The sequence below is a fragment of the Paenibacillus maysiensis genome, assembly GCF_000520815.1.
In the GTDB taxonomy this organism is placed as follows: domain Bacteria; phylum Bacillota; class Bacilli; order Paenibacillales; family Paenibacillaceae; genus Paenibacillus; species Paenibacillus maysiensis.
Map to the genome: position 1 here is coordinate 1 of NZ_ASRY01000217.1, position 55,126 is coordinate 55,126.

Genomic DNA, 55,126 nt, shown 5'->3' on the forward strand with positions numbered 1-55,126 from the left:
TCATCTGGCTCGCCGTCTGGTTGGGCCAATGTATCAGCATTTGCTGCCGGTGGCCTGCTTTGTCGGAATCGTCATTTTGGTCACTGCGGATACGATTGGACGTTCCGTGTTTCAGCCGAATGCGATTCCGGCGGGTGTGGTGGTTGCTGTGGTAGGGGCTCCGTATTTTTTATTTTTGCTGTCCCGAACGAAATGACAGATGGAAAATGACAGATGGAATAGGTACATAAACTCACAAGCTGAAGCTTTCTAAATAATATGGAGCTTCTATGACATAGGAGGAATAAAGATGAAAAAAAATGGATTAAAGCGTTCATGGGTGGGCATGGTTCTTATTTTATGTATGGTGATGCTGTCCGCTTGTGGACAAGCAGCAGACAACAAAGCTGCCGATACGAAAGCAGCGGACAACGGCGAGAAAACGGTCAGCGCGGATTCGCGCATTGCTTCCATGTCCATTCATTTGACGAACAATCTGCTGGCGCTGGGTATTACTCCGGCTGGCTCGGTCATCGGTGGAGATGTTAAGGACTTTTTACCCCATGTAAAAGATCGGCTCCAAAATACCCGCAAGCTGGGCGTTGTCACAGACCCGGATATGGAAGCCGTGCTGGACCTGCAACCTGACCATATTTTTCTAGACAAAAAATATTCGGGAACCGATGTAGCCAAGTATGAAAAAATCGCGCCAACCGAGGTCTTTGATCTGGACGAGGGCACATGGAAGGATCAACTGAAAAAAATAGCTGTTATGGTCAAGCATGAAGCGCAGGCGGACGCTTTCCTGAAAGATTACGATGCCCAACAGGAACGGGTTAAAAAGCTGATCCATCAAAAAATAGGCGACGGAACCGTGATGGCTATTCGTGTTACAGCGAAGGAAGTCCGCGTAATGGGCATGAAGCGCCCGGTAGGTCCGCTGTTGTATCAGGATTTGGGCTTGAAGCCAGCCAAGGGTGTGGAAAAGATCAACAAGGCATATCAGGTCGTATCCCAGGAGGTTTTGCCGGATTATGATGCCGATGCGATCTTTGTCATTATCAGTAAAGGCGCGGATGCCCAAAAGGTGTACACGCAACTGGAAGGAAACGCGGTATGGCAAGGACTCAAAGCAGTGAAGCAGGGTCATGTCTACATGCTGGACGGACAGCCTTGGCTGGACTATTCGGCAATGGGACACAAAATCGCTCTGGATAATGCAGAGCAACTCTTTTCCAAATAAGCTTTAACGTACAGCATAGCCGTATTCCCTAATGCACTTATTGCAGGTGGGGAATACGGCTTTTTGGCGAACACCTAAGCTGCAAGTCGGATGCCAGATAGTTCCCAGGTCAGCCGACAACCGCTTTCTTTTCTGATATCATGTACGTCAACAAACCAACGTGTCAGCTCAGCCACTCCATAACCAAAAGAGCCGCCGCGAACAAAAATCGGGCAGCTCCGGTACACATGAGGATTGCGAGTTATGGACGTTTTTTGCGCAAAAAAATCGGCTTGAGCCCAATAAAGCCGATGGCGGCAAGGATCAGATTCACCCAGGGTGAAATGCTGAACACGGGCAGTGCGCTGCGCAGGGCCAACCCTGCGACCAGAATCACCACGACTAACACGATATATAGCAAGATGGACTTGAGGTCTATGCGGGGCTTCACGGGCATATAATCTTGCTGTGCTTCCTCTCCTTCTTCCGGGCGGTCCATAAAATTCATCAGCGCTTCAACCAGCAGAATGGCTCCTGCGGCGATGATGATCAGGGTAGACAGGTTAACTTTTTCGAAAGGAGCAACATCTCCGCCTGTGAACGTTACAAACCATCCGATAATCGCCTGTGTCAAAAAAAACATGGACAAGGAAATCCATGCAATAAGCGTATAATTTTTGGCTTTGCTCATTTCTTCCTCCTGCTTTGCGGGCGTATTCCGTCTGGCGGAACCGCCAATACGTAACAAAAACAGTATACGTGAGTAAGCTGCGGATGGCAAAAGGCTTTATCTAAGCAATGTATATTACCGCTGTATTCTCCTCAAACTGGATAAAGGGTGAGCATGCGGAGCATCCTGAATGTAAATGTGGAGAGGATGTGGCATTATGAAGCTGGATAAGCAAGCGGATTATGCGGTTAATAAACGGCTGGAAGCCGCTCCAGTTAGAAACAGTGTGGAGGCCTTGCCTGTGAACGTGAGTCATCGGAACGTTCAGGGGATATTCCCGACGTACCGTATTCTGGACGATGCTGAATGGGCTCAGGATACCGAGTTTGCAGGTGATCTGGGCGAAGAGAGCTACCACAGCTTATGGCATGAGGATCAGAATAGCGGTGCCTCTTACAGACTGGAATGGGAGGGGCGTACGGAGACCCACGAAATGTTCAGGAACAGCTACGAATAGTCTGCTGGATGAAGTTAATTTTCCCACCAAGTAATGCAATATGGCGTTCCTCGTTATCGTTGCGGGGAGCGCCATTTGTTCGTTTTTTCTCCGTTATAACTGACAGGTTGACAAGGAAGCAGGGCAATGATAGACTGACTTTACTATAAATCTTATTAAACTTATCGGAATTAAAGTGAAAGAATATTTTGCTGAGCATCTTAATTATCAATCATTAATCATAACAAGGAGCTTCGCAAGGTAGGGGTGCCCATGCAGCATAGCAGCTTGGTGACGGTGAAGCTTGAAACAGGGGGACAATCATGATGGAACGGCAAATTGGAATTCGCTTTGAAAATGAGGAGCTGGCCGCAACGATTCATTATCCGAGCAATCCGAATGAAGGAGACCGTCAGAGACGGGTACCGCTCGTAGTGATATGCCACGGATTTGTGGGCAATCGTATTGGGATAGATCGGTTATTCGTAAAGACTGCGCGTGAGCTTGCGGAAGGGGGATATTTTGTCCTGCGCTTTGATTTTGCCGGTTGCGGGGAAAGCACGGGTGACTACGGCAAGCAAGGGCTGGAGTCGATGATTAATCAGACACGTACCGTGCTCGATTATGCCGTGAATTGTGCAGACATCGACCCGACCAAGGTGACGCTGATCGGTCACAGTCTGGGTGGCGCGGTCGCCCTTCTCACAGCGGTACGGGACAAGAGAGTACAAAATCTGGTGCTTTGGTCGGCGGTTGGCTACCCGTTCAATGACATTGTTAAAATTACGGAGCGGAGCGTGTACGATGAATCCGTGAAAAGCGGTCAGGCCGACTATTTGGGCTACAAGTTCACACCTGCTTATTTTGAATCGCTTGCTCAGTTCCAGCCGTTTCAGGAGGCCGTCAAGTTTAACGGGGATGTGCTCGTTATTCACGGAACCTCGGATGATATCATTCCTGTGGATTATGCATTTCTGTTTCAAAAGGTATTTTGGATGCGTCCAGAGGGACGTTGCGACAAAGAAATTATTTTTCAGGGAGATCACACCTTCTCTTCCGGTAAAGAACGGCAACGGTTGATCGACCGGACGCTGGAATGGCTGGATAAGCAGGAGAATATTCAGAGGGATTGGCAGCACTGGATGATCTGATTTCAGGCTGTAACGGATTGTATTGGAAATTGCGCCTCCACCGGAGTAAAATGGAAGAGTAACACTATACTGGCGTGTGGAGGTTGGCAGCGATGACATTACCCTCAATTTTTGTTGCGCATGGTTCACCGACACTGGCTTTAGAAAACAATGCATACACCAGCTTTCTTGCAGAGCTGGGCGCGAGCCTGCCCCGACCCAAAGGAATAGTCATTTTTTCCGCGCATTGGGATAGTGCTGATCAATGTATCGGCGCGGATGATCAGCATGCAGCGTTGCACGATTTCTATGGCTTTCCTGAACAAATGTACACACTCGATTACCCTGCACCAGGCGATCCGAAGCTGTATGAGGAGATAGAGCATCTGTTCAGTCAGCATAACCTGTTCCACCAGCCGGTTCGGAACCGGGGACTGGATCATGGAGCATGGGTGGTTTTGCGGCATATATATCCTGATGCGGACATCCCGGTCGTCCCGCTCTCCATTGATTCTAGGCGCGCTCCGCAGGAGCAGTATGAGATTGGGCGGATGCTGGCACCATTGCGTGAACAGGGTATTTTGATCATCGGTAGCGGCGGGTTGGTCCACAATTTGCGAACACTCAAGCAGACGAATGAGCCTGCGGATTGGGCGGTTCAATATGATGACTGGATCGGTCAGCAGCTTCAGGACTGGAATTTGCGTCATTTGTTCCAATATGACAAAAAGGCTCCTTATGCCAAACAGGCGGTTCCCTCTTATGGGATAGAGCATTTTTCACCGCTGTTTTACGCGATGGGGGCAGCGGATGACCAGCGCTCGGCGAAGAAGCTTTTTCAGTCCTATGTCCTGGGCTCACTGAGTCTCAATTGTTGGGTTTTCGGGCAAGAACGTGATACGTAAATGTGAAAAAGAACTTCCGAATCCACATGGCTAGTGGGAATGGAAGTTCTTTTGTGTATATAAGGGAGTTACTGTAGGGTGTGTTCCTGTAAAACTTGATCAGGAAGTGGGTACGTTCTTTTTCAGCCAGTCGGATACCTGTGCAGTATGTTTATCCCCGTTTTGATCCAGCAGTGCCACGAAGGCTTTTAGTTTTTGTACATAAGGACTAGCTGAGCCACTGTTGCGTTGAATTACCAGTTGATATCCTTTTTTGGCGTTAGAATGAATCTTCTTGGTATCGTAATCGAATAATGGCGTATTGTTCGTGCCGTAGAAGGTATAGAAATAGTACAGATCATGCAATTCTTTGACAGCTAGTGTACGGTTGGAATGTGGATATTTGTTTAAAAAGTCTTCCTGTGCCAGCACCCGTCCAGACAACTGCTGATATCCGATATGCAGCGCGGCATCCTTGGTAGACGCCTGTCCAGATTCCACTGCCATGATGTCAATATAGCTGCGGATATCTGCCGTGGTGTACTTTCCGAAAACTTTATATTTTTCATAGTTTATTACAGGATAATACATACCTTCTGCGGTTTCCAGTTTGTATCCGGCATCTCTGGTTTGGGTCAGTAATTTCTTTAGGTTCGTATCCTTGGTGCGGCTAATTACATTTGTGAACGAATCGCCGGGTTTATAAATAGTATTGATTTTGGTCTGAACAGAAGCTGGGTATAAGGCTTGTGAATAAGAATCCAATTGCTTGGTTTGCGCATTTTCCAGATGAAGCGTCATGATGGTGACTTGAGAGGCTGGAATGGATTGAATGTGTTTTTGCAAATAAGCGAATGCCTGAGGTAGCTTGCCGGGTTGACGCAGCAGTTGCTCGAAGGTCTTGGAGATACCTTGAACACTTTCCGATTGAGACGTTGTTGTAGTCGATACTGCTGCTTCGGCTTGTGATGGATATCCCAGTCCCATAGTCTGTACTGTGAAAGTTACTGTCGCGAGCATGAGGTAGGCTTTGGTGATTTTTTTCATGATATAACCCTCCATGGCTTTCTTTGGTGTAACTGTAGTGTATAGGGGGAATGTATCGTGAGCATTCCGGATTGTATCCAACTTGTAAACGTTTAGGGCAATGATGAATCGGATATAAAAGGGAGATTTCAAACCGGGAGGAGGGACAGCGGCATAACTGCACAAGAACGAAAATTATAAGCCAGAATGCAGCATCGTAGCTGTACAAAGCCGAAACATATAAAAAAAGAAGCATTACTGCACAAAAAAACAACCATTAGCCCGGAGGGTAACGGTTGTTTTGGGGGTAGCTTAAGCTATTTTTCGAGCGGGATCTGCTGGAAAGGTATCTTTATTTTTACGGAACAGTCCACGCAGGAAGGGCAGTACCCAACGATCCAAGCCAATCCGTCCAGCGTTTGCGCCAGCAACGACAAGGAAGATTTCAAACAGCAGGTAGATTGCATTCGTGCTTACCGTGCCCGAGAACAGGAACGAGAAGTTCATGACCATTGCCATCAGGGCAGCTAATGTAGTCAGTGTACCAAGAAGCAGCCCAACTCCGACCAGGAATTCACCCAGTGGGATCAGTACGTTGAACAAACCGACATTTGGCAGGGCAAAGGCTTCAAGGAACGATCCCCACCAGCCTTGTACAGCGGGATGTTCTCCGCCTGTTTTAGCAATGGCCCCCGAGATAAATCCGCCTGCATCGAATCCGCCAGTCAGCTTCTCAAGTCCATGGGTCATCCATTCATATCCCAGATAAACCCGTACTATAGTCAGCAGCCACATTGCTACTTTATTTTCACGCAACCAGTTGTTAAACATTCAAACCACTCCTCTTTCGTATCTTATAATGTTGTTTGTATTTTATTTGGTTTGGGATGATCATCTCTGCTACACCCTTATTGTATTAGGTTCAGTTACAGTTTTTTGTGATAAAAATCACAAAGTATGAATATTTTTTAAATTTTAATGTCTTTAGATAAGTATTCTATAGAGATGAGGTGTTTCAATCGAGACAGAAACAGGAAATAACGCTTATAATGAGAAAAATGTCTAACTGGAGGGATGAACTTGTCCAGGCCCATTTTCAATCGAAGACGATGGTTGTGTGTGATGACCTCGGTTTTGCTATGTATGACCATGATGTCTTGTTCTGCTTTGTCCAAATCGGGTGAATCAGAACCCGCACCTCAACCGCTTAAGCAAGAAACACAGCCGGAGGCGCTTGAGCCGTCCAAGGAACCGACTATTCCGGCATTTATAGCTCCGCTTACGGGTCTTCCGGTGCAGCAGCCTGTTCTGGAACGACCGCTCGCCATTATGATTAATAACGCTCCAGCCGCACGGCCTCAGGCGGGACTTAGCGAGGCGGACATGGTATATGAAGTTCTCGCGGAAGGTGGAATTACCCGTTTGGTAGCTTTTTTCCAAAGTCATGGCGGAGATGTGAAAATAGGTCCGGTCCGCAGCATCCGGCCGTATCTGATTGAGCTGGGTGAAACTTATGGGGCATTGCCGATACACGCCGGGGGAAGTACAGATGCCTATGCGATTTTACAGCAGCAGCGAAAGGAGCATCTGGATGAGATTTCGAATGGGGGGGCTTACTTCTGGAGAAGCAAGGATCGCCGTCCTCCACACAATCTGTACACAGATGTGAACAGACTTCGCCAAGGAAGCGAAAGCAAAGGCTACGCCAGGCAGACGGTGGTTCCGGTATATAACTACCTTAAATCCGGTGAAACCTCGGTCATGGGGGACGAGGATGCAGTATCTTTGCAAATCCGCTTTTTGCTTAAAAGCTACAAGGTATCTTACACCTACGATCCGTCTGATCAGCAATATAAACGTTTTGTGAACGAAAAGTCACATGTGGATCAAAACAATAACAAGCAGCTCTCTGCGGCCAATGTCATTGTGATGAGCACCAGGCACCAAACGCTGGATGATGTAGGCAGATTGAGCGTTAAGCTGAATGGCAGTGGAGAGGCCATGGTGTTTCAACAGGGACGGCTGATACATGCTGAGTGGCAGCATACGTCCGGTGATGCGATTCGTTTTATGAAAAATGGAGTTGAAATTCCGTTAGTACCAGGTACATCCTATATACATGTAGTTCCGGCGGACGTTTCGTTGAACGAGCATGTAAGTGTAGAAGCAAAGTAAAGTATACGAAATTCACCTTTTAAGGTATAATTTGTCGGATAATGCACTTCCTTGTCGGGCAATGTATACTTAATATTGTGAAATTTGCCTTTACAAACTTTACAAAAACATTGATGAGTGTGATAAGATAGCAAAGGTTGTCTAATGCAGTCGAAACAGGTTGCGGATATTTTCGTAAAGGGGTAATCGTTAATGAGATTGAAGAAAAAGGATATATTCTTCGAGACGTTGGAAAATATGGCAGATACAATCGTGCAAGCAGCCGATTACTTTGCCCAACATACTTCAAATCTTCAAGATGTGGTTCTGTTTACTAATGAAATGAAGAAGTATGAAAATAAGTGTGATGATTACACACACACGATTATTACTGAGCTGAACAAGACCTTCATTACGCCGCTGGAACGCGACGACATCATGGAACTGACAACGACCATGGATGATGTGCTGGACGGTCTGGAAGCGACGGCCTCTCGTTTTTATATGTACAACATTACGGAGCCGGACGAGTATATTGTGCAGTTCGCTGATATTTTGCGTCAGTCGGCTTGTGAAATTCAGAAGGCTGTACATTTGCTTTCACAGAAAAAGCTGCTGGCCATCCGTGAATATACCATTCGCCTGAACGATTTGGAAAACCAGGGGGATGAGCTGTTGCGTATTTGCATCAAAAACCTGTTTGCAACCGTGACTGATCCTATTGAACTGATTAAACGCAAAGAATTGTACGAACGCCTAGAAACGACAACGGATTCATGCGAGGATGTTGCAAATATGCTGGAATCCATCATTATGCGTAACTCGTAAGGGAGTCCTTTTACATGGATACAAGTTTACTGGTATTAGGTATTGTTATTTTTCTTGCTCTGGCATTTGATTTTATTAACGGTTTTCATGATACGGCGAACGCTATCGCAACCTCGGTATCTACCCGTGCGTTGACGCCGCGTCGTGCGATTATTATGGCTGCGGTCATGAACTTTCTCGGAGCCATATTGTTTACAGGGGTTGCCAAGACGATTGGTGGAAGTGTCGCTGACCCTACCAAGCTTACGAACGGGATTGATATCGTCATTGCGACGCTGATCGCAGCGATTATCTGGAATCTGCTCACATGGTGGTTCGGTATTCCTTCCTCATCTTCCCACGCATTGATTGGTGCGCTGGCGGGGGCTGTGTATGTAGGTGCCGGATCGGAGAAATTGAACTGGAGTGGCTTCATCGGAATTGTCGAGGGACTTATTTTCTCCCCGCTGATTGCTTTTGTAATCGGTTATATCGTAATGATCATTTTAAAATACATCTTCGCTCGTCGCAGTCCGCATACGGTGAACAAAGGTTTTCGCACGATGCAGGTCATTACGGCAGCGATTCAATCGTTCACGCACGGTACGAATGATGCTCAGAAGGCAATGGGAATTATCACATTCGCACTCGTTTCGGCGGGTTATCAGGATCATCTGGAAGTGCCGATGTGGGTTAAAATTTCGGCCGCAACAGCCATGGCGCTCGGTACGTCCATTGGGGGCTGGAAGATCATCAAGACGATGGGCACCAAGATTTTTAAAATTGAGCCGATCAATGGCTTCGCTGCTGATATTTCCGGAGCTTCGGTTATTTTCACAGCCACGCTGCTTCATTTACCGGTAAGTACCACTCATGCCATTACTTCGGCTATTTTGGGTGTTGGGTCTGCGAAGCGTTTTTCCGCTGTACGTTGGTCGCTGGCTGGTCGCATTGTCATTACTTGGGTCATTACGATTCCAATTTCTGCTTTATTGTCAGGTTTGATTTTCAAAATTCTTTTTTAGTTCATCATTATTTCTCGAAAAATAAGTACACACTATAGGATACACAATAAGCTTCCGTCCGCTTTTTGCGGCAGGGGCTTATTGGCATTACAGGGGCAAAAACAGGTCTTTTAAACCTTACCCAACCAGACAGATCCATGAAACATTTTTAAAAAAATATCTGACATCAAAGTAGTCAATTTTTGATAACTCCTGTAGAATAAACAGAAAACTTTGAACCGTTCAACTGACTGGAGGAACTTATGCGAAAATCTGGAAAACTAATAGCGCTCATGATTTGTCTGTTTTTTGTGGTTGCTCTGGCCGGTAATTTCGGCGTAGTAGCACATGCAGAAAACAAAACAAAATATGATATCGGCACGGATACAACGTTCGCGCCTTTTGAGTTTGAAGATGTTGATGGTAAATTTGTCGGAATCGACATGGATCTGCTAGCCGCTATCGCCAAGGATCAGAATTTTGACTATACCATTAAGCCTCTTGGCTTTAATGCGGCAGTGCAGGCCCTTGAAACGAATCAAGTGGACGGCGTCATTGCCGGCATGAGTATTACAGATGAACGTAAGCAAAAATTTGATTTTTCTGAACCGTATTTTGATTCAGGTGTGGTCATGGCGGTCCGTAAGGATAATGATACGATTAAACGCTATGAGGACCTGAAAGGGCAGCGTGTCGCAGTTAAAACAGGAACAGAGGGCTATACGTTCGCAGAGTCCATTAAGGCCAAATATGGCTTTACTACGGTTCCGTTCGATGATTCCTCTCAAATGTACGATGAGGTTAAAACTGGAAACTCAGTCGCATGTTTTGATGACTATCCGGTGCTGGCATACGGAGTGACACAGAATAATGGGCTCAAGCTTGTGACAGACAAGGAAAAAGGCGGTTCTTACGGTTTCGCTGTCAATAAAGGCAGAAACCAGGAGCTGGTGGAGAAATTTAATGCAGGGCTTGTGAATCTTCGCAACAGCGGGGAATATGACAAAATCATGTCCAAGTATCTGGGCGAATCCGGCAAAGGTGCGGCACCTGTAGAGCGTGGTCGTTGGGAACTCATTTCCGCTTCTCTGCCTTCGCTGATCAAAGGAATGGGAAATACGCTGCTGTACACGCTTGTATCCCTGCTGGTAGCTTTTGTGCTGGGTCTGGTGTTCGGCTTTATGAAGGTGAGTCACAATAAACTGTTCCGTGGTATTGCAACAGTTTTTGTCGATGTTTTCCGTGGTATTCCGCTGATCGTACTTGCTTTCTTTATTTACTTTGGGATTCCGCAGGCACTGGATTTTAAAATGCCGCTCTTTGTCGCGGCCGTACTGACGTTGTCTCTGAACGCGGGAGCTTATGTGACAGAGATAATCCGTGGAGGTATTCAGTCCATTGATCCGGGACAAATGGAAGCGGCTCGTTCTCTTGGTTTGCCATACCGGACGGCTATGCTCAAGATCATTTTGCCGCAGGCTGTGAAAATCATGATCCCATCGTTTATCAATCAGTTGGTTATTACGTTGAAGGATACGTCAATTTTGTCCGTTATCGGTCTGGTCGAATTGACCCAATCAGGTAAGATCATTATTGCGCGGACGTTCCAATCCTTTGATATTTGGCTGGTGGTTGCGGTGATGTATCTTATCGTCATTACAGTCCTGACCAAAATTTCCAACCGTCTTGAAGGGAGAGTTCGCCGTGGGTAAAATTATCGTCAAGAACCTGAAAAAAAGCTATGGCAGTAACGAAGTACTGAAGGGCATTGATATGCAAGTACAGGAAGGCGAGGTTGTCTGCGTCATTGGCCCCTCGGGTTCGGGGAAAAGCACGTTTTTGCGTTGCATTAACATGCTGGAGGAAATTACCGCAGGCGAGGTCATCGTGGATGACTACAACTTGAGTGACAAGAGTGTGGACATTAACAAGGTCCGTGAAAATATAGGTATGGTGTTTCAGCATTTCAACCTGTTCCCGCATATGACGGTGCTTAAGAACATTATGTTCGCGCCGACAGAGCTGGGTAAACAGTCCAAGCCAGAGGCCCGGGAGACCGCGTTGAAGCTGCTGAAGCGTGTGGGGTTGTCCGATAAGGCAGATGCATTGCCAGGACAGTTGTCCGGCGGTCAGAAGCAGCGTGTGGCGATTGCACGCGCGCTGGCCATGAACCCGGATATTATGCTGTTTGACGAGCCGACCTCGGCGCTTGATCCTGAAATGGTCGGAGAAGTGCTCGGCGTCATGAACGATCTGGCCCGTGAAGGTATGACGATGATGATCGTGACGCATGAGATGGGTTTTGCACGCGAAGTAAGCGACCGTGTCGTGTTCATGGACGGCGGCTACATCGTGGAGGAAGGAACGCCACAAGAGGTATTCGGTAATCCGCAAAATGAGCGGACGATTAGTTTCTTAGAGAAAGTATTGTAAGTGGGGCAGGGTTTGCGTTGAATGTGTGAGATGTGCTCTTTGTGAGACGCTCCGCGGTCCATTTGATCTTTCGATCGCTGTTGCCCCCGGATTTCCTGAATAAGCTCATGGCTGGAGAAATCCGGGGGCAAAGGCGAGCGCTGACGCTTCTTCAGATTCAAATGGACCGCTGCGCTACTACTCGCTGAATCGACTTCCTTTTTTCACAGAAGCCTGCCCCACTCTTTTGGGGTGGAGCAGGAGAGGGAACTGGCAGCGCTGTGCTTGCTGCGCTGGGGGAATAACGAGGTAAGTATTATATTCTGGTAGTAGATCCATTTTGCTTTTTTTAGAAAATGAACTAAAGAATACAACGAGTTGAACGAGAACGAAGTGGGCGCAACAGCGATGGGAAGCACCATCCGACCGCGGAGTGGCACTTCGTAGGACGCAGGTGGTTGTTCTTTTATGATGTTTATTTCCATAAGTGGAGGGCTTACTTTGAAGATCAGGACGGCTAGAGAAGAGGATATTCCAGCCCTAGCTTATTTGATGGAGGAATTGGGTTATCCTACATCTGTAGAGGAAATGAAGCAGAGATATGATCGTATCGCTTCTAATCCTAACTATCATACCCTGGTGGCCGAAATTGAAGGCGAAGTGGTGGGGATGGTTGGGCTACACTATGATATCTTTTATGAAAGAAATGAAGATTATGCGCGTATCGTTGTTTTTGTGATGGATTCGAAGCATCGTAATAAAGGCATCGGTAAGGCGCTAAATCAGGAAGCGGAAGCTTGGACCAAAGAGAATGGTTTGGTTGCCATTGCTTTGAACAGCGGTAATCGGAGTGAGCGACAGGATGCGCATCAATTTTATCGACGGTTAGGCTATGAAGCGACAAGTACAGGCTTTGTGAAATTAATTGAAGCATAATTATCATTTGAGTTGCATTGTATTGTATAAGGATATCTTGGGGGATTGTGATGGCCCAGGGGTATCCTTTTCTTTATTTGGCTATATGAAGCATGAATACGGGGCTTGAGATTTGTATAACGCTGAATAGCTTATATACAATGTAAATAGAATCAATGACAGTAGTGTTAGGCGAGGGGGTTGTACGGTGATACGTACATTGGTTATAGGCCATGATCATCGGGTGATAGTGGGGCAGCCACTGGAGCAGATCGTCATGGAGGATTATATATGGATGTGGGTGGATTTTAGCGAGCCTACCGATCATGAATCGGAGCTGCTGACGAGTTATTTTCATTTTCATCCGTTGGCTGTAGAAGATTGTTTGCATGTTCTGCAACGTCCAAAACTGGATTACTACGAGGATGTGCAATTTCTGGTGGTACATGCGCTGGATGTAGATACATTGGATGCGGAAGAAGTGGATATGTTTATTAGCAGCCGTTTCTTGGTGACATACCATCATCATGAACTGGAGGAGCTTGATCAGGCTTGGGAGCGGATTGTCCAGCATGCTAATGAACGCAAAATTTGGTCGCGTGGGCCGCTGGCTGCGGCTTATACCGTGGTGGACAAGCTGGTGGATAACTATTTCCCGAGTTTGTTCATGATTGAGGATGAGCTGGCAGAGCTGGAGAGCCTAGGCGGGCGTGAATCGGTGGAGGACTTGATGAAGCAGGTATTTGCCCTGCGAGGCAGGCTGCTCAAGCTGCGCCGTACGATTGTGCCGATGCGGGATTTGGCGTACCGGGTTCTTAATTCGCAGCATGTACAGGGTAAAGGGGAGCATAGGGCCTATTTTACGGATATTTATGACCATCTGCTCAAGCTGACCGACATGCTGGAGGCCGACCGCGAAATGACAGCCGACCTGAGAGATAGTTATATTTCGCTTAATTCCAACCGCATGAATTCGATCATGAAGACGTTGACCGTCATTACGACTATTTTTATGCCCCTGACGCTGATTGCGGGTATCTATGGCATGAATTTTTCGTATATGCCCGAGTTGGGCTGGAAATACGGTTATTTTGGAGTACTGTTCTTTATGTTCATATTAAGTGCGGCGATGGTAATCTGGTTTATGCGTCGGGGCTGGTTCAAATAAAATAGCCTACTTTCTTTTGCGCTTGCGCGGACGTCTGCGCGGGGTAGTGGTGCTTTTGCGCTGCGTCTTTTTCCGGCGTGGGCGCGGTGGTGTGTATTCATCCAATTCCTCGGCGATTTCCGTTGCAGAATTTTTACTCGCGGATTTTCCGAATACCGGTAGCGCGCCCATAATCAGCTTCGCCATCGGAGCAAACTGCTGCACGCTGGACATGACCTTTTGTACCTTGCCGAAAGTAGCGACAATCCCGTCAATGCCGCCCATACGGTCAATGATGCCTTTAATTTCGCCGAGGTTGCCGAGACCGCCGAGTAGCCCTCCTTTCGCTGGGACCGGATCAGGTGTGACCACGGCGGCGGATTCTGTAATACTTGATGGCGCCTCATAAGGCACGAGTCCAGAGGAATCGACTTGCGGAACATCGCTATACGGGTCGAGTCCCGGATACGGAGATGAATTATACGGATCGGAAAGGGAACGCTGTGGCGGCCTCCGATGATAGTAGTGTCCAGGCATGAGATCACATTCCTTTGCAGGTTGATACTCTACTGTATGTTACAAACGCACAGTGGGTTTAGGCGTGTGGCCCGAAATTAGGTATAAAAGCGGATTTGGGCTCAAGCACAGTACGATCCTGCTGAAAAATAATGCTGTTCTGTGATGCGTGAAATCGTTAACGCTTGAAAAACCGACTATTCCTCGGGTACAATGGGGATAGATCGTAACCTTGGGAGATGATAATCCATGCAGCTCAAAAAGCTTAATGATAAAAGTATTGATCAATTGTTCGAAGCCATCCTAACTTTAAAAAATTTGGAAGAGTGCTATGTATTCTTCGATGATTTGTGTACGATTAATGAAATTCAATCCCTCTCTCAACGTCTGGAAGTTGCCCGTATGCTGGGCAAAGGCAGTACGTATAACCAGATTGAAGCAGAGACGGGTGCCAGCACAGCTACGATTTCACGTGTTAAACGTTGCTTGAACTACGGTAATGACGGGTATAAATTGACACTTGAGCGTCTGGGGCGCTAATGCGAAGCCCTGGGGTACTGGTCATTAGCCATGGCTCAAGGGAGTCGTATTGGGTGGAACAGGTGGATCAGGCAGCCGCAAAGCTTCACTTGCCGAAGGATATGCCGTTAGAGGTTTCATTTTTGGAAACGGTTAAAGGAAGATTGATCCAGGATGGGATTGACCGTTTGGAAGCCCGAGGTGTGACAGATTTGCTGGTTGTGCCCTTGTTTATGTCGTCCGGCAGCACGCATGTAGACGAGATCAGTTATGCGCTGGGAGTCAAGGATACGCCAAACAAAGAAACGGATTTGGAGCCTTTTCGAGTCAAGGCGTGTGTGCATTTTGGCAGTCCGCTGGATGATGGAGAAGATGTGGCTCACATGGTTTGGGACAAGGTTAGCCCATTGTCGGTCAACCCTGCGAGAGAGACTATTTTGCTTGTGGGACATGGCAGTGTGCATGATGGCTTTTTTCAGCGCTGGGAGCGAGGGATTTCTTCGTTAGCCCGTACGGTGCAAAGGGTGAGTCGTATCGCAACGGACTATGCCTTGCTGAATCCTGAGAGTGTATATGATAAGGTAGCGTATTGGAAGCAGGAGCGGGGTCGTGATGTTATTGTGGCGCCACTTTTTTTAAGCTCGGGATATTTTACAAGTCGTATCATTCCTGGACGATTACAAGGGCTTGAATTCCGTTATTCGGGAGATCCTCTGCTGCCGCATCCCCTGCTCACAAGCTGGATGAACGGGCAAATTCATGAACTGCTGCATAGAATGCAGAAGCAAGAGTGAGCAATAGGCCGCTTGTTTCAGCTACAGCTTTATCATAGCCTGAAATTTCCGTATTTAGGCAAGCGTTGGCTTCTTTTATTGTAAAAGAGGCCTTTTTCCAGTATGATGATATTTTGTATAGAGTGAATATGATGAATGAGAATATAAACATAAATATCATTAAATATACGGGTGGCGTAACGGGAATGAAAAGTGCTAGATTGATCTATAATCCGACCTCCGGACGTGAGGAAATGAAACGTCGCCTTGCGGACATTTTGCGGCGTCTGGATGAAGGTGGTATTGAAGCTTCTTGCCATGCAACTACGGGCGAAGGGGATGCAACTCGTGAGACAGCAGAAGCCATTGAGCGCGGGTATGATATGATTATCGCCGCAGGCGGGGATGGTACATTGTACGAAGTTATTAACGGGATGGCCGAAAAGGAAAACCGTCCGCCCTTGGGCGTATTCCCGCAAGGGACGACGAATGATTTTGCCAGAGCATTGGGCATACCGAGGCAGTGGGAGGATTATTGTGATTTGGTTATTCGCCAAAATCCGAAGCCGCTGGATATCGGAAAAGCCAACAACCGTTATTTTATCAACATCGCAGGCGGCGGTACTTTGACCGAACTTACGTATGAAGTGCCAAGCAAGCTGAAAACGATGATTGGACAGTTGGCTTATTATTTTAAAGGTGTGGAGAAAATGGTCAGCCTTGCCCCGCAAGAACTGATTATCAAGGCATCGGGTCAGGAAGTGATACACGACGAGTTCATGCTTTTCCTGATTGCTAATACGAACTCGGTGGGTGGATTTGAAAAGCTGGCACCCGGCGCGACCATTGATGATGGGCTGCTCGATGTGATCGCTGTGCGCAAATGTAATCTGGCGGAAATGATCCGGTTGGTGACACTCGCGCTGCGTGGTGAGCATTTGCAGGACAAGAAAATCGTTTATTTTAAAACGGATTACATGGAAGTTACCTCACCCGGCTATGTCCAGCTTAATCTGGATGGCGAACTGGGTGGTACCCTGCCAGCCACTTTCCGCAATTTGCCACAGCATTTGAATGTTTTTCGGTAAGGAATGACGGTGAGTGTTTTCACTTCTCATTGCAGTACTGTACAGCACAGTACATGGAATGTAGAGTTGGAAGTATTTTTCGCTATGACGATATCGGTTCTTGCCGTTCTCCGTGGGGAGTAACGGCATTTTCGAGTTCACGGTACTGGTGTTAATGTGTAGAGCACTGACCATATGATTATATATGGAGTTGTATGCCAATCATGAGCATAAACAGGTTTGAAAAGATTATCAGAAAGAAGTGACATCTATAATGACGACTAACCGTAGCGGACGTGGAAAAAGCCGCCGGAATGCAGCAGCTCCCATTCAAGGGAAGCCGCAGAAAAAGACCGTGTCGATGAACAGTGAAAGAGGAGAGGGCCAGCTTCAAGCTGGAACAGGAAATGGAAGTGCGAGTGGAAGTGCGCAGGAAAGGGAACGGAAGACATCGGAAAAGGGACGTGGATCGCGTCGTTCTTCCGGTGGTGGATGGAGTCAGGATACATCCAATCGTAACCGAGTCAGCGCAGAGCGTACCGAGCTGCCTGTGCAAAAAAACGATGAAGCCGTGATGGACATCATCGGCATGAATCACGATGGCGAAGGTGTGGGACGCGTTGAAGGCTTTACGCTGTTCATTCCGGGTGCGTTGCCGGGTGAAAAGGTACGGATAAAGGTGCTGAAAACGAAAAAGCAGTATGGCTATGCCAAGCTACTGGATATCGTGCAGGCAAGCCCCGACCGGATTGCAGCTCCCTGTGCCATCTACGATCAGTGCGGCGGTTGTCAGATTCAGCATATGAGCTACGAAGCGCAGCTAGGCTGGAAGCGCCAGCATGTTGTGGACGTGCTGGAGCGTATCGGGAAGCTGAGTGTGGAGGGAAATGAAGGTTCCTTCGCAGGCGAAAAAACTGCCGTGAAGGTACTTCCTACACTGGGCATGAACGAGCCGTGGCGGTACCGTAACAAAGCCCAAGTGCCGATCGGTGTCACCGAAGGCGGGCTTGTCGGCGGCTTCTACGCACGTGGCAGTCATCGTATCGTGGATATGGATACCTGTCTCATACAGGACGAGCGTAACGACGAGGTTGTCGCGCGTGTGAAAGAGATTGGACGGATGCTGGGCATAAGCGCATATAATGAAGAAACCGGACGCGGACTACTGCGCCATGTCGTCGTCAAGACTGCTTTTCGTACAGGTGAAATGATGCTGGTGCTCGTTACGAATGGACGAGATATCCCACACGCAGATGCCTGGATCGGCAGTATTCGTGAGCATATTCCACACGTGGCAAGCATTTGCCAGAACGTGAATACCAAGCGAACGAACGTTATTTTTGGCGACGAAACTCGTGTACTATGGGGCCGTGACGTGATCTACGATTACATCGGAAACGTCCAATTTGCTATTTCTGCGAGATCCTTTTATCAAGTGAACCCCGTTCAAACCGAAGTGCTGTATAGCAAAACCGTTGAATATGCCGGACTCACGGGCAAAGAAACGGTGATCGACGCATACTGCGGTATCGGCACCATTTCCTTGTTCCTCGCTCAACATGCGGATCAGGTATATGGGGTGGAGATTGTCAAAGAAGCTATTGAGGATGCACGGAGTAATGCACTGTTGAACAATATGCGCAATGTGAAGTTTGAGGTAGGCGCGTCCGAAGATGTCATCCCTGCTTGGAAAGAGCAAGGCATCACCGCCGACGTCATCGTTGTTGATCCACCCCGCAAGGGCTGCGATCCTCGCCTGCTCGAAACCATTCTGGAGATGAAGCCAGAGCGCGTGGTCTATGTATCCTGCAATCCGAGCACGCTGGCACGGGATTTAAGAATACTGGAGGATGGCGGGTACCGCACACTGGAAGTGCAGCCCGTGGATATGTTTCCGCATACGGTGCATGTGGAGAGTGTCGCAAGGCTTACCTATAAGGGTTTTTGATCTGAATTTTCTTCATTGGGGGCAGATTGGGGGCGGACTTTGAAAAATACATCGAATTTATCAGCGGCTGCCTGGTCAGCGGATTGGAGGGCATGCCCATAAATGTTCATCGTCGTATTGATGTTCCCGTGTCCGAGCCGTTCGGAAATGATCTTAGCGTGCACACCTTGGTTAATAAGTAATGTGGCCGAGGTGTGGCGCAGATCATGAAAACGGATGTATCTGAATTTGTTCTTCTGGATGAAATTACGGAACCACAGGTATGGTCGCTCCTGGTGGAAAGCTAATCCGTTCTCGTGTGAGAATAAGAAAAAATGGTCCCCACCTCGCCATAGTTGCCCTTGATCCTTTCGTTGCAGTCTCTTATATTTGATATACTCTCTAAGTTCCAGCAGGACTGAAGCAGGTATGGATACTTTTCGCTTTGATTTCTTTGTCTTAGGCACTTTAACATGAGCTTGTCCTTTTACAGATATAGAAACGCTTTGCTGAACATCTATGATCCCTCTATCCAGGTCGATATGCTTGTCTATATCCAACCCCAGTAATTCCCCTCGACGCAGAGCTGTGGTCAAGGCAAGGGTTATCATCATACGCCAACGAAATGGCTCATTGTTTAACGCTTCTAGCAGTTGCTGTACTTCCTTTTCATCATAAGGAAGTATTTGTTTAGCATCTGCTTTTGGTTTTTTAACTGACGCTACCGGATTGCTTTTGATGACTTTCCACTCAACCGCCCGACTGAATATGTTTTTCAATATGCGGTGATTCATCTCAAGTGTACCCCCTGACAGTGTGCCTCCATCTTTACGCTTCCCTGGTTGAGAGAGCTCCTTCAGAAAACTAACAATGTGCAGTGGCTTAAATTGGTCGAGACGACGATCCTTAAACGCAGGCAAAATGTGTTTCTCTATATTGACCTCATAGGCCTTAAGCGTTTTTTCCGCAAGTTGATCTACCGCATATTTTTCCTTCCACTCAGGAACAAAGGCCCCGAATGTCATTTTTTCAGGCGCAATATACTCACCAGCTTCTACTTCTATTTTGAATTTAATCAGTTCCTCGTCAAGATAGGCTTCCAATTTTTTAGTTGTTCTCAACAAAGCCTGATCCTCGACCTTTATTGTTTTGTATCTCCTATCTCTCTTCCCACCTTCTTTTTCGCCTGCATCAACAATCAGTCGCCATGAGTTCTCTCCGCGTTTTTCTCTGTGAGCCATAATCTGCATTCACTCCAAACATATGTTCTGTTTTTGTGTATGATAAACAGCCTTGCGGCTGGAGATGCAAAGTTGAATTAAGGTATGTAAGTCTAATTGAATTAAATGTCTTTATTCTCTCTGTCACCGAACAATGCTTCCATAACTTTCAGTACCTTTTCTTTATCTGATTTTTTAAGAATTATGCCATCAAAGATTATAGGGTCATCTAATTTAAGTAATTTTCTAAAATCTCTAATTTCTTCGTTATAATTATGTTCTCTCTTGGAGTCGTGGGCTCCATCTAAAATATCATCCACATCAACTTCGAAGTATTTAGCTATAGCCTTCAGTGATTCAATTTGAGGGTTTTTTGTTGTTCCATCTAAAATTTTAATAAGAGTTGTATATGGGACTCCGCTTTCTTTTGCCAATTTGTACTTTGAAAGCCCCTTTGTCTCCATAAGCTTTGTTATTATTTCAGCGATACTCAATGTTTAAACCTCCATTGTTACTTAATTAGGTTATAGCCTTATGCGGTAATAATACTACGTAATAAGGTAATAAGTCAAGATAAACCGAGGAATACCGAGCAAACGCCTTATTATATAACCTAATTAGGTAAATATAAGGTTTTACAACATACCGCATAAGGTAATATTATTGCTTTGTAAGACATACCTAATTTGGTAATACTACAACCGAAAGGGGTGATTACTTTGGGGCCAGCAATTAAAAATAATGTACAGAAGCTTATTGATGCTAAAGGTTGGACGTTCTATAGACTGAGCAAAGAAAGTGGTGTATCAATTACTGTCTTGTACAATCTCGAAAAGAAGGAACTTGGTCCTACTGCTGATACATTGGTTAAAATCGCGAATGCTTTAAATTCAACAGTAGACGAGCTAGTAAGATAAAGGCTTATCAGGGAGCAGATGGTTATGACAAACATAGAGCAGGCGATAGCTGACATAGTTGCTGCGCAAGTAGCTCAGGCTGAAAAAAGGATATTGGAGCAATTGTCTTCTGTATCTAGTAATACTTTATCTTTTAGCGAAGCTTGTCAGTACCTTCATATGTCGGCGTATACGTTACGTAGATTATGCAAAGAAAAACGGATTCCTCACCGAATACACGGTGCAGAGGGAAGCAAAAATCCTAGATATTTATTCGACAGTTCTTCTTTGGATCGTTGGAAAAAGGATGAGGAGCAAAGGAATTATCAACCATAACAGGAAGGAGTGTAAACGTGTATGGAATACGCACAACAACGGTTAAACGCGCTTGAAAATATGTACGATGTGCTGGCTAATAATCCAAGTTGGGTCCATCCAAAAGTGTCTCAGGCTGCTTTTGGATGGATGCTTAAAGAGATTTTGGACTTACGCGCAGTATTGGGGATTTCATGATTAGGCCGGAGGATATGACACCGGAGCAACGTAGACAATACGGGTTTGTCCGGCTGGTTGATACTGATTTGTTCATGATTGGTGTCAAAAGCAACGCCAGAAAGAATGAGTTGAAATTAAAAAGTAAGATGTGTGAAGCCTGTGGGTTAGAGCCGATCTACCACAGAAACGTATTGCTCAATTTAAGAAACAGCAGTTCTAAAATGCTACGTGTTCATTTATGTAGGGAGTGCTATTTCAACAACCAATCAGGCCGAAGTATCCCAAAAGGCTGGTGGTTCAAATGAAACAAGTTGAGAAAAAGTCCTGCTGTGCTGTATGTGGTAACGAGATGAACAAACGGTTTCTGATCCGCTGGAACGAGCAGGACGTATGTAGGCCGTGCGTCTTGGAAATGACCGCAGATTACCCGGAGGGGGTTGGAGCACCTTGGAAACACGCTTAATACCGATCAAAGACGATTCCGGCTTACGCAATTATCTAGAAGTACCGGGCGGAACGTTCTTCGAGGCCGCGTACCACATAAACGGCTTTCTTAAAGAGCCCGAGCGATTGGATATGGAACTATTGGATCTTAGCGAACAGGAGAAATTGATTTTGGAGCGTCAGACGCAGTGTAATGAGTTGCGAATCAAGATGGGGCAGGTAGGAGAACTCCGCCTAAATGCTGTAGCTCATAACCGCAATCCACGACGATTTAAAACCGAGTGGAGCGATCTTAACTCGCAGTTGTTTAAATTGGAGCGTGCAAATAAAAAAGACCTGCGCCAGTTGGGGCAAGTCTGGAAATAAATCGTGTTGGTAGCACGATTAAGTAAAACCTAAACATTGGAATCATAGCACATTTTTAAAATCTTTGAAACAGGGGTCCCTTATGGACAAAAAGGAAATTGAAAAAATCAGGGAGATTAAGCAGTATATCCAGGACATTCAGCGGTACCGTGATGCGGCGGAAGGAATAAAGAACGACTCTCCCGGCGCACTTATGCAGAAGGTGGAGCTGCTTACCAAATCTCACACACTAATGGGTAGAGTATGCGCTTACATGGAAGGTCGGTACATGCAAACCTACAGCCGCCGCAAGCGGGTACATGCGGAAAAGATGCGTGATACCAAGCGAGGGAATAAACAAAACGCGGCAGATTTGGCGGTTTTGGATATTAGGGACCAAGAGGTCGAGGATTCGGAGCGAATGACGCTGTGGAAAAACGAATTCAAGTCTATATCTGAGCAGCTATACGAATTGCGGCTCCGGCTCCGCGTGGACATGCATATTGGAGGTGGAGGGGCATGACATTACCTTTTCTTCCTTATAGCAAGGAGCAACAGGTTGGCAGTAAACGTGGGAAGAAGAAGCGGGGGAACCACACGGCCATTACGTCGGCCGTTCGTGATGAAGTAGATCGGCGGGCGGCAGAGCATACAGGATACGTGATATGTGAGCGCTGTGGTGTGAGTCGTCCAGCCCTATGGTTTGAAAAAGCTCACTTGGTAAATGCCAGTCAGTATGGCAGCGGCAGCGAACCATGGAATATAGCTAACTTATGTGGTCCACGTTCAGAATCCGGTACTTGCCATCAATTTGCTGACGACACAGCCGCCGGGCGAGCTTGGAAGATGAAGAAGCGCAATGAACTAATAGACTATTATTTCCGTGGACCCGGTTTGGACATATGGAAGACGTCCGCCGGACGTCCAACGGACATACGGTAGATATCCATTAAATATCCGCGTTGTCGGAAAGGAGGGAACTGGTTTGGCATGGATTGAAAGCCATCAAGGAACCGATAGACACCCAAAAACACGCAAATTATGCCGCAAACTTGGAATCTCCGTTCCGACGGCTGTCGGACATTTGCATATGTTTTGGTGGTGGGCGATGGATTTTGCGCCGGACGGTGATTTAAGCAAATATGGTGCAGAGGATATAGCAGATGCAATTGAATGGGATGGTGATCCTGAGCTGCTTTACGCTTCCATGATTGAGTCGAGGTTTATTGACAAAACCGAGACAGGGAGCGTGATTCACGATTGGTACGTTTATGCTGGCAAATTAATAGAAAGCCGGGCAAAGGATGCGGCCAGAAAGAAAAATGATCGTGATAAGAAGAAAGCTGCCGCTAATTCGTCCGTTGTACATCCACCGGACGTCCAGCGGACGGACGAAGGACAGCGGTCGGAGTCCACCCGTGACCTTAACCCTAACCTAAACCCTAACCAATATAAAGATAAAGATTCTTGTCCCGAACCGCCTCCGGCTGATCAGGACGAGCCATCTCCTTCGGGAAAAGGAAAAGGAAAGAAGTCGGATAAATACGGACCTGACAACACGTATTACAAAATGGCTGTGTACTTCAAGGGGAATGTGGATGCCATGGCTAAAGCTGAGGGGCTGAATCATCTGACAGCCCGGACGAACCTACAAAAGTGGGCAGACGACTTTCGGAAGCTGGTCGAGTTGGACAAGCAATCTGACAGGGACCTTATAAGGTCTGTTATGGATTGGGTAGTAAAAGACAGCTTTTGGAAAGGCAATGTAATGAGTGCAGAAACTTTTCGAGATCAGTTTCCCAAGTTGGTTATGGCTATGCGTAAGTCAGGGCGTACAGCCCGGCCTACTGGTAGGAGCGATAAGCAGCCAATAGATATTGTGCAAACAACATCGTCAGAGCCAGAAGTGTCTCAGGAAGAAATGGACGAGCTTATAAGGCTGGCTGAACGTATGGAATCAGGCAAGGGGGGTCAGCGGTGACACCAAATGCATATATGGCAAAGCAGTCGGGTAAGCAGCGAAAAGCGGGGTCGCCAGTCTTGAAAAAGTAACGGTTCCTAATCCCGTTAAACTGAAACCGTACAGAACGTTTATTGATATCCCACAACCAGAATGTAGCTTTGTGTTCCGTTTGCAAAATGGTCCGAAAGCAGCCCTGTTTGAGGCGGACGGTGGAGCATGGAAGCTACAGGCCATGGCAAGTATTAAGGAGTTTCTAGAAAAAGAACTGAAAAATGAAATTGAATCCGGTTTTGTAACCATTATTGCTTAATACATCCTTGGGGCGGCTAAGGCTGCCCCTCTACCAAGGAGGATAATTTTATGCCGAATGCAAACGGCTGGTTAAGCCGCGATGAAGTCAGACAATTAAATGTACCTGTGCTGATACCGGACAAGGACGCACAGCGGGGCAAATGGCACAATGGCGTGCCTCCGGCTGGAGGGGTATTACTTACCCGGACGAGCTGCGTAACCATGAATTGTCCAGTAGCTGAAAACGAAACGCCTGTAGCATACATGTACAATCCAAAACACCGATCAGAGTACCGATATGCACCGTTTTATTTTCGCACTAAAGAACAGTTGAACGGTGGATGAACGGTATGACGCAGTTGGAATTTAACTTCGATGCCGCTGAGATTGTGCCTTACGCCCACATCGTTTCAAGCTCCAGAGTTAAAATCCAGAATGTAATAGAGGTGGGCCAAGGCAGATGATTGAGAAACCTTGTGAGGGCGGTCTATGATTGTTAAATACTTACCACTCTCCCCAAACCTCTGTTTTTCCACTACCACCCCCAGGTAGTAAGGATTTATATAGCAAAACAAGAACAATCGCACGTTCGTTCCAACGAATCCAAACTTCAAATGTTAATTTAGCAACATGTGGATATTCTTTTTTGTGCTTTGCATAGCTAAATCCTTCTGCATTAGCATCTTCTATTCTAAATGTATCTCTACCTAGCTCGATGCCTGCGAAATACAACGTAGACTTAACAGTATTATCATCATCGCTTGCTTCATATTCGATGTATGCACCAGGAACTTGAGGAATAGGAACATTCAAACTTATTGTAGGCATTTGTAACCCTCCTTGTTTTATATAGTATAGAATTCCCATTTTTTTAAAGTTAATACATCCTTTTTTTGACATGAGGTGTCATAACAATCACAGAAAGGAGAGAACTACATGATACTACAAGGCAACAACATAGAGGTAATGCCTACGTTGCCAGCCGGAACGTTTAACACTTGCGTTACCAGCCCCCCCTACTGGGGATTGAGGGATTATGGCTTACCCGCCTCCGACTGGCCCGAGGTAACCTATACCCCTATGCCGGGATTACCTCCTATTACCGTGCCACCATGGACCGGATGCCTTGGATTGGAGCCTACGCCGGAAATGTTTGTCGCTCATATGGTGCTTATTTTTAGGGAAGTATGGCGGCTGCTTCGGGATGATGGCACTTTGTGGCTCAATTTCGGTGACAGCTATGCAGGCAGTGGTAAGGGAGCATGGAGCAACACTACTGCACAGAAAGAGGTTTATGTACCCGTACCGGGCAGCACGCAAACCAAACTGGACAAAACTCCAAGTGGGTTGAAGCCCAAAGACCTGATCGGCATACCGTGGCGTGTGGCATTTGCTCTCCAAGCGGACGGCTGGTATCTGCGTATGGACAATATTTGGAGCAAGCCGAATCCCATGCCAGAGAGTGTACAGGACAGGCCGACGAAGGCCCACGAGTACGTGTTTCTGCTTGCCAAGTCAGAGAGGTACTACTACGACAAAGATGCCATCAAGGAGAACATGGCAGATTCGAGCATTGCAAGATTATCTCAGGATCTCGAGGGACAGCAGGGTAGTGATCGGGCGAATGGCGGAGCTAAGACCAACGGGAAAATGAAGGCAGTTGGCAAGGCATACAGCTTCAAGCGAAAGGTGAATGAGGGCGATGTGCCCGGTCAGCCCAAACAGCACAGGGAGGACAGGGAGGATAAGGAATATTACGGATCCCGAAACAAACGATCAGTTTGGACGGTGGCCACAGCTCAATTTGCAGAAGCACACTTTGCAGTGTTTCCAGAAAAGTTGATCGAACCCTGCATACTCGCAGGTGCTCCGGTGGGCGGAAACGTACTTGATCCATTCGGAGGATCCGGAACGACTCTCAAAGTGGCGCTGGAGAACAACCGAGAATGCACAATCATAGAGATGGGAAGCCAGTACGTGGAGATTGCGCAGCGCCGGACAGCTACGGTACAGCCTAATCTAATATTCTAGGGGGCATCCCCTATACCAAAGGAGAGATAACATGTACACCGTATGGGAAGAATTTTTCCGTTGGCGCTGGATAATTCGGAAAAACGTTAGCAAACGAACGGCTGAAAAGATCGTAAAGGAATGCCCTGTGGGGCGGCATAGATGGATTGAACCATATTAATGAGAGGGTTGAGGCATAACAGCCTCTTACCCTATACCCTAAAGGAGACGATTGAAAATGACTGAAAAAAATATTGTGTTGAATCCAGATGAAAAGGCGGTTGCTCTTAAATCAACAAAGGATTTGTTCTTCGCAGTGAAACAGCTTCATGATTGGATAAACACTGATAGCTTATCCCAAGAAATGGCCGGAATCCTTCCGAGCTTGATAGAAAGCCATTTCACCGATGTTGCGAAGGTGCTGGATTACAGTAGCAAATTGACCAAGGAGAAAGAGGAACGACACCAAGAGATTCGGAAAGCTAATGCACGTATACACGTACTTGAAAAACAATTGGGGGAACAAAAGCCTATTGATGGGTTGGCTGAGCAATTGGAATATTTGTCGAGAGTTATTTCAGATTGGTGGAATGAGCATGGTTTTCATCATGTATCTGATGCGAGTTTTACACGCTCTGGAATATATGCGGCTAAATTTTCGTTCATGCTCGAATACCTGAGCACATTTAGTAAAACGCCTGAGACTGACAAGAAGAATCACAAACAGCGTCTTCAAGAACTGATAGAGGAAGGCTGGGACATCATCTTTGAGGACGGCAGACGCAGCCCTAAGCTGATAGATAACGACAACAATCGCTCCATGTTAGTAGAACTGATAAAGACTCGTTTCCCTTCGGCAAAAATTGTCAAAACAAGAAACTGGCTAACCCATGACGAAGACGCGTTTACCTTCCGAGATATCGAAGTATATATCTATAACCTTCAAGACATTCCTGCATCCCAAGGAGAAGGCAATGAGGTATTTTAAAATCATGGACAATGGAGAGATTCTTGGGCTTTTTCAAACTGGCAGTCCGGCTTACATTGCTTATTACACGCGCAGACTCCATCCCCTTACCGTCGCGGAAATCAAAGAGGGAGAATATAAGGAATTGGTTTTAAAAGGAGGAAGATAGATATGTTAATGAAAGAAGCACTTATAAAAGCATTAGAACATGGCGGGGTAAAGTGTCAGCCATTAAATGGAAATATGCTGGAGATTAGCAAATCTTCCGACAACAAAAAAGGATTTATTAAGGTCGCTGTATCAGATTTTAGAGCGGAAACTCTAACCCGGAAATGGGATGCTCCAGTCGGAATTATGCTGTTCATTGATGGTAGGGTATGGAGTGATATTACTGGGAAATGAAGCTAAAAAGCGGAGGGAATGAGGGTGTCTGAACAAATAGAAACAACCACATATTGGGTTTGGACGGATAAAGCTGTGCAACTTAATAAGTTTCGGGATATCGAAGCAGGCGTTGCGGTTTGGGAAAATTACAGGAAACGTGCTCCCAAAAGATGGGTTGATGAAGGTTTGATTCAAGAAGCAACAGAGGACTATCATGCTGATGGTCAGGTACAATGGGATTTTTGAACACTACAAAGCCCCCACAACCTTGGCCGGGCGCACGGGGGCATTTAACTTCATTTCTCAAATCCAATTATATCATAAAGAGGAATGAGGGGGATGGCAATGGCATGGGAACAGGTATCACTTTTCCCGAAAGCAAACAAGTCAGACATTCAGTTGGCTCGAAGCCTTTTAAATCGGTACACCAGGATGCGTAAAACCGTTGATAGCCTGTCCGCCAGGAATGCAATAGGCGGGAAAGAACGGCTGGTTATGGAGGAATACAAACGGAAAACAGAGGCGGTAGAAATGGCTGTGAGCCTTATTATGGATGACAATGTTCGCCGAGTAATTGAATTTAGGTTTATTCGTGGAAACACTCGTTGGGGAACAGTCAAACGCTTCGAAAGTATAACAGACAGATCGGTTGATAGACGTATTGTTAGAGGAATTGAGTCTGTGGCTGAAACTCTCAAACTAGTTGGAATCATATAAATACAAAGCGAGGGGCGTCCCCCTCGCTTCATGCACCACGGCTATGTAGTAGTTATAATTTCCGATAAACGTAAATTAACAGTATCCAGCATAGCATTGTCCACGTGTTTCCAAGCAAAGGTCCATAAAGACCTAACAAGAAAATCGCGAATTCCAGGTAAAGGTTGGTAGTATTATTCCAGTTTCTCATCATTAAAACCTCCAATTTATAATTCAAGGGCCATAGACCCAAGTCTGGGGAGAAGCTGTCAGCCATCCCCAGAAGTAGGAGGAGCATGAGAGAATGCAGAATAACACTTAGCCTTATTTACCTTCGTGGTTAGTGAGGTGACAAATCAAGGAAGCATAACAAGGAGAAACTGGCGGTTTACCCTACCAAAAGTAAACCCTTTTCACGATACAAAAAAATAGACTTTACAGTTGTTCCAATTGCGCAATATTGCATTGCGTTTGAACTGGGACATTCCTTTTAATAAAAAAATAGTTGATCTTCATGGTATCGCCTCCTTTGCTTATTTTCACTTGATTGGCCTCACGAAATTATTATATAATCTGTGATTATTTTTATCAAGTAACTGGAATTCAATGAAAAATCATCCTCAGTAGAATGATAGTTAGACTGGTGTCTGTAGTACGTCTGTAGTGAGTCCGCACGGTGTCTGTGGTCTGGATTTACAGTAGGGACATAGGGAATAAAACTTCCCGGGTGTCCCTGCTGCCCCTTATCGCCGCAGGACTCGTCTGCGTCGAATCAGCGTTGAAGCCTGTCACGGAACAGAGCGTGAGGGTGGAGCTGTAGCACAAGTAGCAATTAGATGTTGCGGCGGCGTGGAAGCGGGGAAGGTAAGAAGGTTAAAATCCTTCCCACGCGCTCCGCCCGGGCGCGGTTAGAATAAATACGGGCTTTTTAATACACAAGAGAGAGCGACGGGAAACCGCCGCTTTTTTTGCATTCAAAGTCTGGATAACACACACAGGTATTCTTTATCTACATTTGCTGGAACGGGAGGAGCAGAACTTTTGTAATGTTTTCCCAACTATGTCGGGTTTGTGACGTAAACAGGTAAACGCGGTTCAACTCCGCAATACGTCAAAAAAGGCGCCCGCTATGGACGCCTCATTCATTAGTTTTTACTATCTAACTAATTAGTTAGAATTTTTGTTTAATCCCTAAAGCATCTTTCATAGAGCTTTGAAGTAGCTGGGAAAAATTCAACCCGGCATCCCGTCCGGCATCCCGCAAGTATTGAGGTACAGTGCAGTTTACTGTGACAGATTTATTTGCTTCGGAATCCCGATAAGGCGGCAGGAACACTTCAACGTACACAATCCGGTCACTAGCATCGTTTAATTCAATGCTGTCCGGATCAGATGGTACAGGAATGACCATTTTTTTATCTTCGAATTCCAAGATTCGGTCAATCAGCATGTTCTTTGCATCAACAACAGCCGTTTGAATGTCAGGGGCAAGAACGGCCGTTCCGGGAATATCCGGGAAATACAGTCCTAAACCATCATCTGCCTTTTCAACAACAGCAGGATAAACATAGGTGTTTTTCAATTTATCTCACTCCTTTTATTTTTGAGACATATGTCTCAATTATAGACTAAATTTTTTTGAACCATATGGTTCAAAAATTGGTGTATAGAATTCCCCTGCTTATGAGCCATACAGGAGGTAAGCGTTTAGGGAGAAGCGCAGGGGTTAAAAGATAACCCCTGTTGTCTTCTCGATGCTCTTGAGTGTACCAATCGGTATGGTGGCTCCTTCATTATGGAAACTGATATCCGCATAGCATGTTGGATCATCTTTATGTTTCCACCGCTTATGACTGCCGCCGCCAGTGTGTGAAGGTGAAGGCCTAAACCCTTCTCTTCTCAACCGCTTGGTTAACTCTCTGACTGTTATTTGTTTCGGCATCGCTTACCTCCTTTCTATATTATGATTATAACACGCATTATTATGCGTGTAAAGAAAAAATGCGCATAATAATGCGTGTTTATTTTGCCGTTGAAATACAGCGGTTTTTTTTATTTCTCTGAAAGGGTGATTAGTAATGGCAAATGCAAACATTGTTGACCATATTGGCGGTAAGGTGACCGTTTGGACAAAGGATGGTAACGCCGCAGAGAACCGGACGCTGCATACAGTAGACGACTTTGGTGTTGTGATATCGAACCAGCACGGCAAGCAAACCTTTATACCGTGGGGTCAAGTAAAATATATTGACTATCCGCAGGAAACTGGTCCAGCAATGGTGATCGGCAAGCCATTGAGTGTAGACGAGTTGAATATGCTTAAAGGTACAGAACCATTGAAGATTACTCCATTGGAGGTTGCTTCTACTCCTGAATCGCCAAAGTGGTTTTGGGAAGTATTCGAAACACTTACAACGAAGTTTTTATCTGAAGAGTTGAGCAAGCGGACTGGTGTACAGACCTACCAGTTGAGTCCTGGCGAATTAATGAGTATGGAACAAGGTGGAGGTATTCGTATATTGAGCGGCCCCGCTATCGTGCTTTTCAATCAAGATTAATGAACAAGTACACACCTAAGCTGCCGCCTGTCCCTGTTATCTCCAAGCAGCAGCCCAAGGAGTGTAGAGGATGCCCGTGGGGGGAGTGGACAGGCAGTAAGCAGTATTGTGGACGCTTGAAGTGTCAGAGGGGAGCCGATAAGAAATGATTGTATCTGCTGAGTTTTACCATGAAGGGCTGGAGGACGGTTTCGAGTTCTATGCATTATCAGGTCAATTTATTGGATACATCCCTAAAGATGAAATGGCAAAGGGTTACCCAAAGGCGAAGCGTGTTCCTATTGTTCAAACCCCGGAAGGACGTAAGCCAGTAAACGAAGGCGATTGCATTGTCACGGATAATCAGGGAAATAGGTACGTGATGGAGCCATGTGGATTCCGTCAAGAAATTGGGACGGTGATTATTACAACGTCGTTTTCTGGAATGATGAAAGAAGATTACGAGCACCTTCAAATGTTGAGGGCAATGCGTCCGCAGGATGCTCCGTTTAATAAGGAAATAGATGATGCCTTATTAGAATGCAAAGGTGATAAAAAGCTTCTGTTTGAGAAACTTGCCGACATTAGGCGTAGGTTTAACCTAGCAAATGGATTTGAAAACGATGCTACTGATTCTGAGGGATTCAAAAGGTGCGCCAAGCCCCTTTACCATCTAATTCTGAATTAGGGTGTGTGTGAGGCACTGAATGCGTCTGAGAGCCAGCCGTTCACCCCTACTATAGTGCAAAACCAACTCAAACAACCAGCGCAACCAAACCGGGGGTGGTGACATGTAACTATGAACTGGGAAGAGATCAGAAACGAGTACGAAAATACTGATATCTCCTTATCGGATCTTGCTTCAAAACATGATGTGAAGTATCCGACCATCAAAAGCCGGAAGCAGCGGCAAGGATGGAGTAAGGATGCATCCTCCAGAACAAAAGATGCATCCGGGGGAAAGAAAGATGCATCCAAAAAGCGGGGTCCTCCAAAGGGGAATCGTAATGCAGCGGGTCATGGTGCTCCCGAGGGGAATCAGAATGCTGTGGGGAATAGTGGTGGTCCCGGTGGGCCAGCCCGTAACGACAAAGCTGTTACACACGGTTTTTTCCGCAAGTTCCTCCCTGATGAAACCGCAGAGATCATGGAGCAGCTTGAGAACCGTTCCCCGCTGGATATGATGTGGGATCAAATCACACTCAAATATGCTGCAATACTACGGGCGCAGCCGATAATGTTCGTCAAGGATCATGACGACATGACCAAAGTTGTTAAAAGATCGAAACTATTCACCAATGACAAAACGGATAGTGAAGATACAGAACATGAAATTCAGTTCGCTTGGGATAAGCAGGCAACGTTTCTGAACGCTCAAAGTCGTGCAATGGGTAGGTTACAGAGTCTTATAAAGCAGTATGAGGAAATGTGCCGTCTTACCCATGCAGATGAAGAACAGCGGCTACGTATTGAGGTGCTCAAAGGTAAGGTCAAGGCGCTTGAGAAAGACGCCCCTCCTGATGAAAAAGAGACGGAAGACGGATTTATGGCCGCTTTGAAGTCCGAAGCAGCTCAGGTATGGGCTGATGAAGAGTAAAGCGCCTAAATTTAATTGGAAGCCGTTCTCTCGAAAACAAAAGCAGGTGCTTACATGGTGGCTGCCTGAATCTCCTGTACATGATAAGGATGGCATTATAGCAGATGGAGCGATACGGAGCGGCAAAACGCTGTCCATGTCCTTTTCATACGTTGTATGGGCTATGAGCACCTTTGACCAGCACAATTTCGGGATGGCTGGTAAGACTATAGGCAGTTTCCGGCGTAATGTACTGTTCTGGCTGAAGCTTATGTTGAGATCCCGTGGTTATCGGGTGCATGACGCCCGCACTGATAACCTGGTCACCATATCCAAGGACGGCAAGGAAAACTATTTCTATATTTTTGGCGGTAAGGATGAAAGCTCTCAAGACTTGATTCAGGGTATCACGTTGGCGGGAATGTTCTTTGATGAAGTGGCCCTAATGCCAGAATCATTTGTCAATCAAGCAACTGGCCGTTGTTCGGTGGATGGATCTAAATTTTGGTTCAACTGCAACCCTGACGGTCCGTACCATTGGTTCAAGACTGGATGGATTGACAAGGTAACAGAAAAGTCTTTGCTGCATCTTCATTTCACGATGGAAGATAACCTGTCACTGTCAGAACGTATCAAAGCTAGATACCGAGCCATGTACAGCGGTGTGTTCTTTAAGCGCTACATACTGGGCCTGTGGGCCATGGCAGAAGGCGTTATCTATGACATGTTCGACGAGGATATCAGCGTTAAGAAGCCGGAAGAACTGCCACAGGAGTTCTCAAAATACTATGTAGGCGTTGACTATGGTCACACCAATGCTACTGTGTTTCTGCTCTTTGGGCAGCAGGACAAGAAGTTATATCTAATTAAGGAATATTACCATTCGGATGTGACTTCCTCCAAAGCGCCAAGTGATTACGCCAGAGACTTTCTGGAGTTCATTGCAGGGATCGACAATATCAAAAAGATATTTATTGATCCAAGCGCCAAGGGCTTCATTACGGAACTGAAAAAGATGGGTGTACGGCGGATTGAGGAAGCAGATAATGACGTGCTTCCGGGTATTGAGTCCGTGGCCGTATCTATAAAGGAAGAAGAACTCTTTGTGTCCTCACAATGTCGTGAGACTATCAAGGAGTTTTTTAGTTACATTTGGGATGCTAAGGCGTCTCAAGATCGGGGCGAGGATAAGCCAATCAAGAAGCATGACCATGCTATGGATGCTTTGCGGTATGTAGTATATACCGTGCTTGGTAAGCCGCGTCGTTCAAGATTCTTTACGTAAGGGGGTGAACACTATTGAAAGCTGAGGAAGCCAAACCGCAAGCTAAGGCTAAATCAGCCGTTATCCTGCCCAATCAGAATTTGAGTGTGGGCGGAACACGAACCAAGCCGTCCCTGCTGCCATTTGCTACACTACGGCAGATGGCTAAGGTTCCAGCAATAGCGGCTATCATCAATACGCGACTTAATCAGGTGGCCCGTTTTGCACGTAGACCCCGCTTTGATGGTGACTTAGGGTTTCGTATCGGCCTCAAGAACCCTCAACAGACGATGAGCAAGGCGGCGCAGGCGGTGGCATTTGAGCTGGAAGAGTTTTTCTTGCGCACTGGGAACTGGGATAATCCGTTGAGGAAAGACAACTTTAATAGCTTCTTACGGAAGATTACACGGGATACACTTACGCTGGATGCTATGGCGTGGGAGAACGTATTTACTCGGGCAGGAGACATTACAGACCTGTTTGCGGTGGATGCTGCCACAATAGAGCTATTACCGTCAGCCCCAACGTCAGAAATATTCCTGCCCGCCCCATATATGCCCGTTACGGCTCAGGGACACCTTGAGCCTATTGCCTATGTGCAGCGCGTGGATGGACGGATAACGGCTGAATATACACGTCATGAGCTGTCCTATGGCATCCGTAACCCGCGTACCGATGTAGAATATTCCGACTTCGGTATGTCTGAGTTGGAAACGCTTGTCGAGATTGTCACGGGGATCATGAATGGTGTCCGATACAACACGACATATTTCTCTTATAATTCGCTACCGCAGGGCGTTTTGGAAGTTGTCGGTAAGTACGAAGAGGAAGACATAGAGGCGTTTTCTAGGCATTGGAAGACGCTGACGGATGGACCGCAAGGGAAATGGGCTGTGCCAGTAATGGGAATGGAAGAGGGTAGCGGCTTCAAGTTCACCCCTTTCAAGAGCAGTAACCAGGACATGCAGTTCAATGAGTTCTTGGAATTTCTGTTCAACCTTGCGGCGGCAGTCTATCAGATTGATCCTAACGAGGTTGGGTTTAAAAGCTGGACCAGCAGCACCAGCATGAGCCAAAGCGACAACACGGCTGAAAAAATGGACTCCAGTAAGGATAAAGGGTTCATCCCGCTCATGTATTTCTTATCCGATTCCTTAAACACAAACGTTCTGGACGTAATCGCCCCTGAATTCGCTTTATATTGGGCAGGGCTGGACGATGAGAGCGAGGACCGAAAAGCGGAGCGATTGAAGAATGACATTGATTCCGGTGTACTGACCATTGCGGAGGTACGTAAACAAAGGGGGCTTGAAGTTCCCTCTGATGCTAAGTGGATGCATGCTCCTGCCAATGCTGTGCTTATACAGGCGTATATGGCAGAACACCAAGCTTCTGCTGAGGAAGATCCACGGGATAATCCGAATAGGGGTGACCCGAAAAAGGATGATGAAGAGGAATCGTTACAAAAGTCTTTTGAGCTAGATATAACGTGGGAGGGGTATTGATGCCAAAGCTAAAGATTAATCTACCGCCTGCCCTACGTTCTTTCAGGATGGAGGATAAGCGACTGGTAATGGAGACATTATCCAAGGCTCTTGAGCTACCATCCCATAGGGAAAGCGGTGGACGTAGCATGTGGGAACGGTCAGACGACCCCCTTATTGCTCAGTTAGAGGATGATTTTTATACGGAGCTGGACGCGGAGACGCAGGAGGCTATTGCGGAGATTGTTGTACTGTTGGGATTACCGATTGACGATATCCAGAAGTCGGCCAATGGAAAGAATGCCATAATTGAATGGATCAAGAAGCTGCGGAGCAAACGCGGCCTATTCAAACGGGTTATAGATCGCGGTAAAGACTCCTTTGCGGTCATTCGGAAGATTGACGACACTATTCGTTCCAAGTTTAAGAATCTGGACAAGCTGGCTGAAAAGTACATTGTCCGAGCTGCTTTACTTGGCAGGCTCCGTATAGAGGCAGAGAAAGCCAATTTGGTCCTTACTGCTGCAATCATTAGTAAGCTGCCGGATACGCTCAAAGCTGCTGAGAAGGACCCCTTCCCGTTTGAATTATGGGATGGTGAGGGCGAGGGGCAAGAGGAAATTGTATCCTTATCCCCGTTAGAGATCCGCAGCATGGAATATTCTGTGTTGCACACGGCTGAGAAGATAACACAAATATCAGACAAACACCGCGCCGGAGTCAAGGAGCTGGTTATACAGAGTCAAAAGGAGCGCTGGGGAGCGAACAAGCTATCTCAAGCGCTCTTTGACGTTTACGGGGATCAAAACCGGGACTGGCGGCGTGTGGCGATTACAGAGCTTGCCATGTGTACAAACGATGCTTTTCTGGCGGGCTGTCAGGAAGGTGACATTGTTCAGGTCGCTTCTGTGCCAGGTACATGTAGGCACTGTCAACGGCTGCTGGAAGGCAAAACGTTCATTGTCTCTCACAAACCAGGAAACGGTGATACTCATATTTGGCCCGGTAAGAGCAATAAGGGTCGAATAACAGCCAATTGGTGGCCTTGTGTGCCGCTTCATCCCCATTGTCGGCATAGATGGTTCAGAGTACCCGGAAGAAGCCGGAGGGAGGTGAACAAGCGATGAAACCAACAGTAGGGCGCATTGTCCACTACAAGGATACGGAAGATAAAACACTTGCTGCTGTAGTGGTTTACGTAAACCCTGATACAAACGGAATGCTGAACCTGGCCGTGTGGAATGAATTCGGTAAGCAGTTCAACGCATTGAACGTTCGTCAAGGAGATGGGCTAGAACAATGGAACTGGCCCCCACGTTCGTAGAAAGGAGTGATTTGGCTTGGAGGAAATTAAAGACACGTTCCGCCTATTTGTGCCTTTGGAAAAGTCGATAGAAATGGACGCCAATGGTGATTACATCGTTCAAGGGATCATATCCAGTGATGATACGGACGCACAGGCAGATAGTATCTCTCCAGACGGAATGGATACATCCTATTTTCTCGAAAAGGGATGGATTAAGTGGGAACACGGTAATAACCCCGATCAATTTATCGGAGAGCCGGAAGCTGTGCATGTTGGGAAGTTCAATCATCCCACGCTTAATAAATCGGTTAACGGTGTGTTCATAAAGGGCCGTCTGTATGCGAATCGGGAAATGTCACTCAAGGCCGTTGTTGCTATTGAGGATCTGCAGAAGTCCCACAGCACGCGGCGTGTCGGCTGGAGCATCGAGGGCGGTGTAGTCGAACGTGATCGAGTAACAGGGAAAGTCATTAAGTCTGTGCTGCGTAATGTGGTACTAACGATGAACCCAATAAACACCATGACATACGCAGAGCTGGTTAAATCATTCAACAATACCAAGGAGGATGGAACAAATATGACAGACAATCAAAATCAAGAATTGGGCGCGCAACTGGGCGGACTGGAAAAGTCCCTCACGCATCTTATTAAGCAGCAAGGAGAGAGTACGGAGCTAATCAAGTCTCTTACTTCTAAGGTGGACACCCTTAGTTCTGAAAACGAGGAATTGCGAAAGTCACTGCATATGCCTCAATTGCGAAAAAGCATAACGGGGCAGCGTGATCTTAGCACGATAAGACGCCCAGACGGGAAGGAATTGAACAAACAAGAAGTGAAGGAAGTATTGGAGAAATCCTTCGAGACTGGTGATCTAGCTGCTAGTGAGGTTGTCCGCTTTGAATTGGGGGCGCCGCTCCAATCATTGAATCTGCCGTCTGCGGTTAAAGAAAAACTCGGGCTGTAATACCAGCCATTAGAACTGGAGGATATAACTATGGATTTTGAAAATCTGCAAGACGGCTTAGGCCAGATGTCTTTTAATGACATGGAGCAATTAACAAAAGCACTGGGGAGTGGTGTAGACGGTCCGGCATATGGAGACGGTTCTTTTGCCGACATGTCCGCCCTGCGTCCGCAATCACTCGAATCTACTCTTAAAGTCGTAACGGCTAAAGAGGAAAATTTGGTGTTCTGGCGCTCTATTAACAAATCAAAGGCTAATGGCCTTGTAGAAGAATTTAACGTAATGGACAGCTACGGACAGGATGTTGATCCGTATATGGTAGAGGGCGGAGTGCCTACCGAAACGGATAGTAACTACACCCGTCAAACCGGATTTGTTAAGTTCTTCGGTACACTTCGGAGAGTTACACTACAGGCCATGCTTACTCAGACGGTTGGTGTGGGTGATATCAAAACGCGCGAGACGATGAATGGCACCATGGCTGTTCTTCAACAAGTGGAGCGAGCTATGTATTTAGGTGATAGTTCCAAGAATCCTTTGGCAATGGATGGATTGCTGGCGCTTGTTAAAAAGTATGTAATTGGCAAGCCTTACGCCTCCCAGCATATTTTTGACCTTAAAGGTGGGCTTATCACGGAAAATGTTTTAGAGGATGCAGCAACGGTTATAGCGGATAACTGGGGTAATCGTAAATTAGACCTTCATATCTCTAATCAAGTACACAAAGACTTCTCTAAAACGTTTACTGGTCCTACTGGGCGTCAACGTATTGTAAACCCGGGTGAAGAGATTATGATGGGGCAACCAGTTCGTGGTTACGCGGCTAACTCTGCGAATATCACATTCTTGAATAACGTTTTTCTGAAACCGGAGGGCGCGCCAAAACAAAAATCTCAAAAGGATGCTCCGGCTATCCCTGTGCTGGATTCCGCCAAAGGTGTAGCTGATATTAATTCTACTGTGCCAGCAGGAACATATTACTATTTCATTAGCGCTAAAGGTAGAAAGGGTGAATCTGCCCCAGTACCAACGACAGCCATTGCGATTACTGACAAACAACGGGTTGAAATTACTATTCAACGTGTTGACTCTGGCGATGTTGATTTGAAAGCCAACAGTTACAAAGTTTATCGTGGGTACTCCAGTAATCCAGCTCAAGCATTGTTCATGACTGAGGTTGCGGATAGTGGCAGCGGTACAACACAGGTTATTGTGGACGACGGCGCTGATATCCCGGGTACAGAACATGCATTCTTAATTGATAATGACGGCGATAACGTTCTACGTTTCAAACAATTTGCGCCGTTAATGAATTTAGCCTTGGGGCGCGTCGATACATCTGACCGTTTCATGATTCTACTTTTCGGTATGTTGCAAGTCTACAACCCGCGCCGAATTGTGGTATTTAAGAACGTTGGCAAACTGGGTGAAAACAGTAACCGCGAACTGTTCGGTCCATCCTACGATCAGCCAAGCTTTGGTACTATCAAACCAGTATTCCGTTAAGAGAGAGGTTAAACCTTTCTCTTTTCTTTTGGTCATTTTTAAATCCAAGTGAAGGAGATACGGCATGAAGATAAAAAAAACAAGTGGCGAGGTACCCGCTGAGGTCATTGTATTGGATCAGACAGTCGAATTTGATGGGAAAGGCTTGGCTGATGTAGATGATGATATCGGGGAGGTCCTGCTTCAAATTCCTGGTTATGAGGAATATAAGGAAAAGCCAAAAAAGGACCCTGTTCCAAAAGATGACGGCAAAGCCAAGAAGGACGACACCAGTGGGAGACAGGTCCCGCCGCCGGATGATCAGGGGGCAGTTGCCCCGTCTGAAGCCAAGGAATAATCATGGCTATCATTCCTTATTATGAAACTCATGAAACCCCGGATGCTGAAACCCCAGGAACTATAAAGATAACCTATAGCTCTCCTGTAGGGTTGCCCACGCCCGAAGAGGTACGAAAACGGTGGTGTTATGGCCTAACGCTTGCCGATAAGTTTGGTCGGCCGATGGATGATCGGGATATACTGGGATTCTTGATGGCGGCTGTAAAGGATACGGAGCGCCAATTGGGGATATTCCTCAAGCCTACAGTTATACGCTGTAATGCAGAGACACGGGAGCTGGTGCAGGGTGTGGATTACGAAGTGGAAGAACCGCCGTATGACTACGATGTACAGCGCTGGCGTAATTTTGGCTTTGTACAGCTCCGGCAGCGCTTTGCTTCCAAAATAGAGTCTTTCAAGTTGGTTACCTATGGCGGGCAAATAAATATTGACTTCATGCAGCATCAAGACTGGATTAAACTTTACAAAAAGTCTAGCCAACTGCATGTAGTAACCAAGGGTGGGGGTGTGCCTGTACTTGCTGGATATCCGGCAGGCTACAGCGCAGCCCCATTCGCTATTGGCTTGTTGTCTCAGACGCCACAGGTGTTCCATATCGATTATACGGCTGGTTTGACCAAAGAGCAGCTAACGGAGGATATCCGGGCCGTAATCGGTAAGCAGGCGGCGGTATCCGTGTTGGGCGTTGCTGGAGACGCGGCAATGGCTGGGGTTGCTGGCTACTCGCTCACCTTGGATGGTGTGGCAGAGTCGTTCCAGTCTACTGCGTCAGCTATGTACGGCACGTATTCTGCCCACATCACGCAGCTACAGACCGAGGTAGATAACTTCTTTAGCCCGGCAGGAGGCGGCGCACGTACCAAAATGCGCGGCTTTACGATGGGGGGGATTTAAGTGGTTGATATTCAGCTTAACGGCCAGAAGTTCGAGGATCTTATAGCCCGACATGGCCGGGATGTGATGTGGCAAGAGTCCTTTAGGTGCTCCTGTTGTAACTTGGATAGTGGTTCTCCCCTGTATGGCTGTCCTATTTGTGGCGGTACGGGGTTTGTGTACGAGCCGGCTATTAAATGCAGGGCGCTGATCCAGAGCGTTACCACAACCAAGGATTATCTTGCCTATGCCGGGATGTTTGAGGTGGGTGACGCTATTATGAGTGTTTCCGCCAATATGTTAAAGCGTACTGAGTCAGGCGGGTTCGATCTTTCAGGCCGGGAGCCTGTGCCTATGTTTAACATCGGATTTGGAGATATCGTGTCATTGATTGACGACGAGGTGAAAACGTCTGATATCTTGGCGCGGGGGACTGAGGTTCGCCAACGCCCACCGGATACGTTGCTAAATCCCAAGGTAACAAAGGTATTATCTATTCGTCGTCATGATTTAGACACCGCCACAGTCACCCAGTACGTTGCTGGACAGGATTACGAAGTTGAGGGAGCGACAATCCAATGGATAGGCAATCAGCCGCCAGAGGGAGCGCAGTATAGCGTCATGTACATGCATCGTCCGGTATATACCGTATATGCCGTACTTCCACGGCCCCGGCATCAAAACGGGCAGGACCTACCGCGTGCAGTTGTACTCCGGTACTATCCGGGGGGTGTCCTCCGTGAACATGCTGTCAATTCAGGCTGACCTTCCGGCACTGGACGATATCATTGCCCGATTGTCTAATGGACAGCAGTTGCCCTTTACACGGGCTGCCGTTCAGGCTGCTACCACGGAGCTCATACAGGCCACATGGATTCAATACGCATCGGGCGCACAGGTAAGCTTCAGCGGCGGGAATTTTCGTGTCGGCGTTCAGACTGGCGATTATGTCCGTAGCATTCAGGATGGCCTACGATTCCCCGACGATCTGACCGGAGAAGTATTCACCACATCTGCTCACGGTGCAGCGATAGAGTCCGGCCAAGATGCCCGAGATATGAAACCATCCCTTCTAGCATCCCCCAAAGCGAAGACGGGAGCGAATGGCAAGAAGTATATCACTGTCCCGTTTCGTCATGGCACGCCGGGAGCTGCGACAATGCCCGCCATGCCCAAGTCCATATATGCTCAAGCCCGGGGCCTTAGCTTTAGCCGGGTTCTTTCGCCTTTGCCTACACGTACCTATAGCTGGGGCGGGCGGATAAAAGAGGACGACACAGGCAAGCGCAGCCACACAGGGGCGCATCCGGGGGCGGGCTATACGTGGAAGGCTGGTAAGTATCAAGGACTTGTCAAGATGGGCCAGCCTGGACATACGCAGTACCTTACGTTCCGGCGGTTGTCCGAGAACTCCAGTAAAAAGAGTTGGATGCGTCCGGCGATCAAGCCGAAGCCGATTCGTAAGGCAGTCATAGAAAACACGCGGGATCAGGTGCAAGAAATGATTGTACAGGGCTTTCAACAAGATCTGGCCGCTATGGGCTTGGGAGGCGATTAGTTAAGTGGAGTTCAGTAGCGTTGATGTTAAAGAGGAATTACTTCAATTCCTGAAAAAAGGATTCAAAGATAGCGCTGTTCGGATGAATGTATTCAAGGCCGATCCGCAAACAGAGACAGAATTACCGTGTGTGGGCATTAACCGGGTATCTGATAGCGAGGCAGCTCACATCTTGGGTGACTTCGGCGGTGAGGACTTTGATAGGGAGAGTTTAGAGTTTTCGGAGATCCACAGCACGCATTTTCAGGAATCAATGGAAGTGCGTATTTGGCATACCAACGCAGACGAGCGGGAGAGGGCCTACAGGATATTAAAGGCGCTGCTTATGCTATTCCGTCCAGTGGCGGTACAAAAAGGCATCTTGAATTTTTCAATGGAAGCTGGCAAAGACGAAAGCGACTTTACTGGACAAGTAGCCCCTTTCCCTGTTTATTGGGCCAGTATCGTTATTACGTATCTCAATCCACTTGACGTACAAACCACAGAGCATGTGGATGCAATCAGTGGGTTTACCGTGAAGGGAGGTTTGAGCATTGGCGGATGAAATTGAAAAAAAGGACGAGCAGAATGTGCCAGCTCCTAAGACTGAACCAGTCAAAAAGACGGAAGCTGCAAATGCACTTGTAACGCTGGATGATTATTTATCCCGCGTGCAGGTGCATATGGGGCTGGTAGCGAGCTTCCGCTTTGAGGCACGCAGCAAGCCGGAATTGCTGCAAGACAAGACGGACGAACAGTGGGCGAAAGCCTTCCGTTTGCAGTCCGAAACGCAATATGAATAGGAGGTAAGCCATGAGCATTAATATTTCTTTTGGTGGTGCAACCATCAAGCGGACCGGGGCTAACTCCGTTGTAGATTCTGCTGGAATGACTCCTGTGACACTAGGGAGTAACAAGGTGCTGGCAATGATCGGCGTCCCTCCAGCGGGAAGTAAACTGCCAATGGATAGTGTGTCATACTTCAACGATCCTAAAATTGCCGCCGCTACTATTGGCGAGGGTGAATTACTGGAGGTTATGAAGGTAGCTTGGCGGAAAGGCGCAGACCTTATTGGTGTCGCTCCTGCTAAAATCACAGCCCCCGCTACTGCACCAACAGACACCGAATGGCAAACGGCTATTGATCTTTTACAGACCGAGGATGTGGCGGGAATTATCCCTCTCACAACACAGCCAGCAATCTGGGCCAAAGTCGACACTCATGTTGAATTTATGTCCAGCGTCAAGAATCGGAAGCGCCGCCGCGCATTTTATGGACATAAGCCAGGAGCGACAATTGCAGAGATTAAAGATTTGGCTTTGGGAATCCCGACCGAACGGGGGTTGCTGGTCACGCCATGCCCACTTGTGGCTGATGCCGACGGTAACAAAGTTGTTAAACCGGGTTATTTTATGGCGGCGGCAGTCGCTGGTATATGGGCCGGACAACCTTCACAAGAGCCTGTTACGTATAAACTTGTCAAGTTTGACGGCTTGGAAAAAATTTATATCGGTCTGGAGATCGAAGAACTGCTGGAAGCCCACATTTGTCCTGTAGAACAGGTTAAAAATGTGGGCTTCCGTATTGTTCAGGGTACAACACTTTCCTCAAGTAATGATCTGACCAAGGCGGAACTTTCTGTCGCAACACTCGCAGATGATATGAGCGCAAATGTCGAGACGTATTTCGAGAACAAATACGTCGGACAAGCTGGGGTGAAGGGGATCGAGGTAACCATTTATAACGATTTGATGTCGTTACTTCAAGAGTTTGTTAAAAACAATTGGCTAACTGGATTTGTGCCGGAGTCCACGAAAGTAACCAGAAACGGAACAGCATTTTGGCTGGATTGGGAAGGCGTGCCGACGTTGCCAATTAACAATTTTCTTATTACATCACACTTCAACTTGAAATAAGAAAGGGGGAATAAGCTTTGAGTATTGTAAAAGACCAGCCAGCTCACGCCGGGCATACAGTGCGACTTAAAATAGGTGGCGTTGAAGTTGGTCGAGCACAGAGGATCAGTGGTCGGCGTAGTTTTGGCACAGAAAATCAGTATCAAATTGGCTCCATTCTTCCTCAAGAGTCGGTTCCTCTTAAAGTTGAGGGATCTGTCACACTGGAGAAGTATCGTATTCGTAAAAAATCACTAGCCGAGTTGGAACTATCTGCTTATGGTGCAGACATCCTCACCATGAATGTTATTGATATTGAAATCACGGATAAATACACAAATGACATTGTTATCGTATATCGAAGCTGCACTTTGCAGGAATCGTCTGAGGAATTTAGTGCAAATGCGATGTCTTCAGAAACGTCAACTTGGTTGTTTTTGTCGTCTGATTTTGGTACACCGATCACGGAATAATTTTAAATCAAGTCCTCTCTTTAGGAGAGGACTTTTATATTTCAATTTAAAGGAGACGATTATATGTCGGAAAATCTTACTGAACAACAAAAGGCAGTGCTTGAGGCTGTTAAAACGGCAGAAAGGGTGCGTGCTGGTGGAGAGTTGAAGGAAGGCGAGCTTTTGGATTTTAACTCGTCGGAAGGTAATCACTATACAGGCGTGCTTGTGTTTAAAAAACTTACCGTCGCTGAAGTTATGAGGGCTGGGGCGATTAAATCAGAGATGTTGAGAGAGGCTGGAGTGCAAGATGTTCAACTGGTTGATACTGATGTCCATTTTATGGCTCATGTGGTTTCATTTCTTGAAGTGGCTCTGGCGAAACGACCTGAATGTCTCTTGAAACTTAAAGAAATCACTGAGCCTGACCTGTTGTACCACGTTTACGGAAAGTATCAGGTATGGGAGGCATCATTTCGCAAGGACTTTCGAAACACACCTGAAGACAATAGCAAAGCTACCGCAGGAGAGGAAACTTTGGATACTCCGTAAATACGTGTACGGCGGACTTCCCCCAACTGATCCACGCATATTGGCTATGACCGAGGAACAGATTGACTTGGAGTTTGAACACATGGAGATAGACCGAAAAGCGCGCGATGGCAAGAGTGAGGAATATGAGGACCCCGATTTTGACGAATGGGCAAGGGAGACTGAAGAGATGGACAGTAAGTTGTCCTATGACTATTCATCGCCCCAAACTCCTGCTGAAGACCTGGACGATTGGGAAGACGTCGAATAGAAAGGAGGGAGTATTTTGGCAGTAGAACAAACCATTCGCGTATCTGCGAAGGGGGAATTTAGTCAGCTCCAACGCGGCTTGAAACAGCTCCAGCAGGATCTTAAAGGTGTTGCTGGTGTAGTAGACAAAGGAGCCGGAAAAGGCGGCTTTTTTGATGAAAAACAACTCCGGGCCTTGGATATTTACAAAGGTCGCTTCCTTGGAACTATGCGTGAGTTGGATGCAGAGTTTCGTAAGCAGAACGGCGTGGTGGATTCTCTTTATTCCAAGCTTCAAGGTGCACAACGCGGAGAACGTGAGGAAATAAAAAAGACCATTCAACAACGCGAACGGCAGTTGGATGTTATCCGCAAAGAACTAATGGCTACCGAACGACTTTACAACCAACGATACAGAGAATCCGGCGGCTACCGTTCATCTTCCTCTTCTTCCAGTACATCTGGTCGGTCTGGTAGTTCAGGCGACAGTGACAATGCGAGTGGGGGCGCTAGTCGTCTTGCTGGCGGCGCACTATCTAGTGTATTAGGAGCTGGTAAATTCGCCTTGGGATTGGTTGGCCTAAGCAGCATTGCAGGACTGGCAACACAAGCCTATAGCTCCGCATATGCCCGTTCTGTAAACTCGTTGGACCTGGCGCAGCGTATGCGCGGACAAGCCGGATGGAATGGTCAGGCAACCGATATGTGGGACCATGCTTCCTCGGTCGGCCGTGCTGATCGGATGGGTTACAGCGCAGCAGAATCTTGGGGATTCTTGGATCAATACAGCCGAACCGCTGGTAATATAAGCGCTGATCAGCAGAGTGGGCTTCTTAAATTTGGCCGTGCATACGGACTGGATACATCCGAAGTGGCTAGTACCGCCGGGACCAACCGTGCTTCAGGCGGTATGCAGACTCCAAAGGGGTTTGCGGATGCCATTGCGGGTAGTGTGGCAAAGTCGGGCATGACTCCACGTATTATCGAGGTCATGGAAACCAACAACACTCTTCTGCAGCAGATGAACACCACGCTAAAAGACGGCAGCTCCAAACAGATTTTAGCCTATCAAACCACGCTGGACCGCATCGGTACCGAGAAAGGCATGATGCAGTTAACGGGCGCTCAGGGCGGTAACCTTATCGGCGGCTTGGGTGGTATCTTTCAGCCGGGTAACGACAACTGGAAGTGGATGGGCGTTCAAGCGCTACGGCAATATAACCCTAAAAAGTATGGCAGCATGGACCTGTTCGGGCTGGAAGAATCTTTTGAAGACGGCCTTATGAACAGCGATAACGTCCCTGCTATGGCTAAGTATGTTAAGTCCCAAACAGGCGGTAATGAAAAACTTACAAAGCGTATTATGCAGCGTTGGCTTACAGACGGTGGCTTTGCTGCAACTAAGAGGGAAGCAAGCGAATTTTACGACGCTACTAATGGCCTTTCTGTTTTTAATCCTGACCAGCTCAAGGCTTTGGAAAATGGCAGCATTGATTCAGGCGCGAAATATGATACCGAGCGTCAAGGAGCCAAAGGACAAGGTTACATGGACACAGATGCCCGTTTTGAACATGCTTTGGAGCAAGCCGGGGGTAAGCTGGTCGATATCGTTATGGGCGTTAAAGAGGGAGCCACAACCGTTATAGAGGCTATCCAAAACGGTACTGGAACCGGAAACGGTATACTTGATTCCATACTTAAATTCATGAACGATAATTTGAAGGGTTTAGCAACTACCGACGCATTAGGTAACTTGGGATCGGCGCTGTCAGAAGTATTAAGCGGCAAAAAGGACCTCTTCGAAAGTCTGTTTGGCGGAAAAAAGACCGTAGCAGCCAATGCAACAGACGGCATTTCTTTTGCCACCCCACAACAACGGACCCAATATTTACGGGAGCTACAACGTGAGCAAAGCAATAAAGCGAACAGTGTTGAATCTGAAGGTGCTGCCCTGTACGAACGAGCCAAAAACGGTGAGAAGCTTACTGATGCACAGATGCAAAAAGTGTACTTGTACAATACAAAGCACTTTAGCAATGGAAAACAGGCTGGGACAATCCCGAAGTCTGTTGTTGATAGTGGGGCTGATGTAACATCGGGCTTTTTCCAACAATTATTACAGATTCCCATGAATGAATTTTTTGGCGGGTCTGGTGATAGCGATATTGGTCGTATGCCTGATCAGGTAACTCGCAATGTTGAGGATATGTCCACAATCGGCCAAAACAAATTCAGGCAAATGGATCGGACGACTAGTGACATGGCCGCTGATGCTGCGACAAAATACATGTCTATGGAACGCAACAGCAGCAGCCTATTAGACAAGACGGTATGGATTTTCAGGAACATGTTGTACACCGTGCAAAACGGTACCGCTGATATGCTGGCTGAGTTCCAAAGTCTACGAAGTTCGCTATCAGCTTCTAATGGTGGCGGCGGTTTAACGGCTATGGGAAATGGTTTCAGCATTTCTTCCAAGATAACGGCCATGAGCGGGATCAGTGCCGAACAGCTTAACAAAAAGTTGGGCGGTGTGCTTGCGGGCAAAGGTGCTCAATTTGTACAGGCTGGCTTGCAGTTCGGCATTGATCCGGCTGCATTGGCGGCTATATCTATGCATGAAACTGGGAACGGTACATCACCAGCATCCCGAAATCGTCATAATGTGGGCGGTATGATGGGTGCTAATGGCCTTATGAACTTTGCAAGCATAGATGATGGAATAACAGCTATGGCCCGTAACTTGAAAGTTAATTATGCAGATAAGGGTATTGACACCATTGAGGGTGTTCAGCGCAAATATGCTCCAGTAGGAGCGCGAAACGATCCTGATAATCTAAATAACAACTGGTCCAAAGGCGTTGTGAAATTTATGAACGACCTTACTGGTGGCGTGTCTACCGGATCAGGTAGTGGATTCTTTAATAACTGGCAAGGACGCATTACCAGTAAATTTGGTCAGCAAGAAGGCTTCCGCAAGAAGGCTCACGGCGGCTTGGACATAAAGGGTGCGCAAGGCGATCAGCTTCAGGCGCTTACAGGCGGAACGGTCTCCTTTGTGAAAATGGATGATGGAGGTCCGTTAGATTCGGATGGTAAGAAAAATACCCGAGGTGGCGGAACGGAAGTCGGCATAAAAATGTCTGATGGCAGTACCTACTTTTATAGTCATTTGTCCGCTGTTAACCCCGGATTGAGAACCGGGCAGACGGTGAGCACAGGGGATTTTATTGGGAATGTTGGTGGCACACCTGGAGTAGCAGGTAGTGGAAGCAGCACGACTGGCAGCCACTTACACCTGGGCTATATGAATAGTTCAGGTAAGCTAATGAACCCTGTGGACTTATTGAATTCTTTAGGGGCTGGGGACAGCGATATCGGGTACATGTCTGCTGCATCGAGTCCGAAGGAGATCCGGCACAAGTCTGAAGTCACAGTAAATCTGAATATAAGTGGCGAAGGTGCGAAGGTGTTGAACGCTGCTACACAATCGCAAATTGAGAAGATTGTAAAACGAGTAGTTGCGGATCACGAGAGACAGAAACTCCGCATGTCTCCAACAAGGGCGGGATACGCATGATAGAACGTTATAATTGGGCGCCAGTTGGCGGCGTGGAGGGTAAACGGTACGTCCCTATCATCCGAGTTAGTTTTCACACAGATAAAGCCTGCTACCAACTTAAAGGCAGTTTGACTGAGGATACAGGCCAAGACCCTACCAGCCAAGTGCTTTCCGTTACTACGCAGAAAACGCTTGATGCACCTGCTGGAACCATGAATATTGTCCTTGCTGGTGACAAGTGGTTTCGCTCACAACTCATAATGGCGAACGATCTTGTAGTTGTGCAGATGGGCTATAAGACGATCAAGGGTGAGGAATTATCTACTGTCATGGTCGGTTTGGTGGATCGAGTGCGGCGGACCCGTAGCGTGGACAACGGTATGACAACATCCATTCAGGCGCGGGACTTTGGTAAGGTACTTATTAAATCCAATATTAAGTTCTATCCTGAGATATCAGGTGGTACCGATAAATTCTTTTTAACCGAAAACGGATGGCTGGCGATGGCAAAGTATTTTCAGTCGGAGAGCATTGCTAAGGGTAGCCCCGCTGTAATTTTAGATGTCATTATGCGTTTTATCTTGCCGAAGTTAAACAGCGTAAAGTGGACGGTGTGGGACGAGAAGAAGTCGGAGCCGGTTGCCAAAAAGGTCGATGTTACCAATATACTCAGGTACAACTTTGCAGCCGTTCCGGTATTTCTTCCGCAGTTTTTTACGTTGGACCGTTACGAAGGCTCTTTGTGGAACCTGATGGAGCGCACATCTACCAAACCATTTACGGAACTGTTTGTGGATGTGCGTGAGCCGCTGGAGGCATGGAACCCCGGTAGTAAGCCGCGAGTGGTGAATGAGACAATAGAACAAAGCAGCGATCAAACAAAGGCCAAGTATCCTAAGGGAGAGGGGTACTATCCGTTCCCGCGTTTCCCGTTTGGCAAGGATAACAGCGTGGTTTCGGTCTTCCTACGGAATACACCTTTTTCAAAGGATGCCTGGGATAAGTTAGCCGTTCATGAAGTGATCGCAGCGGACGTGATCGACGAGGATTTGTCCTATAGCGACGATGAGCACTATAACCTGTTTTGGGCTGGGACCACGATTAATCCGTTTGGGTTTGATTTAAAACGGGTAGCTCCCCCGAGTATGAACAAGTCTGCTGTCGAGCGTTATGGGCTTTCGCCATTAGAAGTTGAGATCGAGGGCCTAGCAATTGACCCAAGTAAACCGGAGGACACGACCAAGCTGGAGCAAATGAGCAAGGCATATACACTCAAACTGAAGGAGTGGTTTGAAAATAACCACAAGTATCTGAATGGCTCTATGACCGTGCGCGGCAAGGGTAGCTATAAAATCGGGCAAAGATTACAAGCGCCTGGGATTATGAAAGAGTTTTACATCGAATCTGTAACGCAGACCTTCAATGTTTTTGACGGTTGGAGCACGACCTTACAGCTAACCCGTGGTAGGGACTATAAGCCACAAACAGCGGCTAAAATCTCCAGCGCGGCAACAGTAGCGGCGAACGCAGCAGCCGGGAAAAAACCTGCTTCTGCAAAAACCACATCTGAGGTAAAAGCTGATTATTATACCGTCAAGCAGGGCGACAGTCTATGGAGCATCGCGGCCAAATTGTATGGCAAAGGCGATGACTGGACGAAGCTATGGGAAGCCAATAAGGACATGCTCATTAAGCGAGACGACCGCAACACTTCCCAACACGGCAAGTACATTTATGTTGGTCAGATTCTTAAATTGCCGGGAGGAAAATGACATGAAGGATCAGAGTTCCCTTGGTGGAAAGACAACAAACCGGATGCCTGAATTTAATGCTACCCGGCTTGGCCATGTAACCAGCACAAAGGATTACGAAAAATACGCACGTATAGAGGTCATATTTTTGGACTATAGCCAGCCCGTTCCTGTTTGGGTTTTCGGTGACGTAGACCGTGAGCCGGTCGAGGGAGATACGGTAATTGTTGGGTATCTGGACAGTCGCAAGGATGCTCCGTATCTGGCCGGATTTTTACGGAACGGCAGCTATGGAACCAACTTCATTACTATTAAGCGGGACCTTATAAAGCTTCAGCTACCTATTTTCGAGATAGGCGTAAAGGATGGTACAGCCGACAAGGATGTTCAAGGTAATTTGTTGGACGATAGCAAACAGCAGCAACGGGCCTATGTGGAGCTGACACCCGAGCACGCTTTGTTGAGCTATCCTACCGATAAAGAGGGAAAGAACCCGCCTGCTACCGTAAAGGTCACGCCGGGTAGTGTGGAAATATCCTGTCCGGTTCCAGATGAAGCGCCAGCCTATATACGTGTAACTGCGGGAGGATTTGAGTTTTTTCACCCCACAGGTAAGGCGATGTTTAAGCTACCTAAAGGAGACGTGATCGTAGAGAAAGGATGATAGCAATGGCGTTGGTCAAGGATTCAACGAAGGACCAAAAAAAGTTTTACCGTATGACCTTTGAGCTTCGGAAGACACTGCCCAGTGGGGATTCCGGTTCTATTACCTTGCACACGCTCCTAGTCAATCCATCGGATTTTACGCAGGATGAGCCGGGGCGTGGCAATATTGTACAGACGCTTGGCGGAGCATATGTGGCTGACTTCGGCGCGGGGTTGCCTACGGTTACACTATCCGGCACGACGGGTTACAGCAAGCGTACGTCCGCAGAGAATCGCGTTTTGGACGGTTACGAGGAATTTATAAGCTTTAGAGCCGATATACACCGAAAATTTTTGCAGGCCAACGATCCGCAGCACGCTCTGTATTGGTACAATTGGGAGGACAACGAGTATTATGAGATCCACCCACAAAACTTTCGGCTTCAGCGTAGCAAGTCGGAGCCGTTGTTGTACCGCTATGAGTTTCGTTTTACATGCTTGCGGAGGCTGACTAAGACACGTAGGGAAGCGGCTAAGGATTACCTGAAGCGAAACCCTTCCACAAAAGATATGGCCGGGAGACTTTCATCCAGCGTGTCTAATATAGGGGAGCTGCTAAACAAGCTCACGAAAGGGGGATGATTGATGCTGGAGTCAATCTATTTGCCCGAGGAAGAATTGACTTATGTAAATTTCCCGGTGCTCAGAGAAGAGCGTCAGAGCGTTGAAGATATTACGGCCTATGCTCTGCGGGCGTATACGGCTTTATCGGATTATAACGAAGCACTGTATGACCGGGTTGATATAAATACGGCTGAATTGGAACAGTATATTAACCTATGTCAAGATACTTGCAGGCGTTTAGCTGCTGCTGCCAACGTCCCTTTTGATTTGCTGTTGGAGCTGAGGTCAATTCTTACGATGCTCTATAAGCTGCGTACACTGGCCGCTGACATTAGCGCGAACGTAGTCGGAGAGCCCGGGGGTGTTGATACGGAGGATGCGGGCTGATGATTGAGCACGTTTTAAATGATGCTGACACCATACAAGGCTTGTCAGTCTTGTACAATGTACCTTGGCAGGATATTGCAGATTATAATAATTTGGAATACCCATATACCATGACAAGCCGGGAAGCTTACTATACGTTGTATGCAAGCGGGTATTTGGTGGTAAGGCGACAGGCGGTGTCATTGCCACTTACGTTGTATGCTGGTTCATTGTTTATGACGGATGTGGATTCTCAAGGTATACAGAAAGTATATGAATTGGTTGAAGACACGACCCTTGCTGCTGGTGTGGCAGAGGGTTATTTTTATGTCCGCAGTCGTCTACCGGGGAGCTTTGGTAATACCATAGCAGGCAGCATTGTTTTGTCCGGCTCCGTTCGGTCCAGTGCGGAGCCTGGTTCCTTATCCGTCACCAATCCGGAGCCTTTCACCAACGGGAAAGATGCGCGGGTGCGCCTTACTGGTCAGACTGTCTACATCAACAGCGATCAGACGGCTACAACTACGCCAGAGCCGTTGGGCGGCACAGACCTAATGGTTTCATCGGATGGCGATCTAATGGAAGATGAAACCGGGGACTGGGCGGCAGTAACGGGGATAGACAATATAAAGCAGGCCGTAAGCCATAGGCTGGTTACCCGGCGTGGAAGTCTCACGCAGCACCCGACCTACGGGAGCCGCTTGCACGAATTGATTGGGCTGGCGCAAGCGCCGTACATCCGTCAACTCATTGAGTTAGATATTCATGAGGCACTTTTGTACGAGGACCGCATAGACGGCATAACTGTGGATAATATCGTAATTCAGCAAACGGCCTATTATATTTATTTGACAATAAACGTAGCGGGCAGACAGGAAGGCGTTGAGTTGACGGTTACTCAGGCGGGTGTTATTGCTGCATAGGAAGGAGGAACAAAGGTGGCTTTTGAACGAAAGACGATGGAGAGCATCGTACAGGGAATGGTGGATTGGTCGCGGGGCGTATCTTCCAAAATAACGGATTTTAGTATCGGTTCAAGATCAAGGACGATGATGGAAGCCGTGGCGAAGGAACTGGAGGAATACTACGACAAAACGTGGCGTGCCATGCGTAATGCGATAGGACAGGGAATTTATTCAGCCTTTGGATTTCCGAAGCTCCCAGCCCTCTATTCTACTGGGACAGTTACGTTTGGTCGTGCTACTCCAGCCGATACGAATTACTTGATTCCAGTAGGTACCCTAGTCAAGACGCAGGCCACGTCGTCTAAAGCGCCTATAAGCTACCGAACGACAGTGGACGCGATAATGGCAACCGGAGCCAAGAGCGTAAATGTACCTGTAATCTGCCTGACACCTGGCTTGGACGGTAACACAGAAGCCCAAACCATTACCGATTTTGTATCCAAGCCAACCGGGATTGACACAGTGTTTAATGGTTCCGCTTTGACCAACGGGAAGGAAGAAGAGACAGGAGACGAGCAGAAGAATCGCTTTAAAAAGTTTATTGCTTCTTTATCACGTGGAACGCTTCAATCTATCGAATATGGAGCAACTATCGTCCAGCTCACAGATGCAACAGGGCTGGCGACTGAGCGCGTGGTAGATTGCCAAGCGTTTGAGGATTTACCCGCCCGGAAGGGGGAGGTAGACTGCTATATTTGGAATGGAGTTGGCACGGCCTCCCCTGAACTGTTCGCAGATATTCAGAAAACGTTAACTGGGTATTATGAAAACGGCAAGCCTGTATATGGGTACAAGTCTGCTGGGATACAGATTAATTTGTTTTCCGTTACCACCAAACCTGTCAGTATCCGCCTGACGATAACGTTCAATAAGGGCGTTACACTTGAATCGTTACAGAGTGACATTGAGAGGGAAATTAGGGACTATTTCAGCGGGGTTAAACAAGGTGAAATTTTGATCCAGACCGAGCTAGAAACCCGCATAAAGCTCCTAAGCGGAATATATGACGTTAAGCTTGATTTGTCCGTCGACGGTGGTAAGAGTTGGTCGGATACGAACCCCACCGCTGGTAAAACGGAAAAGCTGGTGCCACAATTCCCCGTAATCTACCGGGAGCCAGGCGTATGAGGATACTTAAAAAGTTGTTGGACAACCTTGGTGATAAGTGGAATAAGCTGCCGAAAGAGGTCCCGTTTTTAACGCTTGGGCGTGGGACTGGCCCGCATAGTATGATGACGGTGGACGAGGGAGTTATTTATTTTCATAGTGCGCCGTATCGCAGAGAGCTGCCGGACAAGCAAGCAGTCAAACTACATGCAATGGACACGGCGGGATTGATAGAGGCTATACGCAGATTGGGGTACGTTGCAGATTTAGAGCCTGAAACGATTAGACAGGACGCTGTACCGCTGGCGCTGATAGAGGTAACGAATATCCCGATTGATTCGACTTTGAATGTCTTCACAAGCAATGTTTGGCGGCGTATGTACCCTGTCTATAGGGTGTTACGTAAAGCGGAGGCGGACACGGATCTGGCATTGCTGCAACTGGACCGCAATATGGCTTCTGGACGCTGGCTCGATTATTGGGGCAGCTTCTTCGGTTTGCAACGACGTCCAGGTGAGCTGGCCGAATCGTTCCGCCGACGATTTACAATGTGGGTTTTAAACCCGAAGACAAACAACGTGGCATTACAAGAGTTGTTGGCTTATCAGTTAGGCGAATCTGGCGGTGTGGAGGTATACGACAAGGCTCCTGCGGTTTTGGGTGTTCGATTGGATGCAAAGTATACGGAAAGCGGCGAGGTCTTGTCTGCATTTAGGAGTATTTTGTTGGAGAACAAAGGTGGAGGCATTGCCTTTACTACTTCTGTTCATGTGTATACTCCTATTCAGCATACGCATTTTTACCGGAGTCGATTGCGTTTGCGGTCAGCAGTACATTTTTTTGGTGGCCGACCTTGGTATCTGGATGGTTTGGAAGTCTTAAATGGGTCTGCTTCACTATCTGGATGGACCGGAGGACGGATGCGGTATGTTAATAGGTTGGAGCTGAAGACCAAGCACCGTATTGAGAATAGGCAAGAAGGTAGAGTAAAGGTGCGAAAAAATTATTGGTTGCTCGATGGTACCGTTATGCTGGATGGCAGTCGGACATTAAGTTCAACGGAAACGATCATGGAAGCTTAGAAAGGATGTCAGTAATGGCAGAGCAAATTTTAACCGTGACAACGGCCTATGCCAGAGAGCAAATGGCCCGAGCGAGGGCTGAAGGCGGCACTCTTACAAAAGTAGTTAAGATGGCATTCGGTAGCGGCGGAGTGGACGCAGAAGGCAAGCC

Annotated in this window: 67 protein-coding genes and 1 pseudogene; 59 read left to right on the plus strand and 9 right to left on the minus strand. The window is 47.2% G+C overall.

The features are described 5' to 3' along the window. Together L696_RS28655 and L696_RS0115845 are read left to right on the plus strand one after the other, a co-directional pair. Positions 1-196: iron chelate uptake ABC transporter family permease subunit (locus L696_RS28655; RefSeq protein WP_155985404.1), on the plus strand; the 196-nt coding region annotated here is incomplete at its 5' end. A 93-nt stretch (positions 197-289) separates the two neighbouring features. Continuing rightward, positions 290-1,222 carry an ABC transporter substrate-binding protein gene (locus L696_RS0115845; RefSeq protein ID WP_025684522.1) on the plus strand — a complete coding sequence of 311 codons (933 nt, stop codon included), beginning with the start codon at positions 290-292 and terminating at the stop codon, positions 1,220-1,222. Positions 1,223-1,463: 241 nt separating this feature from the next. Here the strand turns inward: L696_RS0115845 and L696_RS0115850 are convergent, their stop codons facing one another. Continuing rightward, positions 1,464-1,892 carry a hypothetical protein gene (locus L696_RS0115850; protein WP_025684523.1) on the minus strand — a complete coding sequence of 143 codons (429 nt, stop codon included), beginning with the start codon at positions 1,890-1,892 and terminating at the stop codon, positions 1,464-1,466. Positions 1,893-2,088: 196 nt separating this feature from the next. Here L696_RS0115850 and L696_RS0115855 point away from each other — a divergent pair, with 196 nt between their 5' ends. From L696_RS0115855 to L696_RS0115865, 3 genes are all read left to right on the plus strand, one after another. Further along, entirely contained in the window at positions 2,089-2,388 is a 300-nt protein-coding gene (locus tag L696_RS0115855; RefSeq protein WP_025684524.1) for a hypothetical protein, read from the plus strand. 305 nt (positions 2,389-2,693) lie between these two features. Then, positions 2,694-3,518 (plus strand): alpha/beta hydrolase, encoded by an 825-nt coding sequence (locus tag L696_RS0115860; RefSeq protein ID WP_025684525.1) that lies wholly within the window; start codon positions 2,694-2,696, stop codon positions 3,516-3,518. 92 nt (positions 3,519-3,610) lie between these two features. Then, the gene (locus L696_RS0115865) at positions 3,611-4,402 is read left to right on the plus strand and encodes a dioxygenase family protein (protein WP_025684526.1); all 792 of its coding nucleotides are present in this window, start codon (positions 3,611-3,613) and stop codon (positions 4,400-4,402) included. A gap of 99 nt (positions 4,403-4,501) precedes the next feature. Here L696_RS0115865 and L696_RS0115870 read toward each other — a convergent pair whose 3' ends face one another. Both L696_RS0115870 and L696_RS0115875 read right to left on the minus strand, forming a co-directional pair. Then, positions 4,502-5,428, minus strand: a complete 927-nt coding sequence (locus tag L696_RS0115870; protein WP_025684527.1) for a hypothetical protein — start codon at positions 5,426-5,428, stop codon at positions 4,502-4,504. A gap of 291 nt (positions 5,429-5,719) precedes the next feature. Continuing rightward, positions 5,720-6,238 carry a DoxX family membrane protein gene (locus tag L696_RS0115875; RefSeq protein ID WP_025684528.1) on the minus strand — a complete coding sequence of 173 codons (519 nt, stop codon included), beginning with the start codon at positions 6,236-6,238 and terminating at the stop codon, positions 5,720-5,722. A gap of 243 nt (positions 6,239-6,481) precedes the next feature. Here L696_RS0115875 and L696_RS0115880 point away from each other — a divergent pair, with 243 nt between their 5' ends. The 7 genes from L696_RS0115880 (at position 6,482) to corA (ending at position 13,867) form a co-directional block, all read left to right on the plus strand. After that, complete coding sequence (locus tag L696_RS0115880; protein WP_425339321.1) at positions 6,482-7,582, plus strand: DUF3048 domain-containing protein; 1,101 nt, start codon at positions 6,482-6,484, stop codon at positions 7,580-7,582. A gap of 192 nt (positions 7,583-7,774) precedes the next feature. Beyond that, the gene (locus L696_RS0115885; RefSeq protein WP_025684530.1) at positions 7,775-8,389 is read left to right on the plus strand and encodes a DUF47 domain-containing protein; all 615 of its coding nucleotides are present in this window, start codon (positions 7,775-7,777) and stop codon (positions 8,387-8,389) included. Positions 8,390-8,403: 14 nt separating this feature from the next. Next, positions 8,404-9,393 (plus strand): inorganic phosphate transporter, encoded by a 990-nt coding sequence (locus L696_RS0115890; RefSeq protein ID WP_025684531.1) that lies wholly within the window; start codon positions 8,404-8,406, stop codon positions 9,391-9,393. 272 nt (positions 9,394-9,665) lie between these two features. Beyond that, positions 9,666-11,084 (plus strand): amino acid ABC transporter substrate-binding protein/permease, encoded by a 1,419-nt coding sequence (locus tag L696_RS0115895; protein WP_425339322.1) that lies wholly within the window; start codon positions 9,666-9,668, stop codon positions 11,082-11,084. Continuing rightward, on the plus strand, positions 11,077-11,805 hold the full coding sequence (locus L696_RS0115900) for an amino acid ABC transporter ATP-binding protein (protein WP_025684533.1): 729 nt from the start codon (positions 11,077-11,079) through the stop codon (positions 11,803-11,805). Before L696_RS0115895 ends, L696_RS0115900 begins: the two co-directional genes overlap by 8 nt. A 480-nt stretch (positions 11,806-12,285) precedes the next feature. Then, complete coding sequence (locus L696_RS0115905; RefSeq protein ID WP_025684534.1) at positions 12,286-12,720, plus strand: GNAT family N-acetyltransferase; 435 nt, start codon at positions 12,286-12,288, stop codon at positions 12,718-12,720. A 187-nt stretch (positions 12,721-12,907) separates the two neighbouring features. Further along, entirely contained in the window at positions 12,908-13,867 is a 960-nt protein-coding gene (corA, locus tag L696_RS0115910; protein WP_025684535.1) for a magnesium/cobalt transporter CorA, read from the plus strand. Between the two features lie 6 nt (positions 13,868-13,873). On the opposite strand, the gene L696_RS0115915 is transcribed toward corA, so the two are convergent. Beyond that, positions 13,874-14,383, minus strand: coding sequence for a hypothetical protein (locus L696_RS0115915; RefSeq protein WP_025684536.1), 510 nt, complete (start codon positions 14,381-14,383; stop codon positions 13,874-13,876). 228 nt (positions 14,384-14,611) lie between these two features. Here L696_RS0115915 and L696_RS0115920 point away from each other — a divergent pair, with 228 nt between their 5' ends. The 4 genes from L696_RS0115920 (at position 14,612) to rlmD (ending at position 18,669) form a co-directional block, all read left to right on the plus strand. Beyond that, positions 14,612-14,902 carry a YerC/YecD family TrpR-related protein gene (locus L696_RS0115920; RefSeq protein ID WP_014279885.1) on the plus strand — a complete coding sequence of 97 codons (291 nt, stop codon included), beginning with the start codon at positions 14,612-14,614 and terminating at the stop codon, positions 14,900-14,902. Continuing rightward, a complete protein-coding gene (locus tag L696_RS0115925) occupies positions 14,902-15,675 on the plus strand; it encodes a sirohydrochlorin chelatase (RefSeq protein ID WP_081750751.1) in 774 nt (257 codons plus the stop codon). Before L696_RS0115920 ends, L696_RS0115925 begins: the two co-directional genes overlap by 1 nt. A 185-nt stretch (positions 15,676-15,860) precedes the next feature. Then, positions 15,861-16,742, plus strand: a complete 882-nt coding sequence (locus L696_RS0115930) for a diacylglycerol kinase (protein WP_025684538.1) — start codon at positions 15,861-15,863, stop codon at positions 16,740-16,742. A 253-nt stretch (positions 16,743-16,995) separates the two neighbouring features. Beyond that, positions 16,996-18,669: a 23S rRNA (uracil(1939)-C(5))-methyltransferase RlmD gene (gene rlmD, locus L696_RS0115935; RefSeq protein WP_025684539.1), complete on the plus strand. Its 1,674-nt coding sequence runs from the start codon at positions 16,996-16,998 to the stop codon at positions 18,667-18,669. On the opposite strand, the gene L696_RS0115940 is transcribed toward rlmD, so the two are convergent. Together L696_RS0115940 and L696_RS0115945 are read right to left on the minus strand one after the other, a co-directional pair. Next, the gene (locus tag L696_RS0115940) at positions 18,654-19,889 is read right to left on the minus strand and encodes a site-specific integrase (RefSeq protein ID WP_025684540.1); all 1,236 of its coding nucleotides are present in this window, start codon (positions 19,887-19,889) and stop codon (positions 18,654-18,656) included. The two genes, rlmD and L696_RS0115940, sit on opposite strands and share 16 nt — an antisense overlap. A 101-nt stretch (positions 19,890-19,990) precedes the next feature. After that, positions 19,991-20,362 carry a helix-turn-helix domain-containing protein gene (locus L696_RS0115945; RefSeq protein ID WP_025684541.1) on the minus strand — a complete coding sequence of 124 codons (372 nt, stop codon included), beginning with the start codon at positions 20,360-20,362 and terminating at the stop codon, positions 19,991-19,993. Between the two features lie 216 nt (positions 20,363-20,578). Here L696_RS0115945 and L696_RS0115950 point away from each other — a divergent pair, with 216 nt between their 5' ends. From L696_RS0115950 to L696_RS0116005, 10 genes are all read left to right on the plus strand, one after another. Further along, entirely contained in the window at positions 20,579-20,785 is a 207-nt protein-coding gene (locus tag L696_RS0115950) for a helix-turn-helix domain-containing protein (protein ID WP_245233373.1), read from the plus strand. Positions 20,786-20,809: 24 nt separating this feature from the next. Beyond that, on the plus strand, positions 20,810-21,100 hold the full coding sequence (locus L696_RS0115955; protein WP_025684544.1) for a helix-turn-helix domain-containing protein: 291 nt from the start codon (positions 20,810-20,812) through the stop codon (positions 21,098-21,100). Positions 21,101-21,121: 21 nt separating this feature from the next. Next, complete coding sequence (locus L696_RS30520; RefSeq protein WP_155985405.1) at positions 21,122-21,277, plus strand: hypothetical protein; 156 nt, start codon at positions 21,122-21,124, stop codon at positions 21,275-21,277. A gap of 283 nt (positions 21,278-21,560) precedes the next feature. Further along, positions 21,561-21,722 (plus strand): hypothetical protein, encoded by a 162-nt coding sequence (locus tag L696_RS30525; protein ID WP_155985406.1) that lies wholly within the window; start codon positions 21,561-21,563, stop codon positions 21,720-21,722. After that, the gene (locus L696_RS0115975) at positions 21,707-22,069 is read left to right on the plus strand and encodes a hypothetical protein (RefSeq protein WP_025684546.1); all 363 of its coding nucleotides are present in this window, start codon (positions 21,707-21,709) and stop codon (positions 22,067-22,069) included. The genes L696_RS30525 and L696_RS0115975 overlap by 16 nt, the downstream gene beginning before the upstream one ends. Positions 22,070-22,151: 82 nt before the next feature. Beyond that, positions 22,152-22,571 carry a hypothetical protein gene (locus L696_RS0115980; protein WP_025684547.1) on the plus strand — a complete coding sequence of 140 codons (420 nt, stop codon included), beginning with the start codon at positions 22,152-22,154 and terminating at the stop codon, positions 22,569-22,571. Continuing rightward, positions 22,568-22,990, plus strand: coding sequence for a hypothetical protein (locus L696_RS0115985; protein ID WP_025684548.1), 423 nt, complete (start codon positions 22,568-22,570; stop codon positions 22,988-22,990). Before L696_RS0115980 ends, L696_RS0115985 begins: the two co-directional genes overlap by 4 nt. A gap of 43 nt (positions 22,991-23,033) precedes the next feature. Further along, a complete protein-coding gene (locus tag L696_RS28660) occupies positions 23,034-24,029 on the plus strand; it encodes a hypothetical protein (RefSeq protein ID WP_049827410.1) in 996 nt (331 codons plus the stop codon). A gap of 142 nt (positions 24,030-24,171) precedes the next feature. Beyond that, positions 24,172-24,321 carry a hypothetical protein gene (locus L696_RS31500; RefSeq protein WP_209440977.1) on the plus strand — a complete coding sequence of 50 codons (150 nt, stop codon included), beginning with the start codon at positions 24,172-24,174 and terminating at the stop codon, positions 24,319-24,321. Between the two features lie 50 nt (positions 24,322-24,371). Beyond that, the gene (locus L696_RS0116005; RefSeq protein WP_025684549.1) at positions 24,372-24,647 is read left to right on the plus strand and encodes a hypothetical protein; all 276 of its coding nucleotides are present in this window, start codon (positions 24,372-24,374) and stop codon (positions 24,645-24,647) included. Positions 24,648-24,806: 159 nt separating this feature from the next. On the opposite strand, the gene L696_RS0116010 is transcribed toward L696_RS0116005, so the two are convergent. Beyond that, positions 24,807-25,130 (minus strand): hypothetical protein, encoded by a 324-nt coding sequence (locus L696_RS0116010; RefSeq protein WP_025684550.1) that lies wholly within the window; start codon positions 25,128-25,130, stop codon positions 24,807-24,809. Positions 25,131-25,238: 108 nt separating this feature from the next. On the opposite strand from L696_RS0116010, the gene L696_RS0116015 reads away from it, so the two are divergent. The 5 genes from L696_RS0116015 (at position 25,239) to L696_RS0116045 (ending at position 28,380) form a co-directional block, all read left to right on the plus strand. Further along, positions 25,239-26,333 (plus strand): DNA-methyltransferase, encoded by a 1,095-nt coding sequence (locus tag L696_RS0116015; protein ID WP_025684551.1) that lies wholly within the window; start codon positions 25,239-25,241, stop codon positions 26,331-26,333. A gap of 217 nt (positions 26,334-26,550) precedes the next feature. Continuing rightward, the gene (locus tag L696_RS0116025; protein ID WP_049827411.1) at positions 26,551-27,300 is read left to right on the plus strand and encodes a hypothetical protein; all 750 of its coding nucleotides are present in this window, start codon (positions 26,551-26,553) and stop codon (positions 27,298-27,300) included. Between the two features lie 150 nt (positions 27,301-27,450). Further along, the gene (locus L696_RS0116035; RefSeq protein ID WP_025684553.1) at positions 27,451-27,681 is read left to right on the plus strand and encodes a hypothetical protein; all 231 of its coding nucleotides are present in this window, start codon (positions 27,451-27,453) and stop codon (positions 27,679-27,681) included. A gap of 24 nt (positions 27,682-27,705) precedes the next feature. Continuing rightward, positions 27,706-27,909, plus strand: a complete 204-nt coding sequence (locus L696_RS0116040) for a hypothetical protein (protein WP_049827412.1) — start codon at positions 27,706-27,708, stop codon at positions 27,907-27,909. 99 nt (positions 27,910-28,008) lie between these two features. After that, on the plus strand, positions 28,009-28,380 hold the full coding sequence (locus tag L696_RS0116045) for a hypothetical protein (protein WP_025684555.1): 372 nt from the start codon (positions 28,009-28,011) through the stop codon (positions 28,378-28,380). A gap of 1,150 nt (positions 28,381-29,530) precedes the next feature. Here the strand turns inward: L696_RS0116045 and L696_RS0116055 are convergent. Both L696_RS0116055 and L696_RS0116060 read right to left on the minus strand, forming a co-directional pair. Continuing rightward, complete coding sequence (locus L696_RS0116055; RefSeq protein WP_025684556.1) at positions 29,531-29,941, minus strand: type II toxin-antitoxin system HicB family antitoxin; 411 nt, start codon at positions 29,939-29,941, stop codon at positions 29,531-29,533. 144 nt (positions 29,942-30,085) lie between these two features. Further along, positions 30,086-30,301, minus strand: a complete 216-nt coding sequence (locus tag L696_RS0116060; RefSeq protein ID WP_025684557.1) for a type II toxin-antitoxin system HicA family toxin — start codon at positions 30,299-30,301, stop codon at positions 30,086-30,088. A gap of 136 nt (positions 30,302-30,437) precedes the next feature. On the opposite strand from L696_RS0116060, the gene L696_RS31990 reads away from it, so the two are divergent. From L696_RS31990 to L696_RS32755, 28 genes and pseudogenes are all read left to right on the plus strand, one after another. Continuing rightward, positions 30,438-30,917, plus strand: a complete 480-nt coding sequence (locus L696_RS31990; RefSeq protein WP_025684558.1) for a BC1881 family protein — start codon at positions 30,438-30,440, stop codon at positions 30,915-30,917. A 145-nt stretch (positions 30,918-31,062) separates the two neighbouring features. After that, positions 31,063-31,584, plus strand: a complete 522-nt coding sequence (locus tag L696_RS0116070; RefSeq protein ID WP_025684559.1) for a hypothetical protein — start codon at positions 31,063-31,065, stop codon at positions 31,582-31,584. 111 nt (positions 31,585-31,695) lie between these two features. Next, positions 31,696-32,493, plus strand: a complete 798-nt coding sequence (terS, locus tag L696_RS0116075) for a phage terminase small subunit (protein WP_025684560.1) — start codon at positions 31,696-31,698, stop codon at positions 32,491-32,493. Further along, a complete protein-coding gene (locus L696_RS0116080; protein ID WP_025684561.1) occupies positions 32,483-33,757 on the plus strand; it encodes a PBSX family phage terminase large subunit in 1,275 nt (424 codons plus the stop codon). The genes terS and L696_RS0116080 overlap by 11 nt, the downstream gene beginning before the upstream one ends. 14 nt (positions 33,758-33,771) lie before the next feature. Next, on the plus strand, positions 33,772-35,241 hold the full coding sequence (locus L696_RS0116085; protein ID WP_025684562.1) for a phage portal protein: 1,470 nt from the start codon (positions 33,772-33,774) through the stop codon (positions 35,239-35,241). After that, positions 35,241-36,347, plus strand: coding sequence for a hypothetical protein (locus L696_RS0116090; protein ID WP_025684564.1), 1,107 nt, complete (start codon positions 35,241-35,243; stop codon positions 36,345-36,347). Before L696_RS0116085 ends, L696_RS0116090 begins: the two co-directional genes overlap by 1 nt. Beyond that, positions 36,344-36,544: a hypothetical protein gene (locus L696_RS0116095; RefSeq protein ID WP_025684565.1), complete on the plus strand. Its 201-nt coding sequence runs from the start codon at positions 36,344-36,346 to the stop codon at positions 36,542-36,544. Before L696_RS0116090 ends, L696_RS0116095 begins: the two co-directional genes overlap by 4 nt. 16 nt (positions 36,545-36,560) lie before the next feature. Beyond that, positions 36,561-37,490: a hypothetical protein gene (locus L696_RS0116100; RefSeq protein WP_025684566.1), complete on the plus strand. Its 930-nt coding sequence runs from the start codon at positions 36,561-36,563 to the stop codon at positions 37,488-37,490. Positions 37,491-37,520: 30 nt separating this feature from the next. Next, the gene (locus L696_RS0116105) at positions 37,521-38,996 is read left to right on the plus strand and encodes a hypothetical protein (protein ID WP_025684567.1); all 1,476 of its coding nucleotides are present in this window, start codon (positions 37,521-37,523) and stop codon (positions 38,994-38,996) included. Between the two features lie 64 nt (positions 38,997-39,060). Next, positions 39,061-39,333: a hypothetical protein gene (locus tag L696_RS0116110; RefSeq protein WP_025684568.1), complete on the plus strand. Its 273-nt coding sequence runs from the start codon at positions 39,061-39,063 to the stop codon at positions 39,331-39,333. 2 nt (positions 39,334-39,335) lie between these two features. After that, positions 39,336-40,229: a hypothetical protein gene (locus L696_RS0116115; RefSeq protein ID WP_025684569.1), complete on the plus strand. Its 894-nt coding sequence runs from the start codon at positions 39,336-39,338 to the stop codon at positions 40,227-40,229. After that, positions 40,230-40,973, plus strand: coding sequence for a hypothetical protein (locus L696_RS0116120; RefSeq protein WP_025684570.1), 744 nt, complete (start codon positions 40,230-40,232; stop codon positions 40,971-40,973). After that, positions 40,948-41,766, plus strand: a complete 819-nt coding sequence (locus L696_RS0116125) for a hypothetical protein (RefSeq protein ID WP_025684571.1) — start codon at positions 40,948-40,950, stop codon at positions 41,764-41,766. The genes L696_RS0116120 and L696_RS0116125 overlap by 26 nt, the downstream gene beginning before the upstream one ends. Before the next feature lie 4 nt (positions 41,767-41,770). Continuing rightward, the gene (locus tag L696_RS0116130; protein WP_025684572.1) at positions 41,771-42,310 is read left to right on the plus strand and encodes a hypothetical protein; all 540 of its coding nucleotides are present in this window, start codon (positions 41,771-41,773) and stop codon (positions 42,308-42,310) included. Continuing rightward, positions 42,300-42,548, plus strand: a complete 249-nt coding sequence (locus tag L696_RS0116135) for a hypothetical protein (protein ID WP_025684573.1) — start codon at positions 42,300-42,302, stop codon at positions 42,546-42,548. The genes L696_RS0116130 and L696_RS0116135 overlap by 11 nt, the downstream gene beginning before the upstream one ends. A 10-nt stretch (positions 42,549-42,558) precedes the next feature. Then, positions 42,559-43,662 carry a phage tail sheath protein gene (locus L696_RS0116140; protein ID WP_025684574.1) on the plus strand — a complete coding sequence of 368 codons (1,104 nt, stop codon included), beginning with the start codon at positions 42,559-42,561 and terminating at the stop codon, positions 43,660-43,662. A gap of 17 nt (positions 43,663-43,679) precedes the next feature. Beyond that, a complete protein-coding gene (locus tag L696_RS0116145; protein ID WP_025684575.1) occupies positions 43,680-44,114 on the plus strand; it encodes a hypothetical protein in 435 nt (144 codons plus the stop codon). A 63-nt stretch (positions 44,115-44,177) separates the two neighbouring features. Beyond that, positions 44,178-44,645 carry a hypothetical protein gene (locus L696_RS0116150; protein WP_025684576.1) on the plus strand — a complete coding sequence of 156 codons (468 nt, stop codon included), beginning with the start codon at positions 44,178-44,180 and terminating at the stop codon, positions 44,643-44,645. A gap of 82 nt (positions 44,646-44,727) precedes the next feature. Beyond that, positions 44,728-44,895 (plus strand): hypothetical protein, encoded by a 168-nt coding sequence (locus L696_RS0116155; protein ID WP_162472182.1) that lies wholly within the window; start codon positions 44,728-44,730, stop codon positions 44,893-44,895. A 15-nt stretch (positions 44,896-44,910) separates the two neighbouring features. Beyond that, positions 44,911-48,453: a peptidoglycan DD-metalloendopeptidase family protein gene (locus L696_RS0116160; RefSeq protein ID WP_025684578.1), complete on the plus strand. Its 3,543-nt coding sequence runs from the start codon at positions 44,911-44,913 to the stop codon at positions 48,451-48,453. Then, entirely contained in the window at positions 48,450-50,207 is a 1,758-nt protein-coding gene (locus L696_RS31995; RefSeq protein WP_025684579.1) for a LysM peptidoglycan-binding domain-containing protein, read from the plus strand. The genes L696_RS0116160 and L696_RS31995 overlap by 4 nt, the downstream gene beginning before the upstream one ends. A 1-nt stretch (position 50,208) precedes the next feature. Further along, the gene (locus tag L696_RS0116170) at positions 50,209-50,850 is read left to right on the plus strand and encodes a hypothetical protein (RefSeq protein ID WP_025684580.1); all 642 of its coding nucleotides are present in this window, start codon (positions 50,209-50,211) and stop codon (positions 50,848-50,850) included. 5 nt (positions 50,851-50,855) lie between these two features. Then, positions 50,856-51,473 (plus strand): hypothetical protein, encoded by a 618-nt coding sequence (locus L696_RS0116175; protein WP_025684581.1) that lies wholly within the window; start codon positions 50,856-50,858, stop codon positions 51,471-51,473. 3 nt (positions 51,474-51,476) lie between these two features. After that, positions 51,477-51,842 carry a hypothetical protein gene (locus L696_RS0116180; RefSeq protein ID WP_025684582.1) on the plus strand — a complete coding sequence of 122 codons (366 nt, stop codon included), beginning with the start codon at positions 51,477-51,479 and terminating at the stop codon, positions 51,840-51,842. Further along, positions 51,842-52,744 carry a GPW/gp25 family protein gene (locus L696_RS31505; protein WP_025684583.1) on the plus strand — a complete coding sequence of 301 codons (903 nt, stop codon included), beginning with the start codon at positions 51,842-51,844 and terminating at the stop codon, positions 52,742-52,744. Before L696_RS0116180 ends, L696_RS31505 begins: the two co-directional genes overlap by 1 nt. Positions 52,745-52,759: 15 nt before the next feature. Beyond that, complete coding sequence (locus tag L696_RS0116190; RefSeq protein WP_025684584.1) at positions 52,760-53,914, plus strand: baseplate J/gp47 family protein; 1,155 nt, start codon at positions 52,760-52,762, stop codon at positions 53,912-53,914. Further along, positions 53,911-54,975 (plus strand): hypothetical protein, encoded by a 1,065-nt coding sequence (locus tag L696_RS0116195; RefSeq protein ID WP_025684585.1) that lies wholly within the window; start codon positions 53,911-53,913, stop codon positions 54,973-54,975. Before L696_RS0116190 ends, L696_RS0116195 begins: the two co-directional genes overlap by 4 nt. Positions 54,976-54,989: 14 nt before the next feature. Beyond that, positions 54,990-55,126, plus strand: a pseudogene (locus L696_RS32755) (phage tail-collar fiber domain-containing protein); the annotation flags it as partial.

Coding starts and splice junctions, on each gene's coding strand:
- L696_RS0115925 (WP_081750751.1), top strand. CDS start 14,902: ATGCGAAGCCCTGGGGTACTGGTCATTAGCCATGGCTCAAGGGAGTCG.
- L696_RS0116010 (WP_025684550.1), bottom strand. CDS start 25,130: ATGCCTACAATAAGTTTGAATGTTCCTATTCCTCAAGTTCCTGGTGCA.
- L696_RS0115845 (WP_025684522.1), top strand. CDS start 290: ATGAAAAAAAATGGATTAAAGCGTTCATGGGTGGGCATGGTTCTTATT.
- L696_RS0116095 (WP_025684565.1), top strand. CDS start 36,344: ATGAAACCAACAGTAGGGCGCATTGTCCACTACAAGGATACGGAAGAT.
- L696_RS0115880 (WP_425339321.1), top strand. CDS start 6,482: ATGAACTTGTCCAGGCCCATTTTCAATCGAAGACGATGGTTGTGTGTG.
- L696_RS0116025 (WP_049827411.1), top strand. CDS start 26,551: ATGACTGAAAAAAATATTGTGTTGAATCCAGATGAAAAGGCGGTTGCT.
- L696_RS0115865 (WP_025684526.1), top strand. CDS start 3,611: ATGACATTACCCTCAATTTTTGTTGCGCATGGTTCACCGACACTGGCT.
- L696_RS0116140 (WP_025684574.1), top strand. CDS start 42,559: ATGAGCATTAATATTTCTTTTGGTGGTGCAACCATCAAGCGGACCGGG.
- L696_RS0116060 (WP_025684557.1), bottom strand. CDS start 30,301: ATGCCGAAACAAATAACAGTCAGAGAGTTAACCAAGCGGTTGAGAAGA.
- L696_RS0116180 (WP_025684582.1), top strand. CDS start 51,477: ATGCTGGAGTCAATCTATTTGCCCGAGGAAGAATTGACTTATGTAAAT.
- L696_RS0116150 (WP_025684576.1), top strand. CDS start 44,178: ATGTCGGAAAATCTTACTGAACAACAAAAGGCAGTGCTTGAGGCTGTT.
- L696_RS0116005 (WP_025684549.1), top strand. CDS start 24,372: ATGCCGAATGCAAACGGCTGGTTAAGCCGCGATGAAGTCAGACAATTA.
- L696_RS0116015 (WP_025684551.1), top strand. CDS start 25,239: ATGATACTACAAGGCAACAACATAGAGGTAATGCCTACGTTGCCAGCC.
- L696_RS0115915 (WP_025684536.1), bottom strand. CDS start 14,383: ATGCCTGGACACTACTATCATCGGAGGCCGCCACAGCGTTCCCTTTCC.
- L696_RS0116155 (WP_162472182.1), top strand. CDS start 44,728: ATGGAGATAGACCGAAAAGCGCGCGATGGCAAGAGTGAGGAATATGAG.
- L696_RS0116115 (WP_025684569.1), top strand. CDS start 39,336: ATGGCTATCATTCCTTATTATGAAACTCATGAAACCCCGGATGCTGAA.
- L696_RS0116045 (WP_025684555.1), top strand. CDS start 28,009: ATGGCATGGGAACAGGTATCACTTTTCCCGAAAGCAAACAAGTCAGAC.
- L696_RS0116105 (WP_025684567.1), top strand. CDS start 37,521: ATGGATTTTGAAAATCTGCAAGACGGCTTAGGCCAGATGTCTTTTAAT.
- L696_RS0115850 (WP_025684523.1), bottom strand. CDS start 1,892: ATGAGCAAAGCCAAAAATTATACGCTTATTGCATGGATTTCCTTGTCC.
- L696_RS0115875 (WP_025684528.1), bottom strand. CDS start 6,238: ATGTTTAACAACTGGTTGCGTGAAAATAAAGTAGCAATGTGGCTGCTG.
- L696_RS0116175 (WP_025684581.1), top strand. CDS start 50,856: ATGGCGTTGGTCAAGGATTCAACGAAGGACCAAAAAAAGTTTTACCGT.
- L696_RS0116110 (WP_025684568.1), top strand. CDS start 39,061: ATGAAGATAAAAAAAACAAGTGGCGAGGTACCCGCTGAGGTCATTGTA.
- L696_RS31990 (WP_025684558.1), top strand. CDS start 30,438: ATGGCAAATGCAAACATTGTTGACCATATTGGCGGTAAGGTGACCGTT.
- L696_RS0116195 (WP_025684585.1), top strand. CDS start 53,911: ATGAGGATACTTAAAAAGTTGTTGGACAACCTTGGTGATAAGTGGAAT.
- L696_RS0115890 (WP_025684531.1), top strand. CDS start 8,404: ATGGATACAAGTTTACTGGTATTAGGTATTGTTATTTTTCTTGCTCTG.
- L696_RS0116080 (WP_025684561.1), top strand. CDS start 32,483: ATGAAGAGTAAAGCGCCTAAATTTAATTGGAAGCCGTTCTCTCGAAAA.
- L696_RS0116035 (WP_025684553.1), top strand. CDS start 27,451: ATGTTAATGAAAGAAGCACTTATAAAAGCATTAGAACATGGCGGGGTA.
- L696_RS30525 (WP_155985406.1), top strand. CDS start 21,561: ATGAAACAAGTTGAGAAAAAGTCCTGCTGTGCTGTATGTGGTAACGAG.
- L696_RS0115855 (WP_025684524.1), top strand. CDS start 2,089: ATGAAGCTGGATAAGCAAGCGGATTATGCGGTTAATAAACGGCTGGAA.
- L696_RS0115885 (WP_025684530.1), top strand. CDS start 7,775: ATGAGATTGAAGAAAAAGGATATATTCTTCGAGACGTTGGAAAATATG.
- L696_RS0115920 (WP_014279885.1), top strand. CDS start 14,612: ATGCAGCTCAAAAAGCTTAATGATAAAAGTATTGATCAATTGTTCGAA.
- L696_RS31995 (WP_025684579.1), top strand. CDS start 48,450: ATGATAGAACGTTATAATTGGGCGCCAGTTGGCGGCGTGGAGGGTAAA.
- L696_RS31505 (WP_025684583.1), top strand. CDS start 51,842: ATGATTGAGCACGTTTTAAATGATGCTGACACCATACAAGGCTTGTCA.
- rlmD (WP_025684539.1), top strand. CDS start 16,996: ATGACGACTAACCGTAGCGGACGTGGAAAAAGCCGCCGGAATGCAGCA.
- L696_RS0116070 (WP_025684559.1), top strand. CDS start 31,063: ATGATTGTATCTGCTGAGTTTTACCATGAAGGGCTGGAGGACGGTTTC.
- L696_RS0116170 (WP_025684580.1), top strand. CDS start 50,209: ATGAAGGATCAGAGTTCCCTTGGTGGAAAGACAACAAACCGGATGCCT.
- terS (WP_025684560.1), top strand. CDS start 31,696: ATGAACTGGGAAGAGATCAGAAACGAGTACGAAAATACTGATATCTCC.
- L696_RS0115860 (WP_025684525.1), top strand. CDS start 2,694: ATGGAACGGCAAATTGGAATTCGCTTTGAAAATGAGGAGCTGGCCGCA.
- L696_RS0116090 (WP_025684564.1), top strand. CDS start 35,241: ATGCCAAAGCTAAAGATTAATCTACCGCCTGCCCTACGTTCTTTCAGG.
- L696_RS0115985 (WP_025684548.1), top strand. CDS start 22,568: ATGACATTACCTTTTCTTCCTTATAGCAAGGAGCAACAGGTTGGCAGT.
- L696_RS0115870 (WP_025684527.1), bottom strand. CDS start 5,428: ATGAAAAAAATCACCAAAGCCTACCTCATGCTCGCGACAGTAACTTTC.
- L696_RS0115940 (WP_025684540.1), bottom strand. CDS start 19,889: ATGGCTCACAGAGAAAAACGCGGAGAGAACTCATGGCGACTGATTGTT.
- L696_RS0115895 (WP_425339322.1), top strand. CDS start 9,666: ATGATTTGTCTGTTTTTTGTGGTTGCTCTGGCCGGTAATTTCGGCGTA.
- L696_RS0115955 (WP_025684544.1), top strand. CDS start 20,810: ATGACAAACATAGAGCAGGCGATAGCTGACATAGTTGCTGCGCAAGTA.
- L696_RS0115980 (WP_025684547.1), top strand. CDS start 22,152: ATGGACAAAAAGGAAATTGAAAAAATCAGGGAGATTAAGCAGTATATC.
- L696_RS30520 (WP_155985405.1), top strand. CDS start 21,122: ATGGAATACGCACAACAACGGTTAAACGCGCTTGAAAATATGTACGAT.
- L696_RS0115930 (WP_025684538.1), top strand. CDS start 15,861: ATGAAAAGTGCTAGATTGATCTATAATCCGACCTCCGGACGTGAGGAA.